This window comes from Paraburkholderia sp. (genome assembly GCF_035501035.1).
Taxonomy (GTDB): domain Bacteria; phylum Pseudomonadota; class Gammaproteobacteria; order Burkholderiales; family Burkholderiaceae; genus Paraburkholderia.
Genome location: NZ_DATJWR010000225.1, coordinates 1 through 55,973, shown reverse-complemented (window position 1 = coordinate 55,973; position 55,973 = coordinate 1). Strand labels below are relative to the sequence as shown.

The 55,973-nt window shown below is 65.6% G+C and carries 49 protein-coding genes; 26 read left to right on the top strand and 23 right to left on the bottom strand.

From position 1 onward, the window contains the following. Positions 1-136 precede the first annotated feature (136 nt). A complete protein-coding gene (gene ugpB, locus VMJ11_RS16325; RefSeq protein ID WP_325620425.1) occupies positions 137-1,480 on the top strand; it encodes a sn-glycerol-3-phosphate ABC transporter substrate-binding protein UgpB in 1,344 nt (447 codons plus the stop codon). 115 nt (positions 1,481-1,595) lie between these two features. On the opposite strand, the gene VMJ11_RS16320 is transcribed toward ugpB, so the two are convergent. Continuing rightward, on the bottom strand, positions 1,596-3,443 hold the full coding sequence (locus VMJ11_RS16320) for an acyl-CoA dehydrogenase (RefSeq protein ID WP_325620424.1): 1,848 nt from the start codon (positions 3,441-3,443) through the stop codon (positions 1,596-1,598). Between the two features lie 353 nt (positions 3,444-3,796). On the opposite strand from VMJ11_RS16320, the gene VMJ11_RS16315 reads away from it, so the two are divergent. Further along, positions 3,797-4,300, top strand: a complete 504-nt coding sequence (locus VMJ11_RS16315; RefSeq protein WP_325620423.1) for a DinB family protein — start codon at positions 3,797-3,799, stop codon at positions 4,298-4,300. Positions 4,301-4,776: 476 nt separating this feature from the next. Next, a complete protein-coding gene (locus VMJ11_RS16310; RefSeq protein WP_325620479.1) occupies positions 4,777-6,873 on the top strand; it encodes a putative bifunctional diguanylate cyclase/phosphodiesterase in 2,097 nt (698 codons plus the stop codon). A 21-nt stretch (positions 6,874-6,894) separates the two neighbouring features. On the opposite strand, the gene VMJ11_RS16305 is transcribed toward VMJ11_RS16310, so the two are convergent. The 4 genes from VMJ11_RS16305 to VMJ11_RS16290 all read right to left on the bottom strand — a co-directional run bounded on the left by VMJ11_RS16305 (position 6,895) and on the right by VMJ11_RS16290 (position 11,572). Next, positions 6,895-7,935 (bottom strand): CaiB/BaiF CoA-transferase family protein, encoded by a 1,041-nt coding sequence (locus VMJ11_RS16305; RefSeq protein WP_325620422.1) that lies wholly within the window; start codon positions 7,933-7,935, stop codon positions 6,895-6,897. A 44-nt stretch (positions 7,936-7,979) separates the two neighbouring features. Then, complete coding sequence (locus VMJ11_RS16300) at positions 7,980-9,110, bottom strand: acyl-CoA dehydrogenase family protein (protein WP_325620421.1); 1,131 nt, start codon at positions 9,108-9,110, stop codon at positions 7,980-7,982. An 84-nt stretch (positions 9,111-9,194) separates the two neighbouring features. Next, on the bottom strand, positions 9,195-10,745 hold the full coding sequence (locus tag VMJ11_RS16295) for an AMP-binding protein (protein ID WP_325620420.1): 1,551 nt from the start codon (positions 10,743-10,745) through the stop codon (positions 9,195-9,197). Then, entirely contained in the window at positions 10,724-11,572 is an 849-nt protein-coding gene (locus VMJ11_RS16290) for an IclR family transcriptional regulator (protein ID WP_325620419.1), read from the bottom strand. Before VMJ11_RS16290 ends, VMJ11_RS16295 begins: the two co-directional genes overlap by 22 nt. A 342-nt stretch (positions 11,573-11,914) precedes the next feature. Between VMJ11_RS16290 and VMJ11_RS16285 the strand changes: the two genes are divergently transcribed. Genes VMJ11_RS16285 through VMJ11_RS16275 form a run of 3 tightly spaced genes read left to right on the top strand, consistent with a single transcriptional unit; the run spans position 11,915 to position 14,697 of the window. Continuing rightward, positions 11,915-13,108, top strand: a complete 1,194-nt coding sequence (locus VMJ11_RS16285; RefSeq protein WP_325620418.1) for a thiolase family protein — start codon at positions 11,915-11,917, stop codon at positions 13,106-13,108. 36 nt (positions 13,109-13,144) lie between these two features. Further along, positions 13,145-13,924 (top strand): SDR family NAD(P)-dependent oxidoreductase, encoded by a 780-nt coding sequence (locus VMJ11_RS16280; RefSeq protein WP_325620417.1) that lies wholly within the window; start codon positions 13,145-13,147, stop codon positions 13,922-13,924. Positions 13,925-13,932: 8 nt separating this feature from the next. Then, positions 13,933-14,697 carry a crotonase/enoyl-CoA hydratase family protein gene (locus tag VMJ11_RS16275; RefSeq protein ID WP_325620416.1) on the top strand — a complete coding sequence of 255 codons (765 nt, stop codon included), beginning with the start codon at positions 13,933-13,935 and terminating at the stop codon, positions 14,695-14,697. A 45-nt stretch (positions 14,698-14,742) separates the two neighbouring features. On the opposite strand, the gene VMJ11_RS16270 is transcribed toward VMJ11_RS16275, so the two are convergent. The 3 genes from VMJ11_RS16270 to VMJ11_RS16260 are packed head-to-tail and all read right to left on the bottom strand — an operon-like array spanning position 14,743 to position 17,484. Next, a complete protein-coding gene (locus VMJ11_RS16270; protein ID WP_325620415.1) occupies positions 14,743-15,771 on the bottom strand; it encodes an acyl-CoA dehydrogenase family protein in 1,029 nt (342 codons plus the stop codon). Positions 15,772-15,789: 18 nt separating this feature from the next. Then, entirely contained in the window at positions 15,790-16,956 is a 1,167-nt protein-coding gene (locus VMJ11_RS16265; protein WP_325620414.1) for an acyl-CoA dehydrogenase family protein, read from the bottom strand. A 57-nt stretch (positions 16,957-17,013) separates the two neighbouring features. Beyond that, a complete protein-coding gene (locus tag VMJ11_RS16260) occupies positions 17,014-17,484 on the bottom strand; it encodes a MaoC family dehydratase (RefSeq protein WP_325620413.1) in 471 nt (156 codons plus the stop codon). A 310-nt stretch (positions 17,485-17,794) separates the two neighbouring features. Between VMJ11_RS16260 and VMJ11_RS16255 the strand changes: the two genes are divergently transcribed. The 9 genes from VMJ11_RS16255 (at position 17,795) to VMJ11_RS16215 (ending at position 27,771) form a co-directional block, all read left to right on the top strand. Further along, complete coding sequence (locus VMJ11_RS16255) at positions 17,795-19,102, top strand: MFS transporter (RefSeq protein ID WP_325620412.1); 1,308 nt, start codon at positions 17,795-17,797, stop codon at positions 19,100-19,102. Between the two features lie 60 nt (positions 19,103-19,162). Then, on the top strand, positions 19,163-20,557 hold the full coding sequence (locus VMJ11_RS16250) for a CaiB/BaiF CoA-transferase family protein (RefSeq protein WP_325620411.1): 1,395 nt from the start codon (positions 19,163-19,165) through the stop codon (positions 20,555-20,557). A 97-nt stretch (positions 20,558-20,654) separates the two neighbouring features. Beyond that, on the top strand, positions 20,655-21,503 hold the full coding sequence (locus VMJ11_RS16245; RefSeq protein ID WP_325620410.1) for an IclR family transcriptional regulator: 849 nt from the start codon (positions 20,655-20,657) through the stop codon (positions 21,501-21,503). A gap of 338 nt (positions 21,504-21,841) precedes the next feature. Then, the gene (locus VMJ11_RS16240) at positions 21,842-23,092 is read left to right on the top strand and encodes an ABC transporter substrate-binding protein (RefSeq protein WP_325620409.1); all 1,251 of its coding nucleotides are present in this window, start codon (positions 21,842-21,844) and stop codon (positions 23,090-23,092) included. Positions 23,093-23,221: 129 nt separating this feature from the next. Then, a complete protein-coding gene (locus VMJ11_RS16235; RefSeq protein WP_325620408.1) occupies positions 23,222-24,433 on the top strand; it encodes an ABC transporter substrate-binding protein in 1,212 nt (403 codons plus the stop codon). A 28-nt stretch (positions 24,434-24,461) separates the two neighbouring features. Beyond that, positions 24,462-25,334 carry a branched-chain amino acid ABC transporter permease gene (locus tag VMJ11_RS16230; RefSeq protein WP_325620407.1) on the top strand — a complete coding sequence of 291 codons (873 nt, stop codon included), beginning with the start codon at positions 24,462-24,464 and terminating at the stop codon, positions 25,332-25,334. Between the two features lie 5 nt (positions 25,335-25,339). Beyond that, positions 25,340-26,350, top strand: coding sequence for a branched-chain amino acid ABC transporter permease (locus tag VMJ11_RS16225; RefSeq protein ID WP_325620406.1), 1,011 nt, complete (start codon positions 25,340-25,342; stop codon positions 26,348-26,350). After that, the gene (locus tag VMJ11_RS16220) at positions 26,337-27,077 is read left to right on the top strand and encodes an ABC transporter ATP-binding protein (protein ID WP_325620405.1); all 741 of its coding nucleotides are present in this window, start codon (positions 26,337-26,339) and stop codon (positions 27,075-27,077) included. The genes VMJ11_RS16225 and VMJ11_RS16220 overlap by 14 nt, the downstream gene beginning before the upstream one ends. Continuing rightward, on the top strand, positions 27,070-27,771 hold the full coding sequence (locus tag VMJ11_RS16215; protein WP_325620404.1) for an ABC transporter ATP-binding protein: 702 nt from the start codon (positions 27,070-27,072) through the stop codon (positions 27,769-27,771). Before VMJ11_RS16220 ends, VMJ11_RS16215 begins: the two co-directional genes overlap by 8 nt. Before the next feature lie 45 nt (positions 27,772-27,816). Here the strand turns inward: VMJ11_RS16215 and VMJ11_RS16210 are convergent, their stop codons facing one another. Next, positions 27,817-28,227: a rhodanese-like domain-containing protein gene (locus VMJ11_RS16210; protein ID WP_325620403.1), complete on the bottom strand. Its 411-nt coding sequence runs from the start codon at positions 28,225-28,227 to the stop codon at positions 27,817-27,819. 102 nt (positions 28,228-28,329) lie between these two features. Here VMJ11_RS16210 and ftrA point away from each other — a divergent pair, with 102 nt between their 5' ends. The 3 genes from ftrA (at position 28,330) to VMJ11_RS16195 (ending at position 30,435) form a co-directional block, all read left to right on the top strand. Continuing rightward, positions 28,330-29,313 (top strand): transcriptional regulator FtrA, encoded by a 984-nt coding sequence (ftrA, locus tag VMJ11_RS16205; RefSeq protein ID WP_325620402.1) that lies wholly within the window; start codon positions 28,330-28,332, stop codon positions 29,311-29,313. 353 nt (positions 29,314-29,666) lie between these two features. Then, positions 29,667-30,110 carry a MerR family transcriptional regulator gene (locus tag VMJ11_RS16200; protein WP_325620401.1) on the top strand — a complete coding sequence of 148 codons (444 nt, stop codon included), beginning with the start codon at positions 29,667-29,669 and terminating at the stop codon, positions 30,108-30,110. Next, positions 30,040-30,435, top strand: a complete 396-nt coding sequence (locus VMJ11_RS16195; protein WP_414694407.1) for a carboxymuconolactone decarboxylase family protein — start codon at positions 30,040-30,042, stop codon at positions 30,433-30,435. The genes VMJ11_RS16200 and VMJ11_RS16195 overlap by 71 nt, the downstream gene beginning before the upstream one ends. Before the next feature lie 266 nt (positions 30,436-30,701). On the opposite strand, the gene VMJ11_RS16190 is transcribed toward VMJ11_RS16195, so the two are convergent. Continuing rightward, positions 30,702-32,618 (bottom strand): methyl-accepting chemotaxis protein, encoded by a 1,917-nt coding sequence (locus VMJ11_RS16190; protein WP_325620399.1) that lies wholly within the window; start codon positions 32,616-32,618, stop codon positions 30,702-30,704. A 387-nt stretch (positions 32,619-33,005) separates the two neighbouring features. Between VMJ11_RS16190 and aldA the strand changes: the two genes are divergently transcribed. The 4 genes from aldA (at position 33,006) to VMJ11_RS16170 (ending at position 38,794) form a co-directional block, all read left to right on the top strand. Further along, a complete protein-coding gene (gene aldA, locus VMJ11_RS16185) occupies positions 33,006-34,427 on the top strand; it encodes an aldehyde dehydrogenase (RefSeq protein ID WP_325620398.1) in 1,422 nt (473 codons plus the stop codon). A 92-nt stretch (positions 34,428-34,519) separates the two neighbouring features. Beyond that, the gene (locus VMJ11_RS16180) at positions 34,520-35,845 is read left to right on the top strand and encodes an MFS transporter (RefSeq protein ID WP_325620397.1); all 1,326 of its coding nucleotides are present in this window, start codon (positions 34,520-34,522) and stop codon (positions 35,843-35,845) included. 32 nt (positions 35,846-35,877) lie between these two features. Further along, positions 35,878-37,095 (top strand): mandelate racemase/muconate lactonizing enzyme family protein, encoded by a 1,218-nt coding sequence (locus tag VMJ11_RS16175; protein WP_325620396.1) that lies wholly within the window; start codon positions 35,878-35,880, stop codon positions 37,093-37,095. Between the two features lie 16 nt (positions 37,096-37,111). Further along, positions 37,112-38,794 carry a GMC family oxidoreductase gene (locus tag VMJ11_RS16170; protein ID WP_325620395.1) on the top strand — a complete coding sequence of 561 codons (1,683 nt, stop codon included), beginning with the start codon at positions 37,112-37,114 and terminating at the stop codon, positions 38,792-38,794. Here the strand turns inward: VMJ11_RS16170 and VMJ11_RS16165 are convergent. The 5 genes from VMJ11_RS16165 to VMJ11_RS16145 all read right to left on the bottom strand — a co-directional run bounded on the left by VMJ11_RS16165 (position 38,767) and on the right by VMJ11_RS16145 (position 43,897). Next, positions 38,767-39,645, bottom strand: coding sequence for a LysR substrate-binding domain-containing protein (locus VMJ11_RS16165; RefSeq protein WP_325620478.1), 879 nt, complete (start codon positions 39,643-39,645; stop codon positions 38,767-38,769). The two genes, VMJ11_RS16170 and VMJ11_RS16165, sit on opposite strands and share 28 nt — an antisense overlap. A gap of 87 nt (positions 39,646-39,732) precedes the next feature. After that, a complete protein-coding gene (locus VMJ11_RS16160) occupies positions 39,733-40,899 on the bottom strand; it encodes an MFS transporter (protein WP_325620394.1) in 1,167 nt (388 codons plus the stop codon). Between the two features lie 9 nt (positions 40,900-40,908). After that, positions 40,909-41,733 carry a betaine/proline/choline family ABC transporter ATP-binding protein gene (locus VMJ11_RS16155; RefSeq protein WP_325620393.1) on the bottom strand — a complete coding sequence of 275 codons (825 nt, stop codon included), beginning with the start codon at positions 41,731-41,733 and terminating at the stop codon, positions 40,909-40,911. 118 nt (positions 41,734-41,851) lie between these two features. After that, a complete protein-coding gene (locus tag VMJ11_RS16150) occupies positions 41,852-42,796 on the bottom strand; it encodes a proline/glycine betaine ABC transporter permease (RefSeq protein WP_325620392.1) in 945 nt (314 codons plus the stop codon). 63 nt (positions 42,797-42,859) lie between these two features. After that, positions 42,860-43,897, bottom strand: a complete 1,038-nt coding sequence (locus tag VMJ11_RS16145) for an ABC transporter substrate-binding protein (protein WP_325620391.1) — start codon at positions 43,895-43,897, stop codon at positions 42,860-42,862. 360 nt (positions 43,898-44,257) lie between these two features. Between VMJ11_RS16145 and fae the strand changes: the two genes are divergently transcribed. Genes fae through VMJ11_RS16130 form a run of 3 tightly spaced genes read left to right on the top strand, consistent with a single transcriptional unit; the run spans position 44,258 to position 47,282 of the window. Further along, positions 44,258-44,779 carry a formaldehyde-activating enzyme gene (gene fae / locus VMJ11_RS16140; RefSeq protein ID WP_325620390.1) on the top strand — a complete coding sequence of 174 codons (522 nt, stop codon included), beginning with the start codon at positions 44,258-44,260 and terminating at the stop codon, positions 44,777-44,779. 32 nt (positions 44,780-44,811) lie between these two features. Then, positions 44,812-45,831: an aldo/keto reductase gene (locus tag VMJ11_RS16135; RefSeq protein ID WP_325620389.1), complete on the top strand. Its 1,020-nt coding sequence runs from the start codon at positions 44,812-44,814 to the stop codon at positions 45,829-45,831. Beyond that, entirely contained in the window at positions 45,828-47,282 is a 1,455-nt protein-coding gene (locus tag VMJ11_RS16130) for an NAD-dependent succinate-semialdehyde dehydrogenase (protein WP_325620388.1), read from the top strand. Before VMJ11_RS16135 ends, VMJ11_RS16130 begins: the two co-directional genes overlap by 4 nt. Positions 47,283-47,477: 195 nt before the next feature. Here VMJ11_RS16130 and VMJ11_RS16125 read toward each other — a convergent pair whose 3' ends face one another. From VMJ11_RS16125 to VMJ11_RS16100, 6 genes are all read right to left on the bottom strand, one after another. Next, a complete protein-coding gene (locus VMJ11_RS16125) occupies positions 47,478-47,615 on the bottom strand; it encodes a hypothetical protein (RefSeq protein ID WP_325620387.1) in 138 nt (45 codons plus the stop codon). Between the two features lie 230 nt (positions 47,616-47,845). Continuing rightward, the gene (locus VMJ11_RS16120) at positions 47,846-48,157 is read right to left on the bottom strand and encodes a DUF4148 domain-containing protein (RefSeq protein WP_325620386.1); all 312 of its coding nucleotides are present in this window, start codon (positions 48,155-48,157) and stop codon (positions 47,846-47,848) included. A gap of 243 nt (positions 48,158-48,400) precedes the next feature. Further along, entirely contained in the window at positions 48,401-49,315 is a 915-nt protein-coding gene (locus VMJ11_RS16115) for a LysR substrate-binding domain-containing protein (protein ID WP_325620385.1), read from the bottom strand. A 61-nt stretch (positions 49,316-49,376) separates the two neighbouring features. Beyond that, complete coding sequence (locus VMJ11_RS16110; RefSeq protein ID WP_325620384.1) at positions 49,377-50,516, bottom strand: porin; 1,140 nt, start codon at positions 50,514-50,516, stop codon at positions 49,377-49,379. An 85-nt stretch (positions 50,517-50,601) separates the two neighbouring features. Beyond that, positions 50,602-51,639: an ABC transporter substrate-binding protein gene (locus tag VMJ11_RS16105; RefSeq protein WP_325620383.1), complete on the bottom strand. Its 1,038-nt coding sequence runs from the start codon at positions 51,637-51,639 to the stop codon at positions 50,602-50,604. A 109-nt stretch (positions 51,640-51,748) separates the two neighbouring features. Further along, entirely contained in the window at positions 51,749-52,879 is a 1,131-nt protein-coding gene (locus VMJ11_RS16100; protein WP_325620382.1) for a mandelate racemase/muconate lactonizing enzyme family protein, read from the bottom strand. Between the two features lie 212 nt (positions 52,880-53,091). Between VMJ11_RS16100 and VMJ11_RS16095 the strand changes: the two genes are divergently transcribed. Continuing rightward, a complete protein-coding gene (locus VMJ11_RS16095; RefSeq protein WP_325620381.1) occupies positions 53,092-54,543 on the top strand; it encodes a PLP-dependent aminotransferase family protein in 1,452 nt (483 codons plus the stop codon). A 504-nt stretch (positions 54,544-55,047) separates the two neighbouring features. On the opposite strand, the gene VMJ11_RS16090 is transcribed toward VMJ11_RS16095, so the two are convergent. Together VMJ11_RS16090 and VMJ11_RS16085 are read right to left on the bottom strand one after the other, a co-directional pair. Beyond that, positions 55,048-55,356: a hypothetical protein gene (locus VMJ11_RS16090; protein ID WP_325620380.1), complete on the bottom strand. Its 309-nt coding sequence runs from the start codon at positions 55,354-55,356 to the stop codon at positions 55,048-55,050. A gap of 182 nt (positions 55,357-55,538) precedes the next feature. Next, positions 55,539-55,952, bottom strand: coding sequence for a cupin domain-containing protein (locus VMJ11_RS16085; RefSeq protein ID WP_325620477.1), 414 nt, complete (start codon positions 55,950-55,952; stop codon positions 55,539-55,541). Positions 55,953-55,973: the final 21 nt, after the last annotated feature.

Genomic DNA, 55,973 nt, shown 5'->3' with positions numbered 1-55,973 from the left:
TGCAAAATACCTGATTCATATGGACGCCTGAATCGCGCTCCGCCCGCAGCTCTCCCCGCGTGAAAATCGAGCAAGTTATTGATCTCACGTGATTTTTTTTGCTGTTTGTCACAACAAATAAACGGAAAAGACCCAGATGAAAAAGCAAGAGATACAACGCGCAGGTTCGCGCGGCGGCTTGCGCACGCTGATCGCCGCCTTGCTGCTCGCGGGCGGCGCGCAGGCCGCGCACGCCGCCACCGAAATCCAGTTCTGGCATGCGATGGAGTCCAAACTCGGCGATCGCGTGAACGAGATCGCGCAGCAGTTCAATGCTTCACAGAGCGAATACAAGATCGTGCCCGTGTTCAAGGGCACCTACGACCAGACGCTGGCCGCCGGCATCGCGGCGTATCGCAGCGGCGACGCGCCCGCGATCCTGCAGGTGTACGAGGTCGGCACCGCCACGATGATGAACGCGAAGAAGGCCGTGCTGCCCGTCTACGACGTGATGAAGAACGCGGGCGTGCCGCTCGACGAAAAGGGCTTCGTGCCGACCATCGCCAGCTATTACAGCGACGCGAAAACGGGCCACCTGGTCTCGATGCCGTTCAACAGCTCGACGCCGGTGCTCTACTACAATCGCGACGCCTTCAAGAAGGCCGGCCTTCCCGATGCGCCGCCGAAAACGTGGCCCGAAGTCGCCGCCGCTGCCGCGAAGCTCAAGGCTTCGGGTATGAGCTGCGGCTTCACGACGGGCTGGCAAGGCTGGATCCAGATCGAGAACTACAGCGCGTGGCACGGTGCGCCGATCGCGACGCGCAACAACGGCTTCGACGGCCTCGACGCCGAGCTCGAAATCAACAAGCCGCTGCAGGTCGCGCACATCGCCTTCCTGCAGAACATGGCGAAGCAGGGCACGTTCACCTACGTGGGCCGCAAGGACGAAGCCAACGCCAAGTTCTACAGCGGCGACTGCGGGATCATGATGGGCTCATCGGGCGCGCTCGCGAACGTGCAGCAGTATGCGAAGTTCAAATTCGGCACCGGCATGATGCCGTACGACCCGAGCGTGAAGGGCGCGCCGCAGAACGCCATCATTGGCGGGGCGAGCCTGTGGGTGCTGGCGGGCAAGAATCCCGAGGTCTACAAGGGCGTGGCGAAGTTCCTCGCGTACCTGAGTTCGCCGGCCGTCGCGGCGAAATGGCATCAGGACACCGGCTATCTGCCCGTGACGACGGCCGCCTACGAACTCACGCGGCAGCAGGGCTTCTACGAGTCACACCCGGGAGCGGACACGGCAACGAAGCAGATGCTCAACAAGCCGCCGCTGCCGTGGACCAAAGGTCTGCGCCTTGGCAACATGCCGCAGATCCGCACGGTCGTGGACGAAGAGCTCGAACAGGTGTGGACGGGCAGCAAGACGCCGCAGCAGGCGCTCGACTCCGCCAACGCGCGGGGCAACGAGTTGTTGAGGCGTTTCGAGCAGCAGGCGAACTGACGATCGCGTGCGCGTGAATGGGCCCGATGCGCAGCGCGGCATCGGGCAGCGCCCCAAGGGCGGACCCCTGGTCCTGTCTTTGGGGCGCTTCTTTTTTGGGTGCCTGGGCTTCGCCTCAGAACCAGGCGTCCTGCATGTCGAGCGTGGTGCGATCGAGCGAGGCGAGCAGGTCGAATTGCGCGCCCGTCTTCGGCAGTTCCCATGCAAAGAAATAAGCGGCCGCCGCGAGCTTGCCGCGATAGAAGTCAGCCTCCTCGCCGCTCGCCCCGGCGAGCGCGGCGCGCGCCACGAGCGACTGTTCGAGCCACACCCACGCCATGACCACATGGCCGAACGCTTCCAGGTACACCGAAGCATTGGCGAGCGTCACCGCCGGGTCGCCCGCGGCCCAAAGCTGCCGGGTGACCTCCGTGAGCCGCCGCAGCGCGGCTTCGAGCGCGCGTGCGTGGGTGGCATCGTCGGATGCGGCCGACGAACGTGCGCGCTCGAGCGTGGCTTGCACGCGCTCCACGAAAATCCGGAGCGCCGCGCCGTCCTTGATCACGACCTTGCGGCCGAGCAGGTCGAGCCCCTGAATGCCGTGCGTGCCTTCGTGAATCGGATTGAGACGGTTGTCGCGATAGAACTGCTCGACGTTGTACTCGCGCGTGTAGCCGTAGCCGCCGTGCACCTGAATGGCGAGATCGTTGGCGGCGAGACACCATTGCGAGGGCCAGCTCTTCGCGATCGGCGTGAGCAGATCGAGCAGCAGCGCGAGCGGCTCGCGCGCGGCGCCTTCTGCGGCGTGCGTTTCGTCCACGAGCTTCGCGCACCAGAGGTTCAGCGCGAGCGCGCCTTCCACATAGCTCTTTTGCGCGAGCAGCATGCGGCGCACGTCGGCGTGTTCGACGAGCTTGACCTGGGCCGACGTGGGATCCTTGCCCGCCGCGCCCACGGGGCGCCCCTGCGGGCGATTGCGTGCGTAGTCGAGCGCGTGCAGATAGCCGGTATAGCCCAACATCGTCGCGCCGAGCCCCACGCCGATACGCGCTTCGTTCATCATGTGGAACATGTAAGCGAGCCCGTGATGCGGCTCGCCCACGAGATAGCCGACCGCGCCCGCGCGGCCGCCCGGCGTGTATTTCGTGCCTTCGCCGAAGTTCAGCAGGCAGTTCGTCGTGCCGCGATACCCCATCTTGTGGTTGAGGCCCGCGAGCACGACGTCGTTGTGCTCGCCGCGCGAGCCGTCCTCGTTCACGAGGTACTTCGGCACGATGAAGAGCGAGATACCCTTCACGCCCGCAATGAGCTTGCCTTCCTCGCCGGGAATCTTGGCGAGCACGAGGTGCACGATGTTTTCGGAGAGCTCGTGCTCGCCGCCCGAGATCCACATCTTGTTGCCGCGCAGGCGATATTGCGCGCCGAGCGGCGAGTCGCGTTCGAAGTCGGCGCGCGTGGCGACGTCCGAAAGCGATGACCCCGCCTGCGGCTCGGAAAGGCACATCGTGCCGAAATAGCGGCCTTCCAGCTCGGGGCGCACGAAGGTGTCGATCTGCGCCTCGCTGCCATGCGCGAGCAACAGATTCGCGTTGCCGATGGTGAGGAAGGGATAGGCGCTCGTCCCCACGTTCGCGCCCTTGAACCAGGCGAAGGCCGCCTTCTCGACGACGAGCGGCAACTGCATGCCGCCGTATTCGTAGTCCTGGCCCGCGGCCATGAGGCCGGCCTCGCTGAACGCCTTCAGCGCGATCTTCACCTCGGGGATGATCGTGACCGTCTCGCCATCGAAGTGCGGTTCGTGCTGGTCGTTCTTCTTGTTGTGCGGCGCGAACAGGTTGGTGGCGATCTTCTCGCAGGTGTCAAGCGCTGCGTCGAAGGTCTCGCGCGAATGGTCGGCGTAGCGCGCAATGCGCGTGAGGCTTTCGACATCGAGCCATTCATGGAGCAGGAAGTTGAGATCGCGGCGGGAAAGGATCAACGACATGGCGGAACGGTCTCGCATCGTGGAAGGAGAAGCTGCGTAGCCTACCTAAAATAGAACGCTCGTGCTATTGGTAATTTCGCGAACCTGTGGATGCTGGAGCGCTTTCGATGGCGCGAAGATTCGGCCGTGATCGGGCGCCGTTCTTCCAGAAAACGAAAAGGCAGTGGACTGAGTCGACGCCATGACCATGCTCGTCGGCGCAATGGCTGCGGGCATGGCCCGAAATGTTGTCATATTGACCTGATCGCGAGTGCGGGACCGACGCGGCGAACTTAGCATGGTGGCTGCCGGCGGCCGTTTGCTGCACGCCGGTTCCATGCGGAACAATCAATCGACTCGACTAGGAGAGGCATATGGGTACACGAAACGAGATCATGCTGGCGCGCTATACCCAATGGGCAAACAGCGTAATGCATGGCGTCGTCGCGCAACTGCCCGAGGAAGCGGTTGTCAAGCCGCGCGACATGACCTTCGGCACGCTGCTTCGCGCGCTGGGCCACGGTTATGCCGTGGGCGCCATTTTCAAGGCGCACCTGGAGCAGCGCGATCATGGCTTCACCACGCGCCACATTCCGGATACGACAACCTTGGACGAACTGCGCGCCAGGCAGCGCGATCTCGACGCGTGGTACCTCGCGTGGATCGAACGAGTGAGCGAGGCCGAAACGAATGAACGGGTCCGCTTCCCGTTCATCGACGGTGGCGAGGGCGAGATGACGCGCGGGGAAATCTTCCTGCACGTTATCAATCACTACACGTTCCACCGCGGCTTTATCGTCGAGGCGCTGCGCGGCCTTGGCATCAGCGTACCGGCCACCGATATCACGGTTTATATCCGCGATTGCGCACGGAAGTGAATGGCGACAACGAGGCGGCCTACCGACAAAAAAATAGGACCAAAACACTGCAAACGATTGCAATGGCTCGTGCGGCAGTGGGATCGCTGAAGTTTCCCGATTCGCTGCCGTAAACTCGTTCGCGGGTCCCGGTTACCTCGATGGGCTCGCCGACGCATCATCGCTGGCAGTATCGCGGCTGGTTTTTTCCGGGGTTATTCAGGTGCACTGAAGTCCACTCGCCGCCAAAGCATTGAAGCTCACCGCCGCCAACCACTTCTACCTCACGAACGTGTCGTTCGTGCTGCCAGATGCGCCGGGCCCCGCGCACTCGCTCAGGCTGTCCGGCTCGCCACCACGCGTTGGCATTCGCGACTTCGGCGCAGCCGGCGACTTCGCGTTTTCCAGCACAGACGGCACGGCGTATTGTCGTGATATCGTGCCGCGTCGCCCTGCGCGAGCGCGTGGCTGAAAAGAAAAAAAGGAGACCTCCCGTGATGAGCGTGCTGGGCTGCATCGTCTACAAGCACAACCTGTGGCTTGTTCTCGTCGCGTTGATCATTTGTGGCGCGGGCTCGTGGGTCACCGCCCGGCTCGTCCTTCGCGCGTTCACTACGCGCTCGCTGCAGCGTGTTGGCTGGTCGTTCATCGCGTCCGTCGTCGCCGCCGCCGATATCTGGTGCACCCATTTCGTCGCGATCCTCGGTTTCGAGCCGGGCGTGAGCGTCGCCTTCGATCCCGTGCTGACAATCGCCTCGCTGCTCATCGCGCTCGTGGGCAGCTTCGCGGGCTTCGCGTTCGCCACGAGCCGCGTGACGCGTGCAGCACCCGCACTAGGCGGTGCGATCGTCGGGCTGGCCGTTGCGCTCATGCATTACGCCGGCATGCTCGCTTATCGCGTCGAAGGCATCGTCATCTGGAATCACAACTGGCTTGCCGTTTCGCTCGTGCTCGCGGTCGCGATTGGCGCGCTCGCGCTGCATGTGGCCGGTGTGGCCGCCGCCCGCCCGCAAGACGACGCGGCCAGTGCGCGTGCGCATATCAATGCCAGTGCTCGTGTCGTCGCTGGCGTGCTCGCGCTCGCGATTGCCTCGCTGCATTTCACCGGCATGACGGCGTTCCAGGTCGAACCGCTGGCGGTCGAGGGACATTTCGCGAATCCGGCCGCATTGCAGGCGCTCGCGCTCGCGGTGGCCTGCATGGCGCTCGTGATTGCGGGCGCGGGCTGCGTGAGCTATCTGCTCGACGACAGCGTGCGCGCCGAATCGGTCGAGCATCTGCGCACGATGGCGATGAGCGACATGCTCACCGGCTTGCCCAATCGCGCGAGCTTCAATGCGCGCATCGACGCCGAGCTGGCCCGCCCGGACGATACGCGCAAGCTCGCGCTCGTCGGTATCGACCTGAACCGCTTCAAGGAAATCAACGACTTGCACGGTCACCACGCCGGCGACGAGGTGCTGCGCATCCTCGCGCGGCGTCTTGCGAGCCTCGTGCGCGAGGGCGAGTTCATCGCGCGCGTGGGTGGCGACGAGTTCGTGGCGCTGCGCCGCTTCGCCACGCGCGACGAGCTTGCCGATCTGCTCGAGCGGCTCGAAACTGCACTGTTCCGGCCGATCCGCTACGACGACGCCGAAGTGCTTTCGGGCGCGAGCCTCGGTGTTGCGATCTACCCCGACGACGCCACCACCAAGACGGTGCTCATCAACAACGCCGATCTCGCCATGTACCGCGCGAAGGCGGACCTCATGCAATCGGTTTGCTTCTACGAGCCGGCGATGGACGAGATTGCGCGGGCGCGCCGCTCGCTCACGCACGATTTGCGCGAGGCGCTTGCGCGCGGGCAGTTGAGCGTGCACTACCAGGTGCAGACCTCGATCTCGACGGGCGACATTTGCGGCTACGAAGCGCTGCTGCGCTGGGAGCATCCGCGCCTTGGCTTCATTTCGCCCGCGCAATTCATTCCGCTCGCCGAGGAGAACGGCCTCATTCTCGGGATTGGCGCATGGGTGCTGCGCGAGGCCTGCACGCGTGCGGTCTCGTGGTCGCCGCCATACAAGGTGGCCGTGAATCTCTCGCCGGTGCAGTTCGCGCACGCGGACCTGCCCAAGCTCGTGGAGACCGTGCTGACCGAAACCGGCCTCGCGCCCGAACGGCTCGAGCTCGAATTGACCGAGTCGGCCATTTTCGCGGATCGCGGGCGCTCGCTCGACGTGCTGCAACGGATCAAGGCGATCGGCGTGAACCTCGCGCTCGACGACTTCGGCACCGGCTATTCGTCGCTCGACACGCTGCGCTCGTTCCCGTTCGACAAGATCAAGCTCGACCAGTCGTTCGTGAGCGAGGCGGAGTCGAGCCGGCAAGCGACCGCCATCATTCGCGCGGTGCTCGCGCTCGGCAAGAGCCTCGGCATTCCGGTGCTGGCCGAAGGCATCGAGACGCCGGAACAGCTTTCGCTGCTCGCCGGCGAAGGTTGCGACGAAGTGCAGGGCTTCCTGCTTGGCCGCCCGGCGCCGCTCAGTCAGCTCGTGGCGAGCGGCCAGCTCAAGCTCGCGGAGAGCGTGCAGAAGGTAGCGGCGACGGCGCAGGGTTGAGCGGCGCATTGCCGGTTTCGCTCAGGTGGCTTTGTCCACTTCCCCGCTCGCTTGCGCGTATCGCACGAAGCGCGGCGCGCATTGCGGAGCCCACGCGCCGTCCGCTTCGACGAACGTGCCGCGCGCCGTGTTGTGAGCATGGAGCGGCGCTTCGCCGAGGCTCAGGACGGGCGTCACGCAGGCGTCGCTGCCCGCGAATCGTTCGGCCCACTCGTCACGCGTGCGCGTCGCGATTGTCCTGGCAATGCGTTCCTGCACGCGCGGCCAGTGTGCCTTTTCGCGCTGCGGTAGCTCGAGCAGATCCTCGGCTCCGATACCCTTCATGAACGCCGTGTAGAACTGCGGCTCGATGCAGCCCACGGCGATCCAGCGGTTGTCCGCGCAACGATAGGTGCGATAGAACGGCGCGCCGCCGTCCAGCAGATTCACGCCGCGCTCGTCCTGCCAATGCCCCGCCGCGTAGAAGCCGTACATCATGCTCATGAGCATGGCGGCGCCGTCGGTCATCGCGGCGTCAACCACGCAGCCTTCGCCTGTGGCGCGTGCGCGCAGGATCGCGGCCACCACGCCGAACGCGAGCAGCATGCCGCCGCCGCCAAAGTCGCCGACCAGATTGAGCGGCACCACTGGGTCGCCGCCCGCGAGCCCCACCGCATGGAGCGCCCCTGAGATCGCGATGTAGTTGATGTCGTGGCCCGCCGTGTGCGCGAGGGGCCCGTTTTGCCCCCAGCCCGTCATGCGGCCATAAACGAGCGGCGCACGGCGCGCTCGGCAGACCTGCGGGCCGAGCCCGAGCCGCTCCATCACGCCGGGGCGCAAGCCCTCGATCAATGCGTCGGCGCTCGCGACCAGGTCGAGCGCGCGTGCAACATGCTCGCCGCGCTTGAGGTCGAGCGCAATGTATTCACGCCCGCGCGCGAGCGGACCTGCGGGCGGCGGTGCGCCTTCGCGGCCGATGCAGATCACGCGCGCGCCCATTTGCGCGAGCAGCATGCCGCAGAACGGCGCGGGGCCGAGCCCCGCGAATTCGACCACGGTGACGCCTTCCAGCGGTTTGATCATGTACGCTCTCCTGCGGGTTTCCGCTCGTGCCGAATGCCGCGCCGTCACAGCGTACGGGCGATGATCTCCTTCATGATTTCGTCGGTGCCGCCGTAGATGCGCATCACGCGCGCATCCACCCACGCGCTGCCCACCACATACTCCGACATGTACCCATAGCCGCCATGCAGTTGCAGGAATTCGTCGAGTAACTGGTTCTGCAATTCGGTGGCGTTGAGCTTCGCCATGGCGGCGTCCACGGGGGAGAGTTCGCGCCGCAAGTGCCGGGCGATGCAGTGATCGACATAGGTGCGCACCATCTCGGCCTTCGCGCGCGCATGCGCGAGCTTGAAGCGTGCGTTCTGGAAGTCGAAGATGGCCTGGCCGAACACCTTGCGCTCGCGCGTGTAGCGGATCGTGCGTTCGAGCATGCCCTCGATCGAGGCGGCGGCGCGCACCGCGATCACGAGCCGCTCCTGCGCGAGTTCGCGCATCAGGTACGCGAAACCCTGGTTTTCCTCACCAAGACGCTGCGTGGCGGGCACGCGCACATCTTCGAAGAACAGCTCGGACGTGTCCTGCGCGCGCAGGCCGATCTTGTCGAGCCTGCGGCCCTTGCTGAAGCCGGGCGTGCCTTCCTCGACCACGATTAGCGAGACGCCCTTGCCGCCCAGTTCGGGGGCGGTCTTGCAGACCACGACCACGAGGCTCGCATTCTGCCCGTTTGTGATGAAGGTCTTCTGACCGTTGATGACGTAGTGGTCGCCATTGCGGCGCGCGACGGTCCGCACGGCCTTGAGGTCGCTGCCGGTGCCGGGCTCGGTCATCGCGATGGCGCCGATATGCTCGCCGCGCGCGAGCTTCGGCAACCACTCGCGCTTCTGTTCCTCGGTGCCGTACGCAAAGATATAAGGCGCGACGATGTCCGAATGCAGCGGAAAGCCGATGCCGCTCGCATTCACGCGTGCGAGCTCTTCAATCATGATGGCCGCGTGGCCGAAGTCTCCGCCACCGCCGCCGTATTCCTCGGCGATCGTGCAGCAGAGCAGGCCTTCCTCGCCCGCGCGCCGCCAGACCGACTTGGGCACGATGCCTTCCTTTTCCCATTGATGATGAAACGGCTCGATTTCGCGCTCGACAAAGCGTCGAACCTGCTCGCGGAAGATTTCGTGATCGTCGCGGAATACGGTACGCATGAGGGCTGTCTCCAGATATTGGCTTGCGGCGTGCGCAGCCTCGAAAGGCGCGCACGCGTTTCCCGGGTTCATGGGTCCTTCGGATCAAACTGCCGGCTGGCGGTAGCGCTCCTTCAGAATGCGCCGCAGCAGCTTGCCGTTGTCGTGGCGCGGCAACGATTCCTCGAAGTCGACCGAGCGCGGCACCTTGATGTGCGAAAGCCGCGCGCGGCAGAACGCGATCAGTTCCTCGGCGAGCTGCGGGCACGCCGCGTCGCGCTCGCGCGGCTGCACGACGGCCTTCACGGCCTCGCCGAATTCGGGATGCGGCACGCCGATCACGGCGGCGTCGGCCACGGCCGGATGCTCGGCGAGCACGTTCTCGATTTCCTGCGGATACACGTTCACGCCGCCGCTGATGATGAGGTCCACGCGCCGGTCGCTGAGGTACAGGTAGCCTTCGGCATCGACATGGCCGATGTCGCCATACGTGGCCCAGCCATGGCGGTTATAGACGCTGCGCGTCTTCGCCGGATCGTTGTGGTATTCGAACGAGGGGCCGCCCTCGAAGAACACGCGGCCGATCTCGCCCACGGGCAATTCGTTATCCTCATCATCGACGATACGGATCCGCCCGTATTTCGAGCGCCCCACCGAGCCGCGATGGGCGAGCCATTCGTGCGAGCCAAGCGCCGTGAGCCCCACGCTCTCGGAGCCGGCGTAGTACTCGTAGATCACCGGGCCGAACCACGCGATCATCTGCTCCTTGACGTGCGGCGGGCAGGGCGCGGCGGCATGGATCGCCACGCGCAGGCTGCTCACGTCATAACGCGCACGTGTGGCTTCGGGCAGGTTCAGCAGGCGAATGAACATCGTCGGCACCCACTGGCTGTGCGTGACGCCGTAGCGTGCGATGGCGTCGAGCGCCGCTTCGGCGTCGAACTTCTGCAGCACGATGGCGCGGCCGCCCATGCGCAGCACACGCATCAGGTAGCGCAGCGGCGCGGCGTGATAGAGCGGCGCGGTGCTCAGGTAGACGGAGTCGGCGTCGAAGCCGAAGGTCTTTTTCCACGAGGCCGTTTCGGTGTCGTCGGTGTCGCGCTCCTCGAAGGGCACGAGCGGCTTGCGTATGCCCTTGGGCAGCCCGGTCGTGCCCGACGAATAGAGAAAATCGCGGCCGCGCGGCAGAGGTGGCAACGAGGGCGCGCCTGCGTGGGTGGCGGCGAGCGCGGCTTCGAGCGACGCGAAGCCGGGCAGCGGCTCATTCGCGCCGCAGGCGAAGCAGGCGAGGCCTTGTGCCGCGCCATCGGCTACGAGCGCGGCAGCCAGTTCGTGCATCGCCTGCGAGACGATTAGCACACGCGCGCCGCAGTCCTTGAGCACGTGCGCGATCTCGCGCGGTTTCAGCTGGACGCTGATGGGGGTGTAGTAGAGGCCCGCGCGCTCGGCGCCGATGGCGATGACCGCAAGCGCGGGGTGATTCTCGAACAGCAGCGCGATGCCGTCGCCGGGTTGCAGGCCGAGGCCGATGAGCCAGTGTGCGATGCGCTCGGCGCGTTCGTTCAGCTCGGCGTAGGTAATGACTTCGTTGAGTGCGGGAAAGCGCAGCGCTTCCCTCGTGGGTGCTGCTACAGCTAGTTCGCGGACACGCTCCACGGTCTCGTCTCCATGTCATGCGCGGCCCCAGTCATGCTGCCGAGCGCTGCCTCCACGCGCCTGACGAGCGACATCAGGCGCGGGGCGATGTCGTCGGTCAGCTGGTTGCCGCTGATGTTGAAAACTGCAATCGAACAGCTAAAAACCCAATACTCGTCGTCGATCGGGGCGGACAGCGGAATCGCCACCGAATGAATCTCGCGCTGCATGTCGCCGTGCGAAATCGTGCAGCCATGCGCGCGCAACTCCTGCTGCGCCTGGGCGAGGCGCTGGGCGAGCAGTTCGCCCTTGGCCGCGTCGCGCGCCAGCGTCTCCTGCAAGTACTGCTCGCGCTCTGCGGCGGGCACTGTCCACAGATACGCGCGGCCCGACGCCGTGCGCGAGAGCGAAAGCCGCGTACCCGTTTCCGAGCGGTACACGGCGCTGCCTTCGCCCTGGATCACTTCGGCGTACGCCATGTTCAGGCGGTAGCCCACCGCGAGCGTGACCTGGCCGTGGCAGTAGTCGGCGAGCTCCTGCATCATCGGCCGCGCGATCTGCCGGATCGTCATGCGGCCGAGCGCGGGCGCGGCGAGGCTCAGCATCTCCGTGCCGAGCACGTACTTCGAGATGCGCTCCGAATAGCGCAGCAGCCCGAACTCCGCGAGCGTATTGATGAGCCGCAGCGCCGTGGGCTTCGGCAGGCCAGTGCGCTCCACCAGGTCCCGCGCGGAAAGCTCCGCATCCCCCATCGAAAAGCACTGCAGGATCCGGATGCCACGCGCAAGCGCACTCACGAGTTGCGAATCCGCGGTGTCGTCGGTGCGGGAGTTGGCCTGATCGATCATTTCGGTTCCTTCGTCGGGGTGAGGGCGCGCCGCGCCGATGCGGCGCGCGGCAAACCCCGGATTCTAGCTTTCACCTGCGCGCTGGAACAATTTTTCAAGACGCCTGGTTCATTTTTTTGCTTCTACGATGCGGGGCTGGCGCGTGCCGTGCGCTCGGGTCGCTATTTTCGATCTCCCGGGACCATACGATGCAAACAGTGTTGCGCATCGTGATCGAGAAATCAACAAAAGTGATCCTATTGGATCGAAATGTGTTTACCACTATTGAAATTACGGCGTCGTGGGGTGTATTTTGAGTCGCTAGATTCATTATTCATGTCACTTCCAACCATTGAGAGAACCATGACCAACAGCGCGGTAATCGTCGACGCAGTGCGCAGCCCGATGGGCCGGACCAAGGCGGGCGGCGCCTTCGTCGAGCTTCACCCCGTCGATCTGCTCTCGCAGGTGCTCAAGCAACTGATTGCCCGCAACGACCTCGATCCCGGCAGTGTGGACGACGTCATGATCGGCTGCGTGAGCCAGGTGGGCGAGCAGGCCTCCACACCAGGCCGCCTTGCCTGGCTTGCGGCCGGATTTCCGCAGCACGTGCCCTCCACGACCATCGAGCGCAAGTGCGGCTCGAGCCAGCAGGCCATCCATTTCGCGGCCCAGGCGATCATGGCGGGCGTGAACGATATCGTCGTGGCGGGCGGCGTGGAGTCGATGAGCCGCGTGCCGATGGGCTCCTCGCGCATGGGCCGCGATCCGTATGGCGCGCTCTACCATGCGCGTTACCCCGAGGGCGCGGTCGGGCAGGGCGTGAGCGCCGATCTCGTGGCGCAGAAGTGGGACCTCACGCGCGAGGCGCTCGACGCGTATTCCGCCGAGTCGCACCGCCGCGCCGAAGCCGCGCGCGCCGCCGGACAGTTCGCGCGTGAGATCGTGCCCATCGACGTGCCGCAAGCCGAGGGCCTGCGCCGCGTGGATGCGGATGAAACCATTCGCGCGGGCACGACGGTCGAGCGCCTGGCGGGTCTTGCGCCCTCGTTCGAGAGCGCGGAGCTGGCGGCGCGCTTTCCGGGCATTCGCTGGAACGTGACGGCGGGCAATGCCTCTCAGATCTCCGATGGCGCTTCGGCGCTGCTCATCATGAGCGAGCAGAAGGCGGCGCAGCTGGGGCTGAAGCCGCGCGCGCGCATCGTGGCCTTCGACGTATGCGGGGACGACCCGCTCATGATGCTGATCGCGCCGATTCCGGCCACGCAACGCTTGCTGAAGAAGCGCGGCCTCACCGTCGCAGATATCTCGCACTTCGAAGTGAATGAGGCGTTCGCCGCGGTGCCGCTCGCATGGCAGAAGTCGCTCGGTGCGGACGGCGCACGCCTGAACCCCGCGGGCGGCGCGATTGCGCTCGGGCATCCGCTCGGCGCCTCGGGCGCACGCCTCATGACCACGATGCTCAACTCGCTCGAAGCGAGCGGCGGCCGCTACGGGCTGCAAACGATGTGCGAAGCGGGCGGGATGGCCAACGCGACGCTCATCGAGCGTCTTTGAAGCGCACAGCAACGAACAGCGAAGGAGCGGTGACATATGGACGAGAAGAACAAATTCGCAGGCACGGTGGCGGTGGTGACGGGCGGCGCTTCGGGGCTTGGCCTCGCGAGTGCGAAGCGTCTTTTGGCGAGCGGCGCGCAGGTCGTGATCGCCGACCTTGCAAGCTCGCGCGGCGCGGCGGTGGCCGACGAACTGGGCGCGCAGGCGAGCTTCGTGCCGGCCGACGTGACGAGCGCCGACGACATGAGCGCCGTGTTCGAGGCGGCGAAAAAACGCGGCACGCTGCGCTCGCTCGTGCATTGCGCGGGGCGCGGCGGGGCAGTGCGCCTCATCGAGAAGGACGGCTCGCCGGGCTCGCTCGAAGCGTATGAGGACGTGGTGCGCGTGAATCTCTTCGGCACCTTCAACACGCTGCGTCTCGCGGCCGCGGCGATGGCGCGCAACGAACCCGATGCGGGCGGCGAGCGCGGGGCGTGCGTGCTCACGGCGTCGGTGGCCGCTTATGAAGGGCAGATTGGTCAGGTGCCCTATGCGTCGTCGAAGGCGGGCGTGGTCGGCATGACGCTCGTGGCCGCGCGCGATCTCGCGAGCAAGGGCATCCGCGTGTGCACGATCGCGCCGGGGCTCTTTGACACGCCGCTGCTCGCGCGCCTGCCCGAGGAGATTCGCGAATCGCTTGGGCGCATGGTGCCGTTCCCGCCGCGCCTGGGCGTTGCTGATGAATTCGCCGCGCTCGCGCTGCATATCCTCGAGAATCCGATGCTCAACGGCGAGACGATCCGGCTGGATGGCGCGATTCGCATGCAGCCGCGTTGAGGTCGACCATGAACGATGAACTGCTGATCGACTACCGCGACGGCATCCAGATCCTCACGATCAACCGTCCCGAGGCGCGCAACGCCTGTACGAAAGCGCTGGCCGAGGCGATTGCCGCGGCGCTCGACGAACTCGAACGCCGGGATGACCTGCGGCTTGCCATCATCACGGGCGCGGGCGGCACGTTTTGCGCCGGCATGGACTTGAAGGGCTTTCTCAAGGGCGAGCGGCCGAGCTTGCCGGGCCGGGGCTTCGCGGGGCTGACCGAGGCGCCGCCGCGCAAGCCGCTCATCGCTGCGGTTGAGGGCTACGCGCTTGCCGGCGGGTTCGAGATCGTGCTCGCGAGCGACCTTGTCGTTGCCGCAAGCAACGCGCAGTTCGGACTACCCGAAGTGAAGCGCGGCCTGTGCGCGGCGGCCGGCGGGCTGCTGCGTCTGCAGCGGCAGTTGCCCGAGCGCATCGCGCTGGAACTCGTGCTGACGGGTGACATGTTCGGCGCTCAGCGCGCGTTCGAATTCGGCCTCATCAACCGCCTCACGGCGCCTGGCGAAGCGCTGGCCGTGGCGATCGAACTTGCGCAGAGGATCGTTGTGAACGGCCCGCTCGCGGTGGCCGCGAGCAAGCGTGTGATGTGCGAATCGCGTGACTGGTCCACTGCGGAGATGTTCGCGCGCCAGCGCGAGATCACGGACCCGGTGTTCGCTTCGGCCGATGCGCGCGAGGGTGCGGCGGCGTTTGCAGGCAAGCGCAAGGCGGTCTGGCAGGGGAAGTAGCGGCGGATGTCGGCCGCCACGCTTTGCAGCGTTGGCGGCGTAGATTCACGCGCTCGCCGTCGCCGCCTCATCGAGCGCATCGAAAATGCCGACGACACCCGCGGCGACATTGCTCCAGTGATCGATGGCATGCGTGCCGACCACGTCGTCCCAATACGATTCCGATCCGTACTGAAAACGTTGAGCGTGCAACCTCCGTGTGTAGAGCTGTAGATCGAACTCGGCGGTGATGCCCATCGCGCCCACGAGCGCGTGCGCGCCGTTCGCCACGAGCGGCGCCGCGCGGCTCGCGCGCGCTTTCGCGATTGCCGCCGCGACGCGCTGCTTCGAGGTGCGATGGCCCGCGCAGCCCAATTGCGCAGCTACGCGCGTGGCGGCCACATGCTCGGCCAGCACGCTCAACTGCTGCTGCACGGCCTGGAACTTGCCGAGCGAGCGGCCGAACTGCTGGCGGTCGTTCACGTAGGCGAGCGTCATGTCGAACACGCGCTGCATGGCGCCAGCCATCGTCGCGGCCGTGGCAAGCGCGCCCAGTTCTCCTACGCCTCGCACCGTTGCGGGTAGCGAGCGCGAAGCGCGAGAGGGGTAAGTGACCGTGGCGTCGAGGCTTTCGCCGTGGCCACGCACCTCGGCGTCGGCGAGCGAGACGAGGCTCGCGCCGTCGGTGGTTTCGACGATCATGGCTTCGGCCACGAGGCCATACGGCACGAACGCCGTGCCGTGACGAGAGGCATTGGCGAGCGCGAGCGCAATCGGCCCGCGCGGCGCTTCGATGCCGGCGCGGGCGAGCAGTTCGCGTGCGATCATCGTATGCGCGGCCGGCAGTGGCAACGCGTGCGAGCCGAACGCGAACAGCGCGCCCGTCGTGGCGGCGAGGCGCAGCCCAGAGCCGCCCTTTTCCTCGGGCACGAGCGCGTCGAGAAAACCTAGCGCATCGAGCTGGTCCCACAGCTCGCGGCCGGCGCTGCGATCGCGCGCCGCCTCCACGCTGCGCACGACCTGCGGCGTACAGCACTGCGCGAGCACCGCCTGCGCGGATTCGGTCAGCATGTCATCCATGGTGTTCTCCTCCATATTCTTCTCCTCCTCTCACTAGCGCAGCCCGAGACCGCGCGCGATCCTGCCGCGCAGGATCTCGCGCGTGCCGCCGCGCAGCGAGTACGATGGCGCGATCTGCGTCACGTAGTCGAGCGTGTCGGCGAGTTCGCGCGTCACGGCTTGCTGCGGATGCGCGCCAAGCGCATCGCCGATCAGCGTGGGCACGCTCTGCTCGAAGCTCGTGCCGAGGTCCTTCACGAGCGCGGCCTGCGTTGCTGGGCTCGCGCCATCGGCGAGCTGGCCCGTCACGGCCACCGACATCGCGCGCAGCGTGGCCAGTTCGGTCACGAGCGCGCCGAGCGTACGGCGTTCGCTTTCACCCACCGGCGCTTGCGCCGTTCGAGCAGCGTCGCGCAGCGTGCGCGCCCATTCTTCCAGCAGCACGATGCTCGAATAGATGCGCTCCGGCCCGCTGCGCTCGAACGCCAGTTCGGCGCTCACTTGCTCCCATCCTGCGCCCTCGCTGCCGATCAGCGCTTCGGCGGGCAGTTCGACATCGTCGAACGTGACTTCGGAGAAGTGAGCGTCGCCCGTGAGATCGCGGATCGGCGCGATGAGCACGCCCGGCAGCGAGAGGTCGACGATGACCTGCGAGAGCCCGCGATGCCGGTCCTCCGGTACGCCCGAGGTGCGCACGAGCGCGATCATGTAGTGCGAGTGCGGCGCGTTGGTCGTCCAGATCTTGCGGCCCGAAAGCCGCCAACCGTTGGCCGTGCGCTCGGCGCGTGTGCGCACGCTCGCCAGGTCGGAACCCGCGTTCGGTTCGCTCATGCCGATGCAGAAGAACGCCTCGGCCTTGCAGATATGCGGCAGATAGAACGCTTTCTGCTCTGGCGTGCCGTAGCGCGCGATGAGTGGGCCGCTCTGGCGATCGGCGATCCAGTGCGCCGAGACGGGCGCCCCGGCCGCGAGCAGTTCCTCGACGAGCACGAAGCGCGCGAACGGGCTGCGGCCGCCGCCGCCATATTCGCGCGGCAGCGTGAGGCCCACCCAGCCGCGCGCGGCGAGCTGGCGGCTGAAGCCGGCGTCGAAGCCGAGCCACGACCGGGCTCGCACGGCGGGCGCCATGCCTTTGAGGGCCTCGGCGAGGAAGGCGCGCACCGGAGCGCGCAAGGCCTCGTCCTCGGGGGGGATCGGTCTGAGTGTGAAGGGATTGGTCATGGCGTGCTGCTCAATGTGAAGTTCCAGGCAGTGCGAAAGAAAATGGCGTGCGCGCCCTCATTCGTGGCGGCCCGCGAGCATGCGCTTGACGGTGTACGAGAGCACGAGCTCGTCGCGCTGATTGAGCACCTGCACGCGGCTCGTCACGACTGCGCGGTTGTGCCTGGACGTGGGCTTGACTTCCTCGACTTCCACCAAGCCATAGATCGTGTCGTTGACCAGCACCGGCGCGTGCGCCTTCATCGAGAACTCGAGCATCGCGAGCCCGGTGCCTTGCACCATGGTCTGAAACAGCAGGCCCTCGATCAGCCCGCTCGTGAGCGCACCGGGCACAGGGCGGCCGCTCATGGCGCCGTGTTCGAAATGAGCGTCGATGAAAATCGCCTCGAGCATGCCGGTGGCTGAGATGAAATTGACGAGATCGGTTTCCGTGACCGTGCGCCGGAACGTGCGAAAGCGTTGACCCGCGCGCAAGTCCTGCCAGTAGAAACCTTGTCCGAGCAACTGGGCGTCTTCATGTGTCGTCATGCCTGTCTTCCTCCGGTGATGGATGGCGCGCTGCGCCGATGTCTTGTTCCGATTCTAGAATCGAGTTTTGATATCGGCAACGGCGTTCGGATATCGGAACAGGGTCAATGCCGGATAGATGATTTGTAGTCCATTGTTTATAAAGAATAAATGACTAAGATTTGAGGCCCGCGAGGGTATACGCCAGGCATTCGCTTCGTTCCGTATTCGGAATCTGGTGCTACATTCCGAACCAGTCCGTTTCAGCCGGCACGGCAGCCAGAACGATTCGAATAGACCTGAAACCCCAGGAGCAAAGGAGACAAGCTGGATGAACGCCAATCCTGAGATCGTGCAGGCAGGCGCGGCCGCCGAAGCGGCGCCGCGACGCACGGCCAGCGTCATATTTGCCGGCAGCGTCGGCAACGTGGTGGAGTGGTTCGACTGGTCGGTGTACACGACCTTTGCGATCTACTTCGGCAAGCAGTTCTTTCCCGCCGACAACGACACGGCGTCGCTGCTCGCCACTTTCGCGGTGTTCGCGGTGGGCTTTTTCATGCGGCCGCTGGGCGGCTGGGTGATTGGCAGCTTCTCCGACCGCTTTGGGCGGCGCGCGGCGCTCACGTTCACCATCATGATGATGGCGGGCTCCTCGCTGCTGATCTCGGCGTTGCCCACCTACGCGACGATCGGCGTGCTCGCGCCCGTGCTGATGACGGTGCTGCGCATGGTGCAAGGCCTTTCGGTGGGCGGCGAGTACGGCGCGGCCACCACGTTTCTCGCGGAATCCGCGCCGGCGAAGCGTCGCGGCCTCTACGGCAGTTTCCTGTTTTTCAGCATCGCGGCTGGCCTGCTGCTGGCCTCGGCGCTCGCGAGCGTGATGACGAACGTCATGTCGAAGGAAGCGCTGATGGCATGGGGCTGGCGCATTCCGTTCTTCATTGGCGGCTGCGGCTCGCTTGCGGGCTTCTGGATGCGCCGCAACGTGGGCGAAACACACGCGTTCGAACAGCTGCGCCGCTCGGGCCGCATCCAGCGCCGTTCGCTGTGGTGGACGTGGTCGCATCATCGCACCGCCGTGCTGCGCCTCGTGGGCATCAGCGTGCTGGGGGCGTTCAGCTTCTATCTGTTCATCAGCTTCATGCCGATCTATGCGATCCGCCACGCGGGCGCGACGCCGGCTGACGCGTTCATGGCCAGCACCTTGAGCATCGCCATCTTCATGGTCGCGCAGCCATTCTTCGGCGCGTTGTCGGATCGTTTCGGGCGGCGCCCGCAGTTGATGGTGTTCGCGGCGGCATATCTCGTTGGCCTCTATCCCGTGGTGCGCTCGATCGGGCCGGGCATTACGTCGATGCTGCTGGTCGAATGTTTCGGTCTGCTGACCTATGGCCTCTATTCCGCGATCGCGCCCGCGATCATGGCCGAGCTGTTCTCCACGGAAGTGCGCGGGATCGGCATCGGCGCGGCTTATAACCTCGTGGTCGCGTTGCTGGGCGGGACGACGCCGTACCTCATGACGTGGCTGCAGTCGCAGCAGCGCGAAGGCTGGTTTCTCGCCTATGTGTGCGCAGGCGCGGCGGTGAGCCTCTTCACTTACTGGCGCATGCCCGAGACGCGCGGCAAGCAGCTCGAATGAGCAGCGCGAGCGCGCATGAACCGAACGTGTAGTTCCGCAATCCAGCAGAGGTCATTTCCCATGCAGCAGCAGACGAGACATCCATCGGCATCGCAGGCAACGCAAACGCAGGCACGGGCGCAGGAACAGGCACATACGCAACGGGCGCACGAACAGGGCGGCCCGCGCCGCCGCCCGCTGGAAGGCATTCGCGTGCTCGATCTTTCACGCGTGCTGGCGGGCCCGTGGTGCACGCAGAATCTCGCGGATCTCGGCGCGCAGGTGATCAAGATCGAACGGCCCGGCAGCGGCGACGAAACGCGCTCATGGGGCCCGCCGTACCTGCGCGACGAAGAAGGGCGCGACACCGTGGAGAGCGCCTATTACCAGTGCGCGAACCGCGGCAAGCTCTCGATGGCCGTCGACATCGCCGCGCCCGAAGGCGCCGCGCTGATCCGCGAACTCGCGCGGCAGTGCGACGTGCTGGTGGAGAACTTCAAGGTGGGCGGCCTCAGGAAGTACGGGCTCGATTACGAGAGCCTCGCGGCGCTCAACCCGGCGCTCATCTACTGCTCGGTGACGGGGTTCGGCCAGACCGGGCCGCTTGCGCACCGCGCCGGCTACGACTTCCTCATTCAGGGCATGGGTGGCCTGATGAGCATCACGGGCGAGCCCGACGGGGCGCCCGGCGGCGGCCCGGAAAAGGTAGGCGTGGCGGTCACGGACCTCATGGCCGGCATGTACGCGACGACAGGCGTGCTCGCCGCCGTGCTCGAGCGCGAGCGCAGCGGCCTCGGCCAGCATATCGACATCGCGCTGCTCGACTGCCAGTTGGCGATGCTCGCGAACCAGTCGATGAACTACCTGTGCACGGGCGAGGCGCCTCGCCGGCTCGGCAACGCGCATCCGAACGTGGTGCCTTACCAGACGTTCGCGGCCAGCGACGGGCATTTGATCCTCGCGTGCGGCAACGATAGTCAGTTCCGGTCGCTGTGCGGCGCGATGGCGCTCGACGAACTGGCGGCGGATCCGCGCTTTGCCACCAACAGCGCGCGCAGCGTGAATCGCGCGCTGCTGCTGCCGGTGCTCGAAGAGGCGTTCCGCACGCGCACGCGCGACGCGTGGATCACCGCGCTCGAGGCGTGCGGCGTGCCGTGCGGGCCGATCAACGACGTCGCCCAGGCGTTCGGTTCCGAACAGGCGCGCGCGAGAGGGATAGTGCGCCGCATCGCGCATCCGCTGGCGGGCACTTCGCCTGGCGTGGCGAGCCCGTTGCGGCTTTCGGCGACGCCGGTCGAATACGACATGGCGCCGCCGCTGCTCGGCGAACATACGCGCACGCTGTTGCAAGGGCTGCTCGGTCTCGACGCCGCGCGTATCGATGCGCTGTGCGCGAGCGGGGCGGTTGGCGCGAGCGCGTTGGCGCCTTCGCACGGCGAGCGCGAAGCAGACGAGAAAGACGCTCAGGCGGTTTGAGCCAGGCTCCGGCCGCCGGTGCGCGGCCGGTTTGCACGCATTTCGAGGGCAGGTCGACATGTATAATTTTGCGCACCGTTCAACCGTCAATCGATCCATGCCGCGCCACTCTGAAGACCGTGAACCGGGTACCGGCGCTGCGGCCGCATCGCCCGGCCCGCGGGCCACTACGCGCATCGTGCAGGTGCTGCGCATTCTCGCCGACCACCCGCAAGGCGCCACGCTCACCGAACTCGCGGACCTGAGCGCGACCCCGAAAACGAGCCTCCTCGCGCTGCTGCGCGCACTCACGCATGCGCACTACCTCGCGCATGACGGCGGCAAGTACGTGCTCGGCGTGGAGGCGTTCAAGCTCGGTGCGGCCATCGTCGCACAGCGGCGCTTTCCCGAGATCGCGCGACCCGTGATGGAGCGGCTGGCGCTCGAGGCGGGCGAGACGATCCTGATCGGCCAGCTCGCGAGCGACCGGCCTTCCATGGTCTACGTCATGTCGGCGGAAAGCCGCAGCGCGATCCGTTTCATCGCGGGCATCGGCGAGCGGCGCGAGCTGTTCTCGTCGTCGGGCGGCCGCGTGCTGCTTGCCGCGATGAGCGAGGCACAGCAGGCCGAGTACTTTCGCACCGCCGACCTGCGCGCCCATACGCCCGCCACGCGCACGCACAAGCGCGAGCTCAAGGCCATCCTCAAGGAGGTGGCCGAGACCGGCGTGGCCGTCACGGTCGAGCAGAGTTCCGCCGATGTGGTGGGCTTCGCCGCGCCGATTCGCGACGAGTCGGGCGCCGTGATCGCGGCGCTCGTCATGGGCACGCCCGTGAGCCGCGGCGTGCCGGGCATGGAGCGCTTCAAGGCGCTGATCGCGCGCGGCGCGGTGGAGGTCTCGGCGCTGCTCGGCTACGCCGGGCCGCATGTGCCCAAGGCCGCGGTGCTCGCGAAGCCGGCGGCCTGAACGCTCGCGCGCTTCCTCGTCCACACTTCGAATGAACCGCGAGCGGTGCCGCTTGCGGGTTTTTCCCGTATCGTCCCCACGCACATTGTCGCGCCCATCTTCCGCTGACTTCGGCTGACGTTCGCGCCCCCTTCGTCACGGCCCACGCGTACCCGCGCATCGGGACAAATGCCGACTTCCACCCAGCCGAACGCCAGCTTTCCGGAAAACGAATTGTTGGCCCCGCGCGGCTCCACCACACTGGCACCTGTCCATCGGCGCCTCTTGCCCTGCGCATTGCGGCTGCCGCACAGGAGAACTCCAAAGTACACAAAAGCCCCAAGGGCGAAGGAGGAGACATGACGCGACTCAAGACGCGCAAGCTACACGCGCCCATCGCAACGTCCGCGCGCGAGTGCGCGCCGCGCCGCCGTGCGGTCCGCGCAAGCCTGCGCGGCGCGCTGGCTGCGGCGCTGGCCGTCGCGCTCGCACCCGCGCTTGCGCATGCCACGGAATGGCGCGTGGGCGTGGAATTGCCGCTCACCGGCCCACTCGCGCAGGCGGGCACCGAGATGTACCGCGGCATCCAGGTGGCGGCCGACATCTACAACCGCCGCCATCCGCAGGACAAGATCACGCTGGTGGCCGTCGACGACGAATCGAACCCCGCCAAGGCCGTTGCCGCCGTGGAGCAGCTCGCTTCGCAGCACGTGGTCGCCATTGCGGGCGCGGCGAATTCGAACTGCGCCGGGCCGGCTTCCGAAGCGGCCAGCAAGGCGGGCCTTGTCTACGTGACTTCGGGCGGCACGAGCGACGACATGGTCACGCGCGGGCTGAAGAACTTCTTTCGCGTGAGCAACACGCCGGGGTACACGTCGGGCATGGTCGGCCTGTTCGACTCGCTGGGCGTGAAGTCGGTGGCGATCGTCTACTCGACCAAGGACGCGACGAGCGACCTCGCGAGGCAGCTCGACACGGCGCTCAAGGCAAAAGGCGTGAAGACGACGCTGCACGCCTACGATCCCTCGATCAGCGACTTCAAGCCGCTCATCAACAAGGTCAAGCTGCAGGACAAGCCCGACGCGATGGCGATGCTCGGCTATGAAAACGATTACGTGGGCATTCTGCGCGCCGCGCGCGTGCTCAAGCCCGACCTGAAGGCGATCGCGGCGCCGTGGGCCTTCGCGAGCCCGAAGATGGCGCAGTCTTTCCCCGACCTCGTGCCGAACGTATACGGCGCGACCGTGCTGTCCTCGCCGGCGGACTATCGCTCGGCGGACCAGCGCGATTTTTCGGACACCTATCAACGCCTCTTCAAGACCACTTCGAATTACCAGTCGCAAACGTCTTTCGTGTACGCGCAACTGCTGTTCGATGCGATCGCGAAGGCGCAGAAAGCGGGTACGCTGGACAAGGGTGGACTCGCCGATGCGCTGCGCGCCACGCAGCGCGACGATACGTTCCTCGGCAAGGTGAGCTTCGATGCGCGGGGCGACAACACGAACTATGTCGCACACATGGGCCAGTTCTCGCGTGACGGCAAGCTGGCCCTCGTGTGGCCCGCGAACTACGCGACGGCGAAGCCGGTGTATCCGGGCGTGCCGTGGTGAGCACGCCCGCGTGCGGGAAGGTGCTTCCCGTGCCGCCTGAATCAAAATAATAGAACAACGAAATAAAGCGGCGCGCCGCCTACGGGGTGCCGCCGTATCTCAACGCTCGAGACAAAGTTTGGAGGTTCGATGGATCGCTCTGCTATTCGCAGCAAGCCGCGCGCACTCGTGCGCGCGCTCTTGCGTCTCGGCGCCGGCGCGGCGAGCGCGTGCGCGCTGCTCGCGCACACGCCGGCCGCATTCGCCGACGTGTTGCCCGTGGGCGTCGAGTTGCCGCTCACGGGCTCGATGGCGCGCGCGGGCAACGCGCAGCTGGAAGGCATCAAGCTGGCCGCCGATCTCTTCAACCAGGGCAACGGCAAGCACAAGGTCTCGCTCACCGTGATCGACGACGAGGCGCAGCCCGCGAAGGCCGTGAGCGCCGTCGAGAAGCTTGCCTCGCAGGGCGTGCTCGCCATCACGGGCGGTTATGGCTCGAATTCGGTGAGCCCGGCTTCCGAGGCGGCCGACAAGGCGGGCATCGTCTACATCACCTCGGGCGCGGTGGACAGCGCGATGACGTCGCGCGGGCTCAAGCGCTTTTTCCGCATCGGCCCGGCTTCGGGCTACTCGAAGGCCGTGGTGGGGCAGTTGAACGCAATGGGCGTGAAGTCGCTGTCGATTCTCGCCTCGACGAAGCAGGCCACCACCGACCTCAGCAACGAAGTCTCGAAGCAAATGCGCGCACAGGGCGCGACGGTGACCGTGCACGCATTCGATCCCACGATGACGGACTTCAAGCCGCTCGTGAACAAGGTGCGGCTGCAGGACAAGCCTGAAGTCATGCTGATGATCGGCTACGAGAACGACTATATCGGCATTCTGCGCGCCGCAAAGGTATTGCGCCCGCAACTGAAGGCCGTGATGGGCGCATGGTCGATCGCCACACCGAAGATGACGGCCGAGTTTCCCGACCTCGTGAACAACGTGATCGGTTGCGCGATGCTGCCGCATCCCGCACAGTTCGGCACGGCCGAAGGCAAGACTTTCGTCGAGGCCTATCAAGCCGCGTTTCACAAGGAGCCCGACTACGTGGCCGAGTTCGCGTATGTGCAGTCGCGGCTGCTGTTCGACGCGATGGCGCGCGCCGCCGACGCGGGCACGCTCAAGCAGGACGGCATTGCCGCCGAGCTGCGCGCGAAGCCGCACGACACGCTGATCGGCAAGGTGAGCTTCGCGCCGAACGGCGACAACCCCTCGTTCCTCAACAACATGGCGCAGATCCAGGGCGATCGCATCGTGCTCGTCTGGCCGAAGGAGCGCGCCACCGGCAAGCTGAATTACCCCGCGCTGCCGTGGTGAGCGCAAGCGCTACGAAGGAGGAGCCGAGATGGCCGACCTGTTGTTGCAATCGCTGTATTCCGGCGTGCTCGTGGGAGGCGCTTACGCGCTCGTCGCACTGGGGCTCGCACTGGTGTTCGGCTCGATGCGCATCATCAATCTCGCGCACGGCGAGCTGGTGCTGCTCGCCGCCTATATTGCCTACACGTTCGAGACGAAGCTTGGCCTCAATCCCGTGTTCGCGATTCCGGTGGCGATTCCGGTGGTGTGTGCGGCGGCCGCTGCGGCATGGTATCTGGTGAGCCGCATCAAGCGCGACCGTGAGCTGAATTCGCTGATCCTGACCTACGGCATTGGCATCGTGCTCACCAACGGCGTGCTGCTGGGTTGGGGCGCGGACGTACGCTCGACGGGCAACGCGTGGCTGCAGGACAGCGTGATGCTCGGCAACCTGCTCTCGATGCGCAGCGAGGTGCTCTCGTTCGGAATCAGCGTGGTGCTGATGCTCGCGCTGTGGTGGTGGCTCTCGCGCTCGTGGTATGGGCGTGCCGTGCGTGCGATCTCCAGCAACCGAGACGCGGCGCGCCTGATGGGCATCGATCCGCGCAAGACCGAGCTGATTTCGTTCGTCGTGGCGGGGCTGCTCGCCTCGTGCGCGGGCGTGTCGATCTACGCGTCGAGCGCGATTCAGCCTTCGGTGGGGGAGGCGCTCACGGTGAAGGCGTTCATCATCACCGTGCTCGCCGGCGTGGGCTCGATTCCGGGCGTGCTGGCGGGCGCACTGCTGCTTGGCATTGCCGAGGCGCTCACGGTCACGCTCGCGAGCTCCGCGCTGCAGGAACTCGCGGGCATGCTGCTGTTCCTGATCGTGCTCTACGTGCTGCCGAACGGCCTGTTCGGCGTGGCAAAAAGAAGGGGATGAGATCGATGCAAGCGACTGAATCGGCAACTTCGTCGACACTATTGGGCAAGGCCTCGTCCGGCCCGCGTCTCGCCGCGCTCGCCGTGACGCTGGCCGTGCTCTATGCGGGCGTGCCGCTCGCGCTTGGACAGAACCTCTACCTGATGAGCCTCGCGGTAGCTTCGCTCACGATCGCGGGCGTGGCGCTCGCGTGGGCGCTGCTCGGCAATCTCGGTGGCATGGTGAGCTTCGGGCATGCCGCGTTCTTTGGCGTGGGCTCGTATATTTCCGCGCTGCTCACCCTCAAGGCCGGATGGCCCGTGTTTCCGGCGATGCTCGCGGGCGGCGTGGGCGCGGCACTCGCCTCGCTCGCCATGACGCCGGCGCTGCGCCTGAAAGGGCCGTATTTCGCGCTCGCCATTCTGGCGTATGCGCAGATCTTCCGCATCGTCGCGACCGAATGGTCCGGTCTCACGGGCGGCGCGAGCGGCCTGTCGAGCATTCCGGGGCTGCCGAAGGTGGCGGGCTTCGACTTCGGCAGCAAGAGCGGCGGCTACCTCGTCGTGCTCACGCTTGTGCTCGTGTTCGCCGCGATCTACGCGCGGCTGCGCGGCAGCCATGTGGGCCTCGCACTGCGCGCGATGCACGAGTCGGAGGACGCCACGCGCGTGGTGGGTGTGAACAGCGTGATGCTGAAGCTCGCCATGCTCATGCTTTCGGCGTTCATGACGGGGCTCGTCGGCGCGTTCAACGCGCACTACATCAACTTTCTCGAACCCGACTACGCCTTCAACGCGAGCTGGGCCGTCGTGCCGATCATCGCAGCGATCTGCGGCGGCTATCGCACGCTGCTCGGGCCGCTCATCGGCGCGGTGACGGTGTATCTCGTCGATCAGCTCGTGCTCAAGAGCCTGCTGCCGACAGGTCACCAGATCGTGCTCGGCATGTTGCTCGTGGCGGTGATCATCGTGAGCCCGGCGGGCCTCACGGCGCTGCGCTTCAAACGTACCCGTCGAGGTGTCTATGCCGCAAGCTGAAAACCAGGCCGAGCTGCGCCTGCAGGATGTGTCGATCCGCTTTGGCGGCATCACGGCCGTGAATGGCGTTTCGCTTTCGCTCGGCACACGCGACGTGGTGGGACTCGTCGGGCCGAACGGCGCGGGCAAGACCACGCTTTTCAACGCGATCTCAGGGCTCGTGCGGCCGACCGGCGGCTCGATCCGCTTCGGCGACGTGGACCTGCTCAAGGCGCCGCTCTATCGCCGCGCGCGCCTTGGTATCGGGCGCACGTTCCAGGTGCCGCAGCCCATGCACGAGCTCACTGTGCGCGAGAACCTGATCGTCGCGCAGCGCTTCGGCACGGGCCGCGTGGACGAGGCGCGCATCGACGAGATCCTCGCGTTCCTCGGCCTCGAGGGCAAGGCGCAGCGCGACGCCGCCACCGAGCTCGCGCTCACCGAGCTCAAGGCTCTCGAAGTGGCGAAGGCGCTCGCGACGGGGCCGAGGCTGCTGCTGCTCGACGAAGTGCTGGGCGGCCTGGAGACGGCTACCAAGCGCCGCTTCATGCAGACTCTGCTCGACGTGCACGAGCGGTATCAAGTAGGTATCCTGATCATTGAACACGACATCGAGACGGTGATGAACCTGTGCCGGCGCGTGTGCGTGCTCAACTTCGGCAAGCTGATCGCCGACGGCCCGCCTGCCGAAGTGTTCCGCGATCCCGAGGTGGTGCGCAGCTACACGGGGGAGGCCGCTCATGCTTGAAATCAGCAGCGCCCGCGCGGGCTATGGTGCGATCAACGTGTTGTGGGACGTCTCGCTCGACGTCGCGCGCGGCGAGGTCACGACCATCGTGGGCCCGAACGGCGCGGGCAAGACCACGCTTCTGCGCGCGATCATGGGGCTCGTGCCGATTGAGCGCGGGCAGATCACCTTCGGCGGTGCGCCGCTCACGGGTGTGCCGACGTGGGAGATGGCGCAGCGCGGCATTGCGATGGTGCCCGAAGGCCGCATGATCTTTCGCGACATGACGATCGAGGAGAACCTGATGCTGGGCGCGTTCGCGAAGGCGCGGCGCGCCGGAGCGAAGGTGCAGCTCGACGAGGTCTACGCACTTTTTCCGCTGCTCAAGGAGCGCCGCGCGTTGCTGGCGGGCACGCTCTCGGGTGGCCAGGCGCAGATGCTCGCGCTAGGGCGCGGGTTGATGTCTTCGCCGCAGCTCATGCTGATCGACGAGCCGTCCCTGGGTCTTGCGCCCGTGATGGTGCAGGAAGTGTTCGCGATCCTCGAGCGCCTCAAGGCGGCGGGGCGCACCATCGTGCTCGTCGAGCAGAACACCAACATGGCGCTGCGCCTCGCCGACCAGGTGTATCTGATGCAGGGCGGCAAGGTGACGTTTGCCGCGCGCGCGAAGGACGTGAACGTGGACGAACTGCACGACATGTACTTCGCGCGCTGACCGGCACGCGGGCACGGTGGCCCGGATGCCGTGGTGCCGTGGCCTTCAGGCCGCGGTGTCGCCGGCCAGCTCGAAACCTTCGTCGAGCCAGCCAGTCACGCCGCCGATCATGACCTTGACGGGGCGCCCGAGCTGGGCGAGCCGGATCGCCCCGCGCGTTGCGCCGTTACAGTGCGGCCCCGCGCAATACGTCACGAACAATGTTTCGGGAGGCCAGGCGGCGAGCTTCGACGCGATGATCTTGCCATGCGGCAAGTTGACCGCGCCCGGCACGTGGCCACGCGCGAACAGCGCCGGACCGCGCACGTCGAGCAACACGAAGCCGGGGGCGTTGGCGTTGGCGCCGGCGAGCGCGGCATGGACATCGGCGCAGTCGGTCTCGAAGCGCAGCGAGGAAGCGAAATGCGCGATTGCCTCGGCACTTTCTGCGGCGGGAACGGCGGAAACGTTCGACATGACAAAACCTCCGGAATGGTTCGTTGTGGTGGCTTCCATTGTGCGAGGTGCGTCGCATCGCCGGCCAGTGGCGCGATTGCCATTCTCCGGTAATATCGCGCCATGAACGTATCGACCTCACACCTCGTCGTCGCGCTTGCCTACGACAGGCTTTGCACCTTCGAATTCGGCTGTGTCACGGAGTTCTTCGCGCTCGATCGCCCGGAACTGGGCGTCGAATGGTATCGCTTCGCCGTGTGCGCGGGGGAGCGCGGGCCATTGCGTGCGGCGGGTGGAATCCTGGTGCAGGCGCCCTATACGCTCGCCATGCTCGATCGGGCGCAGACCATCGTCATACCGGGTTGGCGCGATGCAGACGAACTGCCGCCAGAGCCGTTGCTCAAGAAGCTGCGCGCGGCGTACAAGCGAGGCGCGCGGTTGTGCTCGATCTGTTCCGGCGTGTTCGTGCTGGCGGCTGCGGGCGTGCTGGACGGCAAGCGCGTGACGACACACTGGCGCTACGCCGAGCGCCTGCGACAGCGTTATCCGCGCGTGACGGTGGAACCGCAGGCGCTCTACGTCGACGAAGGCGAGATACTGACCTCGGCTGGCTCCGCCGCCGGCCTCGACATGCTGCTGCACCTCGTGCGCCGCGACCACGGCGGTTCGGTGGCCAACCGTGTGGCGCAAAGACTCGTGGTCGCGCCGCATCGCGAGGGCGGTCAGGCGCAGTTCGTACCGCGTCCCATGCCGCCCGACGAGGCCAGCCGCCTCGCCAGGTTGATGGACTGGGTGCGCGCGAATCCGCGTCGCGCGCATACTGTCGAATCGCTGGCGGCGAAGGCCGCCATGAGTGCGCGCACGCTGCAGCGGCAGTTTCGCGAAGCGACCGGCATGGGGCCGTATGAGTGGGTGGTGCGCGAGCGTGTGTCCGTCGCGCGCGATCTGCTCGAATCGCGGCCCCGCCTGGCCATGGCGCGCGTTGCCGAGCTTGCGGGCTTCGGCTCGGAGGAATCGATGCGGCGCCACTTCAGGCGGATCGTGCTCACGAGCCCAACGGCGTATCGCGCGAAATTCGTCGCGCGCCCAGCCAGCGAGACTACCTGAAAAACACGGGCGCGATCGTCACGCATTGCTACCTTCGCGCACGCTCATGCCGTCGCGCGGCTGCGCGGCCGCCCGCAGCGCTGTTTCCTCTTGCGTGCGTCGAAGGAACATCAACACCGCTCGCTTCGCGTACCATCCTTGGCCCCCGCCCGTGGGCAAGCGAGTTATCTTTGCCTATCGCCTATCGCCTATCGCCTATCGCCTATCGCCGAGCGCGGTGCAGCGCATCGCCCGCGCCTGCGCAAGCGCAATTGCGGATGTCGCGACCGCTGGCCGCACGCCCCCGGCAAAAAATGCTTGACCTGGAGTGCACTCGAAGTCCCACCATCTCGAACGTCGATGAGGAGAAGCGCATGAAGATTGGCGAACTGGCCGCGCTCACGGGCCTTTCGGCCCACACGATTCGCTATTACGAGCGCATCGGGCTGATTCCCTATGCCGTGCGCGACCAGACGGGCCAGCGCGCTTACGACCGCTCGGTGCTCGACTGGATCGAGTTTCTCGGCCGCTTGAAAACGACCGGCATGTCGATCCAGGGCATGTTGCGTTACGCGCAACTGCGCGCGGCGGGCCCGGCAACCGAGCGCGAGCGCGGCGAATTGCTGGCCGCGCACCGCGACGCGGTGCGCGCACAGGTGGCCGAACTCCATGCGTGTCTTCTCGTCCTCGACAAAAAAATCGAAGGTTATTCCCATGCCATGCAAAGGAACGAAAATGCACGAGACGATGAACCACGTCAGCGACGTCCAGCAGGAAAGCCGCCTCGAAAGAGGCAAGCGCATGCTCTCGACGATTGACGGCAGCGCCGGCGAGCAGGTGATCGAATCGCTTGCCGGGATCGCGCCGGACTTCGCGCACTATCTGCTCGAATTCGCCTTCGGCGACATTTACTCCCGGCCGGGCCTCGACCTGCGCTCGCGCGAGATCGCCACCATCGCGGCGCTCACGGCCATTGGCCACGCGCAGCCGCAACTGAAGGTGCATATCGCCGCGGCTCTGAACGTCGGGCTCACACGCGAGGAGATCGTCGAAACGATCATGCAGATGGGCGTCTACGCGGGCTTTCCTGCCGCGCTGAACGGCCTCTTCGCGGCGCGCGAGGTGTTTGCGCGCGAATCGTGAAGCCGCGCGCTGTGCGGTCGGCGTGGCTGTGCCAGAATTCTGCGCCGTGTTTGGATGCGTTGCCGCAAATGCCGGTCGTGGCGGCGAAAAAGCCCAGCCACCAACGTCCCGGCGGATTCCGGAAGTTGACACGATGCGTCACACAAAGCCCGCGCGACAGCGAATGAGTGCTGAGGACCCTCCTTGGCGCTGTGAGCTTCGTCACCGAGCGGACGGGATCGAGTTTGAGTGCCATCCGAAGTTTTGATGGACGGCCCCGAGCGCCGTCATTGCCGTGCAGGCTCGCTCCCGGCGTCGTGCCGCAAGCGGAACACGGCGACCGCGTCGTTGAGCTGGCGCCCCTGATCTTCGAGCGAAGACGACGCCGCAGCCGCCTCCTCGACCAGCGCCGCGTTCTGCTGCGTAACGCCTTCGAGTTGCGCGATCGCGAGGTTCACCTGCTCGATCCCGCGGCTCTGCTCGTCCGAAGCCGCCGCGATCTCGACGACGATGCCGGCCACGCGGCTCACCGCCTGCGTCACGTCGGCCATTGTTCGCCCGGCCTCGTTGGCGAGCACCGACCCCTCCTGGATCTTGCGCACCGAAGCGCTGATCAGCTCCTTGATCTCGCGCGCCGCCGACGAAGAACGTTGCGCGAGATTGCGCACCTCGCCCGCTACGACGGCGAAGCCGCGGCCCTGCTCGCCTGCGCGCGCCGCCTCCACCGCCGCATTGAGCGCGAGAATATTCGTCTGGAAGGCAATGCTCTCGATCAGTCCGATGATCTCGGCGATCGCGCTCGAGCTCTGGTTGATGTCGTCCATCGTACCCACCACGCGCTTGACGACCTCGTTGCTGCGGCCCGCCACGTTCGTCGCATCGACGGCGAGCGCATTCGCCTCGCGCGCATTGTCCGCGTTCTGCCGAACCGCGGAGGTCAGCTCGTCCATGGTGGCGGCCGTTTGTTCGAGCGCCGCGGCCTGCCGCTCGGTGCGCTCGGAAAGATCCGCGTTGCCGGCCGAAATCTCGCCCGCGGCCGTGCGCAGCGTTTCGCTGTTGCGCCGCACGCCGAGCAGCACCCCGTTGAGCTTCTCCACGAACTCGTTGAAGCGCGACGCGAGCGCGCCCACCTCGTCGCCGCTCGTGACGGGCAGACGCTGTGTGAGATCGCCGTTGCCGGACGCGATGTCCTGCATGCTGTGCGAAAGCTGGCGCAGCGGCTGCGTGAGGCGGCGGCCGAGCATGATCGTCAGCGCGATGGCGGCGCCGAGCAGCAGCGCGCCACCCAGCATCAGCACGACGCTTAGGCGGTTCGCGTCGGCCATCATCTCCGCGTGCGGAATGAGCCCGATGTATTTCCAGCGCAGCTCCGGCGACGTATAGACCACGCTGTCGTAGCGCGTGCCGTCGAGATCGATGCCATGCACACCGCTGCCGGTCTGCGCGAGGTCGCGATAGCCATCGCCGAGATCGTCGAGCTTTTTGAACGCATGCGAAGGATCGTGCGGATCGACGAGCACGGTGCCGCTGTCTTCCACGACCATCAGATAGCCGGTCTGCCCGAAGCGCACCTGCTTGACCATCTTCGCGAGCCCTTCGAGCGAGATGTCCATGCCGAGCACGCCGAGTGGCTTGCCCTGCCCGTCCTGGACCGCGCGCACGAAGCTGATGATGACCTCCTTGTCGCCGCCGTCCGCCGCATACGCGCCCGTGCGGGTCACGTTGCTGCCCGCTCCGCTGCCCTGGGCGTACCAGGGGCGCTCGCGCGGGTCGTAGTGGTTGGTCTTGAACTCGCTTTTCGGCCACTGGATATAGCCGCCCCAGCGCGTGCCGAGGTAGACGTAGCGCAGGTCCGGGTGGCTGTCACCGAAGCGCTTCAGCAGCGCGAAAATGTCGCTTTCCACGCCGCCGTTCGTATCGGGCGTCATCGCGCCGCCATGCGTCAGGTAGTTCGTGACCGACTCGTTCGCGGTTTGCACCACCGGCGAATTCGCCACGAACGCGACGTTGCCGTGTACCTGATCGAACGTGTTGCGCAGGCTCGTATCGATCTGCTGCATCTGGCCGAGGCTCGCCGCGGCGAAGTTGTCGGCGGCCTGCCAGCGCACGTTCAAGGTCGCGAACAGCGTGATCGCGACGATCGTGGCCGCGAGCGCCGCGCCGAAAATCAGGCTCAGTTTGACTGCAATGGAGCGGGTGCCCATGAGTGCTTGTTTCCTCCATTTGTTCGTGGGGCGTTGGACGCCTGTTTGATTGCTCAGTCCGTTTACGGTGCGGGCTCGAGCGAACTGAATGGCTTCAATTTCAAGAATTGACTGGGGGCCGGATGGGGCGTTGGGGTGGAGAGGGCATGGTTTCGACACGCAGTTAGCGTCGGATCCCATTTCAATGGCTCACCGCAAAGCGCGCCGCCGCGTGCAGATAGTTGCGCCTCGCAACCCGTGAAATCCCCGTCTGGCGGGGCTTGCAGCCCGAAGCCCAAGCATGCGTTTTTCGCATGCTCGGCTCGACTATTAATCGTTTGTGAGGGCTGAAATGGGCGCGGATACTCCCGTGACCATTCGTCGCGACGACACCTTCGGCAGCCTTCCATGCGATCAGATTTCAATTTCATCAACGGCCAGTTCGATCACTCGGACGCCCCGCGTATTCCCTTCCACAATCCCGCGAACGCCGAGCTGATCGGCCACGTGAGCGCGGCGAGCGCCGCCGACGTCACCCGCGCAGTCGATGCCGCGGCCGCGGCGCAGCGCGCCTGGCGCAAACTGCCCGCCGCCGAACGTGGCGTGATCCTCAACCGCTTTGCGGACGCCATCGTGGCGCGCGCGCCGGTCATCGGCGCGGCGCTCGCGGCCGAGTCGGGCAAGAGCGTCGCCGACGCCAGCGCCGAAGCGCAGTACGCCGCCGAAATCCTGCGCTATCACGCGCAGTGGGCGCGCCGCATTGAAGGCGAAGTGATTCCGAGCGACAGCCCGAGCGAGAACCTCGTACTGATGCGCGAGCCGATCGGCGTGGTCGCGTGCCTGATCCCGTTCAATTTCCCGATCTACACGCTGCTGCGCAAGATCGCGCCGGCAATGATCACGGGCAACGCCGTGGTCGTGCGTCCCAGCAACAACACGCCGTCCTCGGCGTTCGAGGTTGCGCGCGCGGCACAGGAAGCGGGCGTGCCGGCGGGCATCTTCAACGTGCTGGCCATGGATCACGAAACGGCGGCGGTGCTGTGCACGCATCCGCGCGTCGGCATGATCACGCTCACGGGCAGTGTGACCGCGGGCCGCAAGGTGCTCGACTACTGCAAGGAAAACATCGCGAAGCCGTCGCTGGAGTTGGGCGGCAAGACGCCCGCCATCATCGAGGCCGACGCCGATCTGAACGCCGCCGCGACGGCGATCGTGCAGTCGAAGACCACGCACTGCGGCCAGCTCTGCACGGCGGTCGAGCGCGTGTACGTGCAGGCTAGCGTGCACGATCGCTTCGTCGAGCTGCTGCGCGAGAAGATGAATGCGGTGCGCTTCGGCGACCGCTCGGAAGACGAAACGCGCATGGGTCCGCTCGTGAGCGCGTCCGCGCGCAACGCGATTCACGCGATGGTCGAGCGCGCCGTCGCCGCGGGGGCCGTGGTGGAAACGGGCGGCTATCTGCCCGAAGGCGCGGGCCATTTCTATCCGCCCACGCTTTTGAGCCACTGCCGCCAGGACATGGAGATCGTGCAGGAAGAGATCTTCGGCCCGGTGCTGCCGGTGCTCTCGTACGAAACGCTCGACGACGCCCTGCGCATGGCCAACGATCACCAGTTCGGCCTTGCATCGGTGCTCTACACGGAGCGCTATCGCTCCACGATGCGCGTCGCGAACGAGATCGAGGCGGGCGAGCTCTACGTGAACCGCACGCCGGCCGATCCGTACCAGGGCTTCCACGCTGGCTGGAAGCGCTCGGGTCTCGGCGGCGACGACGGCAAGCACGGCATGCTGGAGTTTACGCAAACGCGCCTCGTCGTGATGCCGTATTGATCATTCGTTTTACTGATTAAAGGTTGAAGCGGTGCTTGCGTGAGCGGGCGCCGCGTTTGTAGAAGAAACGCGCACGCAACCTGGTGCGTGGCATGGAGACAATCTTGCAGAAGTCGATTTCGAAACCCGTGCGGCCGGCAGGTTCGCCGCGCGCCGCCGTCCAGCGCGCCGCCTCCCCGGCGCAACGCTACCTTCAGTTGTGTCTGCTCGTGCTGGCCGCGGGCGCGATCTATCCCATCCTCTATCTGCGTCAGGTCTATCAGACCACGATGCTCGATGTCTTCCACATCGACAACTCGCAGCTCGGCTATCTGTACTCGGTGCTCGGCATCGTGTTCTTTCTCTGCTATCTGCCGAGCGGCTGGCTCGCCGACCGCGTCGCGCCGCGCCTCTTGATCTGCTTCTCGCTCGTCGGCACCGGCGTGCTCGGACTCTGGTATTCAACGGCGCCTTCGTTCCACACACTGCTCGTGATCTTCTGCTGCTGGGGCCTCACGACCGGACTCACGTTCTGGGCCTCGGTGCTCAAGCGTGTGCGTATGATTGCGGGCGCCCACGAGCAGGGCCGCTTCTTCGGCATGCTCGACGGCGGGCGCGGCCTCATCGAAGCGATACTCGCCACCATCGCGCTCGCGCTGTTCGCCTCGGCAACGGGCTCGGGCAACGGCGAAGCGGTGGGCCTGCGGCACGTGGTCTATCTGTACTCGTTCACCTGTATTGGACTCGGCGCGCTGATGAGCCTGTTCGGCGACTCCGCGAGCGCGCAAGCCGATTCCACCGATGCAACGGCCAAAGCCGGGCAGCCGGGTGGCGTGCTCTGGCGCGATCTCGCGACGCTCGCCTCGATTCCGCAGTTGTGGCTCGTGGCGGCCGTGGTGTTCTGCGGGTACCAGATCTTCTGGGCGACCTACAGTTTCTCCGCGTATCTGCAGCAAGGCGACCTGCACATGAGCGTGGTGGCGGCGGGCACGGTGACGACGCTGAAGCTCTGGATGCGTCCGGTCGGCGGTATCGGCGGGGGCTGGCTCGGCGACCGTCTCTCGAACCTGCGCGTGCTGATCTGGGCGATCTTCCTCGCCGTCGCGGGTCTGGTCGGGCTGATCGTGTTGCCCGCTGCGCGCAACATGGAACTGCTCGGCGCGGTCGTGCTGTTCATCGGCCTGATGACTTACGCGATTCGCGGGCTCTACTGGACGCTGCTCGACTGCTGCTCGATCCCCATGCGCATCACCGGTCTCGCAATCGGTCTGGTTTCTCTGATCGGCTACTCGTCGGACATTTTCCTGCCGCTCGTGAACGGCTGGTTCACGGAGCACTACGCGGGCCTGCTCGGCTATCAGTTCTATTTCGCCTATGTCGCGGCTATTGGCGCGCTGGGCGGTATCGCGGCGCTCGTGCTCAAGCGCATGACCGCATGACCCAATCACACACTGCCTGAATCTGTCCGAATATGAAAGTCGTTGCAATGCAAACGCACGTCGTCGCGGTGCCTCCGCCGCACCTTGGCGGCATGTACTGGATCTTCGTCACGCTGCAAACCGATTGCGGTATTGAAGGTGTCGGCGAGATCTATTCCGCCACCTTCCATCCCGATGCGATGGTGCCCGCGATCGAGGACGTCTTCACTCGCTACCTGTTCGATCGCGATCCGCATCACGTCGAACGCCTCTGGCGCGAAGCGTATTCGAGCGGCTTCACGCAGCGTCCCGACCTGACGATGATGGGCATCGTGAGCGGCCTCGAAATGGCGTGCTGGGACATCATTGGCAAGGCGGCGAACAAGCCCGTGTACGAACTGCTGGGCGGCATGGTGAATGAGCGTCTTCGTTCGTACACCTACCTGTATCCGAAGAACAGCGCCGGCGAATACGATTACGACGACCCCGATCTCGCCGCCGAGTGCGCGGCGCAAAACGTGCAGCGCGGCTTCACGGCTGTCAAGTTCGATCCGGCCGGTCCGTACACCGCGTATTCGGGCCATCAACTTTCGCTCGAGGTACTCGACCGCTGCGAAACGTTTTGCCGCAAGGTGCGCGAAGCCGTAGGCAGCAAGGCCGACATTCTGTTCGGCACGCACGGCCAGATGGTGCCTTCCTCGGCCATTCGCCTCGCGAAGCGCCTCGAGAAATACGATCCGCTGTGGTTCGAAGAGCCGGTGCCGCCGGGCCAGCACGACGCCATGGCCGAAGTCGCGCGCCACACGAGCATTCCGGTTTCGGCGGGCGAGCGGTTGACCACGAAGTACGAGTTCCACAAGCTGCTCGAAGCAGGCGGCGCGTCGATCATCCAGCTGAACGTCGCGCGCGTGGGCGGCCTGCTTGAAGCGAAGAAGGTGGCGACGCTCGCCGAGGTCTACTACGCTCAGATCGCGCCGCACCTCTACAACGGGCCGATCGGCGCGGCGGCGAGCATCCAGCTCGCGGCCTGCACGCCAAATTTCCTGATTCAGGAAAGCATCGGCACGTGGGACGGCTTCCACGCGCAGGTCCTCAAGCAGCCGATTCAATGGGAAGACGGCTACATCATTCCGTCGAAGGCGCCGGGCCTCGGCGTCGAACTCGACATGGACGTGGTGCGCGCGCATTCGCCGTACACGGGCAAGCGTCTGCACCTGCAGATGGCGAGCCAACCGGCCGACGTTCGCGACACCTCACCGGCACGCGGCTAATTCGGGAGCCAGGCAGATGAACTACGATTACATCATCGTCGGAGCGGGATCGGCGGGCTGCATTCTCGCCGAGCGGCTTTCGGCGTCGGGGCGCCACACGGTGCTCCTGCTCGAAGCGGGCGGACCCGACAACTCGTTCTGGTTCAAGATTCCCATCGGCTTCGCGAAGCTCTACTACAACAAGCTGTACAACTACATGTATTACAGCGAGCCGGAGCCCGAACTCGCGGGGCGCAAGATCTACGTGCCGCGCGGCAAGGTGCAGGGCGGCTCTGGCGCGATCAACGCGATGATCTACGTGCGCGGCGCTGCACGCGATTTCGACGACTGGGCGGCCGCCGGCAATCCGGGCTGGTCGTATCGGGATGTACTGCCGTATTTCCGCAAGCTCGAATCGCATCCGCTCGGCGACACGCCGTGGCACGGCGCGAACGGCCCCGTGCGCATCTCCCCGATGAAGGAAGGCGCGCATCCGGTCAGCCACACGTTCGTCGAAGGCTGCGAGCAGCTCGGCTACGAGCGCAACGACGACTTCAACGGTGCACGCCTCGAAGGCGTCGGCATCTATGACGTGAACACGCGCAACGGCCGGCGTGATTCGAGCAGCGTGGCCTATCTGCATCGCGTGGGGCAGCGGGCGAATCTGAAGATCGAGCATCATGCGCAGGCGACGCGCGTGTTGTTCGACGGCGAAGCCGGGCAGCGGCGTGCAACGGGCGTCGAGATCGTGCAGCAGGGTACGAAGCGGACGTTCTACGCGAACCGCGAAGTGATCGTCGCGGCGGGCGCTGTCGACACGCCGAAGCTGTTGCAGCTTTCGGGCGTGGGTCCGCGCGCGTTGCTCGCGAAGCACGGCATTGGCCTCGTGCACGAGTTGCCGGCAGTGGGGCGCAATCTGCAGGACCATTTGTGCGTGAGCTTCTACTATCGCTCGCGCGTGAAGACGCTCAACGACTCGTTCCGCAGCCTGTTCGGCCAGCTCAAGCTCGGTCTGCAATACGTGTTCGCACGCTCGGGCCCGTTCTCGATGAGCGTGAACCAGGCGGGCGGCTTCTTCCGCACGAGCCGCGACGAAGCGCATCCGAACATGCAGGTGTACTTCAATCCGCTTTCGTACCGCATTCCGAAGTCGAATCGCGCGAAGCTCACGCCGGAGCCGTACTCGGGCTTTCTCGTCTGCTTCAACCCGACCCGGCCGACGAGCCGCGGCTCGGTCGAGATCGCCTCGGCGAACGTGGAAGACGCACCGAGGATTTTCGGCAACTATCTTTCGACCCAGAAGGATCGCGACGAGGCGATTGCGGGCAGCCGTCTCGTGCGCAAGCTGATGAAGGCGCGCGCGCTGCAGGAGATCACCGAAGCCGAAGTCACGCCAGCCGGCGAAGTGACCGACGACGCGAGCATGCTGAAGTTCTTCCGCGAGCAAAGCGGCTCGATCTACCACCTGTGCGGCAGCTGCGCGATGGGCCCGGACCCGCAAACGGCCGTGGTCGATGCGCGTCTGCGCGTGCATGGCATTGACCGCCTGCGCGTGGTCGATGCGTCGGTCTTTCCGAACATCACGTCCGGCAACACGAACGCGGCCACGATGATGGTTGCGGAAAAAGGCGCTGACCTGATTCTCGAAGACGCCGACCAGGCCATCGGCACGCGAGGTCTCGCGCAGAGCGCTCAGCGTGTGGCGGCGATTTCTTCCTGAAGCCACTGCCTGAAAAGCTGGAGCGGCTTCGAAGCCTTCTGTTCGGGCCGCACCACGAACCAGTAGGACTGGCGCCCGTCCACGTGGACGTCGCGCACCGGCACGAGCTGGCCCGAGGCCAGTTCGCGCCCGATCATGTTGCGATCGGCGATGGTCAGGCCGAGCCCGTCGATTGCGGCCCGGATCGCGTGATCGAGCAGATCGAATTCATATCCGCCCGTAGTATCCACGCCCTCGATGCGCGCGGCATCGAGCCAGTGCCGCCACGTGAGGTAGCGCTGGTTTTCGCCGGCCAGCACGTGCAGCAGTGTCTGCTGCGTGAGATCGAGCAGGCCGTGCGCGAGCAGCGCCGGCGCGCACACCGCGATATGCGACTCGTGCATCAGCAGCGAGCTTTCCAGCCCCTCCCATTCGCCGTCGCCGAAGCGGATCGCGCAGTCGAGCGAGGTCGAGTCGGCGAGACTGTCGCGCAGACTCGTCGTGAGGCTCAGTTCGAGCGACGGATGCCGAGCGCGCAGGCTCGTCAAACGCGGCACGAGCCAGCGGCTCGCGAAGGTCGGCGGGGCGTTCACGCGCAGGCGGTTCAGGTCGCTCTTCTGCTGGATCGTGCGCACCGTCAGCTCAATGCGGTCGAATGACTGCTGAAGCGTGCGCAGGAGTGCACGCCCGGCTTCGGTCAGTTCGAGCCGGTGATGATGGCGTTCGAGCAGCGTTTCGCCGAGCTGGTCCTCGAGTTGCCGCACCTGGCGGCTCACGGCGCTCTGCGTCACGTTCAGTTGTTCGGCGGCGCGCGTGAAACTGCCGCTCGTACCTGCCGCCTCGAACGCCTTCAGTGCGTTGAGCGCCGGCATCTTTCGCTTCAAGGTCTTCTCCCCGCGGCCCGCACCGCCAAAACGGGGAAGTATACCGGCGCGCGCCCAAGCGCGCGCGCTGCCATTTCAGCTGACTTTTGCGCGCGAGAGCGCGGCGAGCGCGAGCGTGATCGTCAGTGCGAAGACGTAGAGGCCGCCAGCGCCGAGGAGGCGCATGAAGAGGGAGCCGAGCGTCGGTCCGGCCGCGCCGCCGAGCGAGAAAACGAGCAGCAGCGTCGCGCTCGTTTGTACGCGACGTGATTGATCGACGCGGTCGTTCACGTCGGAGACGATCACGCCGTAGAGCGTGAACGTGAGCGCGACATAGAGGAACAGCACGGTGTCGACCGCGCCCGGCGCGCGCGCGACGGTGAGCACCGCGGCGGCGAGTGCCGCGACGAGCGACACGGCGCCCATCGTGTTGCGCCGGCCGATGCGGTCGGAAAGCCGCCCGACGGGCCATTGCGAGAGCAGCGCGCCGATCAGCACGATCCCCATCGCATGCGAGATTTCGCTCGCCGGATAGCCGATGCCCGCGAGATACACCGGCGTGAGCGCGTAGAACGTGCTCGAAAGCAGCCCCGCGCCGACGCACGCCGGCACGCTGCGAGGCGCGACGCGGGTGAGCTCGCGCAGACCGTCGAGCAACAGCGCGGCGCGTTTGGGTGTGGCTAGCGCGGAAGGCGGCGCGCTTGCCGAGGCGGCCGGTGCGCTGGCTTGCTGCCAGTCGCCGATCAGCGCGACGGGAACCAGCGCCACGATGAACAGGGCGTTCACGAGCGTGGGCTCGAAAGGACTGCCGGGCGCGCTCACGCCCAGCAGGAACTGCCCGGCGCTCACGCCGAGGTAGGTGAGCACGAGATAGAGCGCGAACGCGCGCCCGCGCCGCTCGTTCGCGACGGCCGCGTTCACGCCGCTCTCGATCGACGTGAACACCCCGACCATGCTAAAGCCGGTGATGAGCCGCAGCGCGGCCCAGCTATGCGGCGAATCGAACGAGAGATAGCCGAGCGCCGCCAGCGCTGTGAGCGCGCCAAAGCCGATGAACGCCCGCTGCGGTCCGATGCGCCGCACGAGCGGGCCGAGGCCGAACGCGCCGCCGATGAAGCCGACGTAATAGCACGACTGCACGAGGCCAACAGCGAGCGTGGTGCGCTCCGCGTGCAGCATGCGCAGCGAAAGCAGCGTGGTGAGCAGGCTGTTGCCGCAGACGAGAATCGTGTAACTGCTCAGGAGTCCTGCCAGTGACCGCATAGGTGGCGCTTAGTGCGTCGCGCCCGTGCGGCGCTCGACGAAGCGCCGGATGTAGTCGTCGGCGGGGCGGTGCAGGATGTCGTCGGGTGTGCCGCACTGAATGAGGCGGCCGTCGCGCAGAATTGCGATCTGGTTGCCGATGCGCAGCGCCTCGTCGAGATCGTGCGTGATGAAGACGATGGTCTTCTTCAGCGTCTTCTGCAGCTCGAGCAGTTGGTCCTGCATTTCCGTGCGGATCAGCGGGTCGAGCGCCGAGAACGCTTCGTCCATCAGCACGACTTCGGTGTTCGCGGCGAGCGCGCGCGCAAGCCCCACGCGCTGGCGCATGCCGCCCGAAAGCTCGTCGGGATAGTGGTCCGCATAACCGGCGAGGCCCACCTTGCCGAGCCATTCGCGCGCGCTTGCGTGCGCCGCGGCTTTCTTCTCGCCGCGCGTGATGAGCGCATACGCGGCGTTGTTGAGCACCGTCTGGTGAGGCAACAGCCCGAAGCTCTGGAACACCATGCTCACGCCGTAACGTCGCAATTCGCGCAGGCCGCTGTCATTGAGCTTGAGCACGTCCTTGCCGTCGATGAGAATCTCGCCGACCGTGGGCTCGATCAGCCGGTTGAAGTGGCGCACGAGCGTGGACTTGCCCGAGCCCGAGAGCCCCATGATCACGAAGATCTCACCCGAGCCGATCGAGAGGCTCACGTCGTTCAGCCCCACGTTGCAGCGCGTTTTCTCCAGCACTTCGGCCTTGCCCGCGCCGCCGCGCAGCAGTTCGAGCGCGCGCTGGCTCGCGTCGTGCGTGCCGAAAATCTTGTAGACGTTTTTGACTTCGATGCCGCTCATGTTCGTTACCTCACCGCATGTTCAGTTTGCGTTCGCGCTTGCGTGAACGCTCGCTTGATCAATCGCTTTGCCGCTCGCTGTATGGCTCGCGTGTTCATTCGCTGGTTCGCTTGCTCGTTCACTTCGCAGGCTGGCTGCTCAGGTCGCTGCCCTTGGCTGCGTCGGCGCTCTGTTCGCGCGAGCGGCGAAACGGCAGGCGCGAAGGCTGCATCGACTTGCGCGTGCGGCGGCCTTGTCCGTAGCCCTGGCTGATACGGTCGATCACGATCGCGAGAATCACGATGGCGAGGCCCGCCTGCATGCCCTTGCCGACGTCGAGCGTCTGGATACCCGCGAGCACGTCCTCGCCGAGGCCGCGTGAGCCGATCATCGAGGCGATCACGACCATCGAGAGCGCCATCATCGTCGTCTGGTTGATACCGGCCATGATGCTCGCACGCGCGAGCGGCAGCTGCACGCCGAACAGCAGCTGCATGCGCGTGGTGCCGAACGCGCGCGCCGCCTCGACGATTTCGGTGTCGACCTGGCGAATGCCGAGATCGGTCAGCCGAATGAGCGGCGGCAGCGCGTACACGACCGTCGCGAGAATCGCGGGCACCTTGCCGAGACCGAACAGCATCAGCACCGGGATCAGGTAGACGAAGCTCGGCAAGGTCTGCATCACGTCGAGCACGGGCAGCAGCAGGCGGCGCAGCGTGGCGCTGCCCGCCGCGAGAATGCCGAGCGGCACGCCGAGCGCGACGGAGATGACCGTCGCGACGACCATCAGCGCGAAGGTTTGCATGAGCTTGTCCCAGAGCCCGAAGCAGCCGATCAGCCAGAGCAGGACGACGAACAGGAGCGCCGGGCCCACGCGCCGCGACGCGTGCCAGGCGAGCAGGCCAACGAAGGCCAGCATCACCAGCGGCGGCGTGGCGCGCAGCAGGCCTTCGAGCGGCACGAGAATGTGGCGCAGCATCAGCACGCTGAAGTTGTGGAACGTGTCGCCGTAGCGCTGCACGAACGCGTTGACTTGATCGTTGACCCAGTCGGCAATCGACAGGTGAAGGAAGGGAGATCCCATGGTGAGCCTCATTCTGCGTGTGTCATGTGAAGCGTGTTGCCGCGCGGCCAGGCCGCGCACGAATTAGGTATGCAGACTGGCCTGCACACGCGCCGCGACGTCCGGCGCGAGCCATTGCTTCCAGATTTCGGGGTGCTGCACGAAGAAGTCGTGCGCGACCGTCGACGCGTCGAGCTTCTTGTCGTGCATCTGCTGGACGAGCTGCTCGTCGAGCGCAAGCGGCACGCTCATTTTCTCAAAGAACGCGACGGCGTCGGGCTGTGCCTCGAAGAAAGGCGTCGAGAGCGCGACCTTCAGATGCGAAACCTTGAATGCCGACGCGCACGGCGTGCCCTTGGGATCGGCGATGGTGTTCCAGCATGCGTCCGAGTACGGCGCGCCTTCGAGCTGCACGAAATGGTACTTCGCCATCAGGCCGGCTGGCTGCCAGTAATAGAAGAGAATCGGCTTGCCTCGCTCGTAGGCCGAGGCGATCGCCGCGTCGAGCGCGCCGCCGGTGCCAGGACGGAAGTTGATGTAATCGTCGCCGAGCTGGTATGCGGCGAGCAGCCTGTTATTGAAGCGCTCGCAATCCCAGCCGGCGGGGCAGTTGTAGAAGCGGCCCTTGCCGGGCTCTTCGTCGTCGGCGAACAGCGACTTGTATTGCGCCAGTTGCGCGATGGAGTGCAGTTGGGGCGCGATGGGCTTGATACCGCGCTTCGCGTCGCCGTTGATCACGTAATCGGGTACGTACCAGCCTTCCTTGTCGCCGCCCGGCACGAGCTCGCCGACTAGCTTGACGTTACCGTCCTTCAGGCCGCGCGCGATGATGGGGCTGCGGCCGGTCCAGTGCTCGGCCCACACTTGCAGGTCGTTGTTCGTGAGCGCGGTTTCGGTGGCGGCGGTGGCGCCCGGCACGACTTCCGTTTTGCAGCCGTAGCCCTTTTCGAGCACGGTGCGGACCATTTCGGTCATCAGCGAGCCGCTTTCCCATGTGATTTGCGCGAGTTTCACGGTCTTGCCGGCCTGACACCAGGTGGGGGTGGCGAAACTGCTCGTGGCGGCGCACGCAAGCGCAAGTGCAGCTGCCATGCGCACGCCTGCCAGCGTGATACGTCTCATGTGTTGTCTCCTCACATGCAAAGCGGTTCGGGTTCGGTTTGTGTGGCCTTGGCGGTTTGTCCCGCACTGGCCGTGCTTTTTGAATCGACGCGAACAGAGTCTAGCGGCAGCGTTTTGGCTTGCGAAGCAACGATTAGTCATCGAGGCATTACCTGATCTCATGCCACGACGACGCGCGAAATGGCGATGATTCCGCGTCATGGCCCCATGAGATTTCATAGCTTTTACAGGCGGGTTGCGTGTGCTGGAATTCGTTCCGTCGCGAGAGCCGCCTGTACGACATGGACATGCCGCGCCTCGCTGCCCAACGTAATCACGCGCAACCAGGCGCAACCACGCAACATCGGAGACGGAGTCATCATGAAAGCCTTGGAAGTCTATATCGGCGAGGGTTTTGCAGGGCCGGGCGTCAACGCCGCCCACATCAACATCATGATCGGGCCGCGTAGCGGTCCGGTCGGCCAGGCGTTCACGAACAGCCTGTCGTCGCCCTCGCAGGGCCACGTGCCGTTCATGGTCGTGGCGCAGCCCAACGTGCCGGTCAAGCCCGCCACGCTCTACGTGAACAAGGCCGACATTCGCGGCGACCTGCACGGCAACGCCACGTGGGGCGCCTCGCAGGCGGCCATCGCCAGGGCGGTGACCGAAGCGATGCTCGACGGCACGCTGCCGCCCGAAGCGGAAAACGAGTGGTGCATCGTCACGGCGAACTGGGTCAACTGGTCGTGCGACGATCTCGACGCCGTGTACGAGAACAACTACGTCGCGTGCAAGACCGCGATCCACGCCGCGATGAACGGCCTGCCGAAACTCGACGACGTGGCGAAGATCAAGGATCAGATCAGCAATCCGTTCTATACGCCGAAGGCCAAGGCGGCCTGATCCACGACGACCGAATCAGACAGGTGACTACGATGCAATATGTGCAACTCGGCCGCTCGGGCCTCAAGGTGTCGCGTCTGTGCCTCGGCACGATGAACATGGGCACGCCCGACTGGAAGCCGTGGATCTACAACGAAGAGCAAAGCGAGCCGATCGTGCGCCGCGCGCTCGAAGCCGGCGTGAACTTCATCGACCTCGCCGACTTCTATTCGACCGGCGTGGGTGAAGAGGTGGTGGGCCGCATCGTCAAACGCCTCGCGAAGCGCGACGAGATCGTGCTGACGACGAAGGTCGGCTATCCGATCGGCGGCGGCGTGAACAACCAGGGTCATTCGCGCAAGCACATCATGGACGGTATCGACGGGTCGCTGCGCCGCCTGCAGACCGATTACGTCGACATCTACATGCTGCATTACTTCGACGTGAACACGCCTGTAGAAGAGACGATGGACGCGCTCAACGATATCGTGCGCTCCGGCAAGGCGCGTTATATCGGTGTCTCGACCATGTTCACGTGGCAGTTCGCGAAGATCCTGCAAGCGTGTGAGCGCTACAACTTCGCCCGGCCCATCAACATGCAGTTGCAGTTGAACTGCGCGTACCGCGAAGAAGAACGCGAAATGATTCCGTTCTGCCAGGATCAGGGCGTGGGCGTTTCGGTGTTCAGCCCGCTCGCGCGCGGCCTGCTTTCGGGTGACGCCAAGTCGGTGCGTAACCAGACCGACTTCTTCACAGTGCAAATGTACGACGACGAGGCGTCGCGCGACATCGCGCGCTCGGTTGCCGAAGTCGCGCATGCGCGTGGCGTGTCGAGCGCGCAGATCGCGCAGGCATGGGTGCTCAATCGCCCAGGTGTGTCGTCGATGCTGGTGGGCGCCGATACGGTCGCGCAGTTCGAAGGCGCGCTCGCCGCACTCGAAACGCAGCTCGACGCCGATGAGCTCTATGAACTCGAACGCAACTACACGCCGTGCGACGTCATCAACGACTACGTCACGGCTCGCATTCCGCGCGTGGCGCGTGCGTCGCGCCGTCTGGAGATCGCAGCATGATCAGCACACTTTCCGAACCGCGCCTGTGGCGCACGTCGAGCTTCATCGACGGTGAATGGGTCGCCGGCGACAGCACCTATACGGTGTTCGATCCTTCGAGCGGCGCGCCGCTCGCGGAAGTCGCCCGGGCAGGCGCGCGCGAAGCGCTGCAGGCCGTCGCGGCCGCCTCGCATGCGTTCCCCGCATGGCGCGACGCCACGGCTGGCGAGCGCAGCGCGAAGGTGCGTCGATGGGGTGAACTGATGCACGTGCATCGCGAAGATCTCGCGCGCATCATGACCGCCGAACAGGGCAAGCCGTACGCGGAAGCGCTCGGCGAAGTCGCTTACGCCGCGAGCTTTCTCACGTGGTTCGCCGAGGAAGCGCGGCGTGCCTATGGCGACCTGATTCCTGCGCCGAAGAAGGGCCAGCGCATCGCCGTCACGAAGGAAGCCGTTGGCGTGGTCGGTGCGATCACGCCGTGGAATTTCCCGCTCGCCATGGTCACGCGCAAGGCCGGCCCGGCGCTCGCGGCCGGCTGCACGATGGTGCTCAAGCCTTCGGAAGAGACGCCGCTTTCGGCTTTCGCGCTCGCTGAGCTTGCTGTCGAAGCCGGCATTCCGCGCGGCGTGTTCAACGTCGTGTCGGGCGATGCGCCCGCCATCGGCGACACGATGATGGCCTCGAAGGCCGTGCGCAAGATCTCGTTCACGGGTTCGACGCGCGTGGGCAAGCTGCTCATGCGCGCCGCCGCCGACAGCGTGAAGAAGCTCTCGCTCGAACTGGGCGGCAACGCGCCGTTCATCGTGTTCGACGACGCCGATCTCGACGCCGCGGTGGAAGGGGCGATTGCGTCGAAGTTCCGCAACACGGGGCAGACGTGCGTGTGCGTGAACCGCTTCTACGTGCAGTCGAGCGTGCACGACGCCTTCGTCGAGAAGCTCGTTGCGGCCGTGAAGGCGCTGAAGGTGGCGAACGGCATGGAGCAGGGCGCGACGCAAGGCCCGCTCATCAACGAGGCGGCGCTGCGCAAGGTCGAGGCGCACGTGAGCGATGCGTGCGAGAAGGGCGGCACGGTCATGTGCGGCGGCAAGACTCACGCGCTCGGCGGCACGTTCTATGAGCCCACGGTCATCACCGGCGCGCACGGCGGCATGATGCTCGCGCACGAAGAAACCTTCGGGCCTGTCGCGGCGGTGTTCCGCTTCGACAGCGAGGACGAGGCCATTCAGGCGGCGAACGATACCGAGTTCGGTCTCTCGGCGTACTTCTATGCGCGCGACATCGGCCGCGTGTGGCGAGTCGCGGGCGCGCTGGAAAGCGGCATTATCGGCATCAACGAAGGGATCATCTCGACCGAAGTCGCGCCGTTTGGCGGCATGAAAGAGTCGGGCCTGGGTCGTGAGGGTTCGAAATACGGGCTCGACGAATATCTTGAGACGAAGTACCTGATGATGGGTGGTCTTGGTTGACTGGAGTGTGCTTCTCCTTTGTTTGCCGCTAGTTCTGGGCGAAGCCGCCGCACTGCCGTTGAAAAACGGCGCGGCGGTTTTTTTTCGCGCTAAAGGATGCGCCACCCGGGCGTCAGGCCCGCATGCGCGGCCCCTGTAATTAATCGAGCCAAAGACTCGGCCTCCCGGGCGGCTACCTCGTCTGCCGATACACCGTCACTCATCCATAGCTGGACGGTATCTGCGAACGCCCTTTTTTGCCACGCCGCACAACTGGGCTATGCGAATGCGATATACGCCGTCGACGCTAAACACGTCCAGCCGCCCCTCGTACTCACGCGCATAGAATTTCATCGTTCGCTCCTCGCGCCGCCGCCCTGCGTGTCTTCGCTTCTCCGGATATCGCAGCCGGGCCTGGGCGTACTGCCGATGTTTGGTATCGTGCGCTCAATTGGCCAGCGGGCAAGCTTCTTTTGATCCGTTGCGTCGAGCCCATGACCGCCGCAACGAACACGGTCAGCACGCAGGATGTTTTGCCTGAGGGTTCAACGGTATTCCAACGCGTAGTGGTTCCCGCGGGCTTCTCACCCGGGTTGAATCTGCTGGCAATCCGTTTCGAACCATTGGGCCACGAGGCGTTGTGCCGCGTGTAGATCGTCTGGGTAGTTCGGGTCGTCGTTCCATGGCGACGGGTCGTAGCCCGCTTTCCGCAGTGCTGAAAGCTCGCTTTGGCGTAGCTCCTTCGTCGGAGGCGCGTTGTTTCTAAGCGCGGCCAGATCCCGGCACTCCGTTTGGCTCAGATGTGGACCGCTTTGTGGCGCGCCGCCGGCCACACATCCAGTCACAAGGAGCACCAGCACAGCGAGCGTCGAGCGGATTCTCGGGAGGTCTTCCATGGCGCATCTCCACGCGTGTGATTGGCGCGACGCAAGCGGAGCGATGCCGCAGGTCGCGCATGACTTCCGCGTTTATTTTGCCTGAGTCCAGTCGCCAGAATCGATGCGCTGTACAAAGAGAAGAAAGCGAAGAACTCGGAAAAGGGAAATACGTCCACCCGTTATCGAGCGGCTGGGAAGGTTCCGAAACATGTCATTAGCGCGACGCGGGCTGGGGCTGCGTTGCCCCAGCGTTTGTCGTTTTCAGCGCGCGAGCGTTTGCGCATGATGCTCGATCAACCACGCGCTGAAATTGCGCACGCGTAGCGTTTCCTGCACTTCGGGCCGCACGTCGAGCCAATAGCCTGACGGGCCATTCACTTCAATGTCGCTCAACTGCACGAGCGTGCCGTTCGCAAGCTCCTGCTCGATCATGTGCCGGTCCGCAACGGCGATGCCGAGCCCCGCCACAGTCGCGTGAATCACCTGGTCGAGCGTGCTGAACTCGAGCTCGCCGCGCGGCGCGATCTGCACGTCGAGGGCGGCGGCTTCGAGCCACGCTTCCCACACGAGCAGGCGCCGGTCGATGTCGAGGATATAAAGCCACGGATGCGCGGCGAGAGTCGCGCGTAGCGCGGCTTCGTCGGCGGGCGGTCCGTCGAACTCGCGCGCCGAGCCGACCAGCACGTGACGCTCGCGCATGAGCAGCGTGCTCTGGCCGCCCGGCAGCGGCTGTGCGCCGAAGCGGATCTGGCAATCCTCGTTGCGCTCGGTGCCGTGCAGCGGGCCGTATTCGTTCGTGATGGAAATGCGCAGGTCGGGATGACGCATCTGGAAGTCGCGCAGGCGCGGCGTGAGCCAGCGCGTTGCGAGCGTAGGCGCAGCGTTCAGGCTCAAGAGGCTGTTGGAGGGATCGGCGCGAATGGTGTCGAGCGTGTGCGCGATGCTGTCGAATGCGGCTTGCAGCGTCGGCAAGAGCCGCTTGCCCGCCGCCGTGATTTCGAGCCGATGATGATGGCGCATGAAGAGCGGCGTGCCGAGGTAGTCTTCGAGCAGCCGTATCTGCCGGCTAATGGCGCCTTGCGTGACGTGCAGATTCTGCGCTGCCTTCGTGAAGCTCAGCGTACGGCTGGCTTCCTCGAATGAACGCAGGGCCGAGAGAGAGGGAAGGCGGCGCATGCTGCGACCTCCTGAAACGTAACAGGCGCCGGCTCGCGCCGGCGCCGACAACGCAAAGACTTTAGAACGAGTGCGTGATGCCTAGACGCGCGACCACCTGATTGCCGGTGTTCGACGGGTTGAAGCCCGTGATCTGCGCGTTTTGCGCCGCGCCGTTCGCGTGCTGGTACGAGCCCATCGCGTAGACTGCCGTGCGCTTGGACAGCGAGTACTGCGCGATCAGGTTGGCCTGTTGATACTTCGGCTCGGAATCGGTTGCGTGATTGAGACCCATCGTGAGCGTGTAGCCCGCGCCCACGGTGAACGACGGCGTGACCGCATAGGTGCCGGAAAACTCGTAGTTCTGGAAGTGCAGGTCGTGGCTGCCGTCACCCGAGGAGAAGTCCACGTTCGAGTAGTTCGCCATCATCTTGAGACTGCCGATCGTATACGACGCGCCCGCCGAGAAAATGCCCTGATAGCGCGCATTGGCGAGTGCCTCGCCGAACACGGCGTTCACGTAGCCGCCGCCGCTGCCGTAGCCGTCCACGGCCGTGATCGGGTTGTTCACGCGCAGGTAGCCCACGCCGGCGCTGAATGAGCCCTGCGTGTAAGCCGCTGCCGCGCTATACGACGAGTTGTTCGAGAACTGACCCGCCTGGCCGCCGAACGAGTAGTGGCCTTCGAACTGCAGACCGGCAATCACCGGGCTCACGTATTTGACCGCGTTGTTGACCGGGAACCCGTTGTCGAGGTTGTCCATGTCGTTGGGGTGCGCGAAGTACCAGCCGCCGTAGCTGCCGTTCAGCGAGTACGGCTCGATCAGGTCGACGGTCGCGTCCCACTGCTTGCCCAACGTGATCTGGCCATACTGGGCGCTCTTGATGCCGACATAGGCATTGCGCGAGAACGCAAGGCCGCTGCCGAGACCGCCCGTCGATGCGTTGAAGCCGCTTTCGAGGCGGAAGATCGCGGAGTAACCGCCGCCCAGGTCTTCGGTGCCGCGCAGGCCCCAACGGCTGCCCGCCGGCACGCCGCTTTGCATCTGCACGAGTTTGCCGCCGCTGTCGGGCACGAGCTTGCCGTCCGAGCCGGCCGCCACGTTGTTGGCGTAGTCCACGCCGAGATCGATGAGGCCGTAAAGCGTCACGCTGCTTTGCGCGTGTGCGCCCGCTGCCGCAAGTGCGAGCGGCACTGCGGCCGCGAGGATCTTCTTCTTCACTGCTGTGTCTCCTGGTAAAAGGCCGCGTCGCGCGGCCCCACGTGTGCTCGCTGGCTGTCAATTGCCGCGAGATCGAATCGTTGATTTATGCGCCGAGCGACTTCTGGACCTTCGTCGCGACATCGGCGGGTACCCATTGCTTCCACATTTCCGGATGCTGCTTGAGGAACTTCAGCGCTTCCGTCTGGGCGTCGACTTTATGCTCGGTCATGTCGAGAATCGTCGTGTTCAGGAAGTCGATCGGAAAGCTCACCTTCGAGAAGAACGCCATGACGTCCGGCTCGGCCTGATAGAAAGGCGTCGAAACGCCGATCTTCAGATGCGAAACCAGATACGCCGACGCGCATTGCTGCGAGCTGTTTTCTTCGCGCAGCGTCTTCCAGCACGATTCGTTGAACGGCGGCATCTTCAGTTGTACGAATTTGTACTTGGACATCAGCGCAGCCGGTTCCCAGTAGTAGGTGAGGATCGGCTTGCCGCGCTCGTAGGCCGACGAAATCGCCGCGTCGAGCGCCGCGCCCGTGCCGGGGCGGAAGTTCGTGTAGCTGTCGTCGAGCTTGAGCAGTTTGAGCAGGCGCGTGTTCACGCGCTCACAGTCCCAGCCCGAGGGGCAGTTCAGAAAGCGGCCGCGGTCCGGTTCCTCGTCGTCGGTAAAGAGCGCCTTGTACTTGGGCAGGTCGGCCACCGACTGCAGGTCCGGCGCGCTCGCCTTGATGCCGCGCTTGGGGTCGCCGTGGATCACGTAGTCGGGCACGTACCAGCCTTCCTTGGTGCCGCCCGGCAGCGTGTCGCCAACCAGCTTCACCGTGCCTGCCTTTACGGCGTTGGCGATGATCTCCGAGCGGCCCGTCCACTGCTCGGCCCACACCTGCAGGTCGTTGTGCGAGAGCGCCGTTTCCGTGGCCGCGGTGCTGCCGGGCACCGAGTCGGTCTGGCAGCCATAGCCGTTCTTGAGGACGTAGCTCAGCACTTCGCTCGTGAAGCTGCCGCTTTCCCAGGTGACGCCCGCCATATGCACGGGCTTGCCCTGGGCGCACCAGTTACTCGCCGCGTGCGCGGGCACCGCGGCGAGGAGCGGCGCGGCGAGGCAGGCCGCGCGAAGAAGGGAGGTGAGGAGTTTCATGGCTAGTCTCCAGGTTTTGGAATGATTTGGAATGCCAGGGAGTTTCGGGCGTTGCCGCGCACTCCTGGCGCTTGCGGTTTGTTCAGACTATTCAGACTGATCGGGTTGTTCAGACATAACGACTGCCAGTTGAGCTCGTGGAAACGAGCACGGTTTCGTCGAGCTCGATGCCAAGGCCCGGCGCGTTGCCGAGTTCGACGAAGCCTTGTGCATCGATGTCGATGGGCTGCGTGAGCGGGAAATCGCGTCGCGCGGGCGTCCACTCGGGCGGGTCGTACGGGAACTCGACGAAGGGCGCGTTGCCCGCGCCGGCCACGACGTGCAGATTCGCCGCGAGGCCGATGCCGTTGCCCCATGTGTGCGGCGTGAACACCCTGCCGTGCGACTCGACCTGCGCCGCGAGCCGGCGCGCGCCTTCCATGCCGAGCGTGCAGACGACATCGGGCTGATAGACGTCGAGGCAGTCGTGCGCGAGCAGCGCGGCGAACTCATGGGCGTCGCGCGTCATCTCGCCGCCGGCAATGCGCACGCCGGCGTGCTTGCGCAACTGTGCGTGGCCCGCATAGTCGCCACGATGCAGCGGTTCTTCGACCCAGTACACGCGGTAGGGCTCGAGCTGGCGGATCACGGCGAGCGCCTCGTCGGCGTTCCATGGCGCCTGCGTGTCCCACGGCATGCGCCAGCCCTGATTGCAGTCGACCATCAGTTCGATGTCCTCACCTGCCGCTTCGCGCACGGCGGCGAGCGCCGCGAGGTCGTCGGCGAGGCTCGTGCGGCCGAAGCGCACCTTGAGCGCCGGAAAGCCGCGCGCCACCGCGTGCTCGGCCCAGCGCGCCATGCCTTCGAGCGAGCGATGCACGCCCGACGACGCATAGGCGCGCACGCGGCTCGAACGGCCGCCGGCCATCTGCCAGCACGGTTTGCCGAGAATCTTGCCGGCCAGGTCCCAGAGCGCGACGTCGAGCGGCCACGGACGGCCCGCGTGGAAGTTCAGGTTTTCGAGAACTGCGCTATGGCGGGCCAGATCGAGCGGATCGGCGCCGAGAAAGAGGTCGCGATAGTCGTCGAAGCCGTACATGGCGTCGCCGGAGCCAATGCCGACGCGGCCTTCGCTGTCTTCCACGCGCACGATCGTGGCGGGAAAGGCGCGGCGCGGACGGCTGTCCCAGGAAGCGGGAAACGGCGGGTCGAGCGGGAGCCGGTGCTGGCTGAGCGTGATGCGAGTGATACGGCTTGTCATGGCGTTTGTGCCGCCGCGAGCCGCACGAAACGCGCGGGCGCAGCGATTGTCTCCTTCGCCCGTTCAGGCGCTACGGCATGCTAGACGGTCGATTGGTCGCATTCAATGAAGTCAATTCAAGTAAATGACAGCCTGCAATTCCGCGAATTGGGCGGGATAATGACCTTGCGCCCGGGACCGCCCGCGAGGCGCTCCGACTACGGGAAAACACCATGAACGGCTGGTTACCCACGCTTTCACGCACTAGCGATCCGAAATACCGCGCCATCGCGGACGCCTACGCGCAGGCCATCAATGGTGGGCAGATGCTACCTGGCGAGAAGCTGCCCGCGCATCGCCTGCTTGCGAAAAAGCTAAATGTCACCACTGGAACAATCAGCCGTGCTTACGCTGAACTCGAACGCTGCGGCATGGTCGTGGCGCGCGTGGGCGACGGCACCTACGTGGCGGAACCCGATGCCGACGGCACGCGCCAGCCGCGCCGCGCGCGGCCCGCGCTGGAACGAGCGGGCGGCGCGGAAGGCGTGCTCGCGGCGACGGCGCCCGCCGCGCCGCCCCCAGCGCGCCTCATCGACCTCGGCCAGAACGTGCCGATGCCGACCGACGAGGCTGCGCTGCTCACGCAAACGCTGCGCGAGCTTGCCGCGGACGAACGCCTGTGCGGCGAGCTGCTGCTCTATCAACCCGAAGGCGGGCGCCGCCTGCACCGCGAGGCGGGCGCGCGCTGGCTCGCGCGCATGGGCTGCGCCGTGCCGGCCGAGCGCGTGCTCGTCACGCAGGGCGCGCAGCACGGGCTCGCCTGCGTGCTGCGCGCGGTGCTGCGTCCCGGTGACACGATCTTCGCGGAGGCGCTCAGCTATCCGGGCATCGTCGCGCTCGCGCGCCAGTTGCGGCTCAATCTCGTCGGCATCGAGATCGACGACGAAGGCATCGTGCCCGCCGCGCTCGAACGCGCTTGCGGTCTGCTCGCGCCGCGCGCGCTCTTTTGTGTGCCGACGCTGCATAACCCCACCACGGCGACGCTTTCCGAGGCTCGCCGCGCCGCGATCGCGGAAATCGCCGTGCGCCACAACCTCGTGGTGATCGAAGACCTCGTGCCGGCCGCACTGCTCGACGCGCCGCCCGTGCCGCTGACCGCGCGCCTGCCGGAGCACGGCATCGTCATCAGCAGTCTTTCGAAGGCGGTGGCGCCGGGGTTGCGCATCGGCTATGTGCAGGCGCCGCAGGATTGGGTGGGCAAGATCCTTGCGGTGATCCGCAGCGATTGCTGGATGACCGCGCCGCTTTCCGCGGAGATCGCGGCGCGCTGGATCGTCGGCGGGGAGATCGAGCGGCTCATCGCGCAGCAGCGCGTGCAGGTGGCGCAGCGTCAGGCAATCGCGGCCGAGGTGCTCGCGGACTGGAGCTGGCGCACCGATCCGGCGAGCCCGCATCTATGGCTGCCGCTCGCTGAGCCGTGGCGTGCAGCGGAGTTTTCGTCGGCGCTGCGCCAGGCGGGCGTGCTCGCGAAGACGGCGGACAGCTTCGTGATTGGGCGCGGATCGGCGCCGCATGCGGTGCGCCTGAGCCTCGGTGGGGCGCGCAGCGACGAAGCGCTGCGCGAGGGGCTGGAACTGCTCGCCCGCACGCTGCGCACCGGGCCGGAAGGGCTTTACTCGGCCTGAATCTCGCGGGGAAGGGGTGCGTCTCGCCGCACGACTTCGCGCGACAGGGAGCCTTCATTTGCGAGGCTCAGTGTGTTAATAAGGATGGCGAATCAAAGAATAGTGATACTGCTGGTGACGGACCTTGCCCTATCGTTTGCGCCTTCCTCGCGCAGAAACAGGATCCGTCCATGTCCGGCCCATTTTCGCTCGCCGTTGCTACCCGGTCGCACAGCATGGCCACAATGCGATGGGAAAACATTCCTGGTCTGCTCGCCGTCGCCTTGTTGACGTTCGGCATCAGGGAGATAGCGCCGGAGCCAGGCGCCAGGCGAGTCAATCCTGCTCGCTGGGAGAGTCTCAGGCCGGGGGGCGTGAGTCGGCTCCGCATTGGGACATGGCCGCCGCCTTTTTGCCTGCAATCACTCCCGCGTTCTGGCACCTCGTGACACTTCGAGGCGCCAGGTCCCGGATTGCCATAGTTCTGTCGTGAGCTTCCCATCCATGACAGCGCCGGGCGCCAGCTCAATGGCGGTCCCAATGGTCGTCGTCATGCCACCCATGTTCGCGCCACTGGTGTTCTCGCCATTCATGGCGTCGCCATTCGTGTTCCCGCCACTCCCGCGCACGCCAATCGTCGTCGCTGCCATATCCGACTTCGACAGGCGCAGGTGCATACACAACCTGGGGAGGTGCGACGTACACCGGTTCCGTCGGCGCATAGACGACCCCGGGCACTCCAATGCCAATGCCTACGTCAACATGGGCCGATGCCGCTGTCGATGCTGCAAGAATGGCGCTCCCGAGTACCGCACCAAGAAGCTTCTTGTTCATTCTGCTACTCCTCGCACGTTGAGTGCGTTCATGGTGAAAACACGGCTCGGAGTCTAGGTGGCCAATCTGGACGCAGGTGAAACGGCTATGCGAGAGTGGTAACGGGTTGTTACCGCTACTCGTGTAAAGCGCGTGAGTCCGCGATAGATGTACGGTAATCCCTGAACGTAGCCAGGCTTGTGCTATTGGCTTGCAGACGAACCTCTTTGCGGATAAGGGCGAAGTTCGCGACTTCCTGCTTGGAAGCCGAGGCGACCCGCGACGTCGCCCGTGTGCTTGGTCTGCACGTGCTCGATCAGTGCGCCCCAGCATTCGTTGTCGGCTACTAAGTTGTACAGCGTGCCGCGGGGCACCACGTGCATCGAACCTGCGGGCAAATCGACAACGTGGCCGCCTTCGTATTCGATCTTCAGATGTCCGCGCACGACGAAGAAGAGTTCATCTTCCTGCGCATGGCCGTCCCACCCGAATTGGCCGCGTACTTTCGCGATCTTTACGTATTGATCGTTGACATGCGCGACAACTTTCGGCGACCAATATTCGAACACGTCGCCGAACGCAGCTTCGAGGTCAAACGATTCGGCAAACGGACTCATAGCTCCAGACCACCTCTCTAG

Excerpts from the sequence above, each read along its gene's own strand:
- VMJ11_RS16245 (WP_325620410.1), top strand. The coding sequence starts at position 20,655 with ATGCCGCGCCACTCTGAAGACCGTGAACCGGGTACCGGCGCTGCGGCC.
- ftrA (WP_325620402.1), top strand. The coding sequence starts at position 28,330 with ATGAACGTATCGACCTCACACCTCGTCGTCGCGCTTGCCTACGACAGG.
- VMJ11_RS16190 (WP_325620399.1), bottom strand. The coding sequence starts at position 32,618 with ATGGGCACCCGCTCCATTGCAGTCAAACTGAGCCTGATTTTCGGCGCG.
- VMJ11_RS16320 (WP_325620424.1), bottom strand. The coding sequence starts at position 3,443 with ATGTCGTTGATCCTTTCCCGCCGCGATCTCAACTTCCTGCTCCATGAA.
- VMJ11_RS16240 (WP_325620409.1), top strand. The coding sequence starts at position 21,842 with ATGACGCGACTCAAGACGCGCAAGCTACACGCGCCCATCGCAACGTCC.
- VMJ11_RS16100 (WP_325620382.1), bottom strand. The coding sequence starts at position 52,879 with ATGACAAGCCGTATCACTCGCATCACGCTCAGCCAGCACCGGCTCCCG.
- VMJ11_RS16230 (WP_325620407.1), top strand. The coding sequence starts at position 24,462 with ATGGCCGACCTGTTGTTGCAATCGCTGTATTCCGGCGTGCTCGTGGGA.
- VMJ11_RS16170 (WP_325620395.1), top strand. The coding sequence starts at position 37,112 with ATGAACTACGATTACATCATCGTCGGAGCGGGATCGGCGGGCTGCATT.
- VMJ11_RS16250 (WP_325620411.1), top strand. The coding sequence starts at position 19,163 with ATGCAGCAGCAGACGAGACATCCATCGGCATCGCAGGCAACGCAAACG.
- VMJ11_RS16105 (WP_325620383.1), bottom strand. The coding sequence starts at position 51,639 with ATGAAACTCCTCACCTCCCTTCTTCGCGCGGCCTGCCTCGCCGCGCCG.
- VMJ11_RS16135 (WP_325620389.1), top strand. The coding sequence starts at position 44,812 with ATGCAATATGTGCAACTCGGCCGCTCGGGCCTCAAGGTGTCGCGTCTG.
- VMJ11_RS16270 (WP_325620415.1), bottom strand. The coding sequence starts at position 15,771 with ATGGAGGAGAACACCATGGATGACATGCTGACCGAATCCGCGCAGGCG.
- VMJ11_RS16305 (WP_325620422.1), bottom strand. The coding sequence starts at position 7,935 with ATGATCAAACCGCTGGAAGGCGTCACCGTGGTCGAATTCGCGGGGCTC.
- VMJ11_RS16215 (WP_325620404.1), top strand. The coding sequence starts at position 27,070 with ATGCTTGAAATCAGCAGCGCCCGCGCGGGCTATGGTGCGATCAACGTG.
- VMJ11_RS16090 (WP_325620380.1), bottom strand. The coding sequence starts at position 55,356 with ATGAACAAGAAGCTTCTTGGTGCGGTACTCGGGAGCGCCATTCTTGCA.
- VMJ11_RS16210 (WP_325620403.1), bottom strand. The coding sequence starts at position 28,227 with ATGTCGAACGTTTCCGCCGTTCCCGCCGCAGAAAGTGCCGAGGCAATC.
- VMJ11_RS16155 (WP_325620393.1), bottom strand. The coding sequence starts at position 41,733 with ATGAGCGGCATCGAAGTCAAAAACGTCTACAAGATTTTCGGCACGCAC.
- VMJ11_RS16180 (WP_325620397.1), top strand. The coding sequence starts at position 34,520 with ATGGAGACAATCTTGCAGAAGTCGATTTCGAAACCCGTGCGGCCGGCA.
- VMJ11_RS16120 (WP_325620386.1), bottom strand. The coding sequence starts at position 48,157 with ATGGAAGACCTCCCGAGAATCCGCTCGACGCTCGCTGTGCTGGTGCTC.
- VMJ11_RS16255 (WP_325620412.1), top strand. The coding sequence starts at position 17,795 with ATGAACGCCAATCCTGAGATCGTGCAGGCAGGCGCGGCCGCCGAAGCG.
- VMJ11_RS16165 (WP_325620478.1), bottom strand. The coding sequence starts at position 39,645 with ATGCCGGCGCTCAACGCACTGAAGGCGTTCGAGGCGGCAGGTACGAGC.
- VMJ11_RS16095 (WP_325620381.1), top strand. The coding sequence starts at position 53,092 with ATGAACGGCTGGTTACCCACGCTTTCACGCACTAGCGATCCGAAATAC.
- aldA (WP_325620398.1), top strand. The coding sequence starts at position 33,006 with ATGCGATCAGATTTCAATTTCATCAACGGCCAGTTCGATCACTCGGAC.
- VMJ11_RS16310 (WP_325620479.1), top strand. The coding sequence starts at position 4,777 with ATGAGCGTGCTGGGCTGCATCGTCTACAAGCACAACCTGTGGCTTGTT.
- VMJ11_RS16260 (WP_325620413.1), bottom strand. The coding sequence starts at position 17,484 with ATGACGACACATGAAGACGCCCAGTTGCTCGGACAAGGTTTCTACTGG.
- VMJ11_RS16275 (WP_325620416.1), top strand. The coding sequence starts at position 13,933 with ATGAACGATGAACTGCTGATCGACTACCGCGACGGCATCCAGATCCTC.
- VMJ11_RS16175 (WP_325620396.1), top strand. The coding sequence starts at position 35,878 with ATGAAAGTCGTTGCAATGCAAACGCACGTCGTCGCGGTGCCTCCGCCG.
- VMJ11_RS16115 (WP_325620385.1), bottom strand. The coding sequence starts at position 49,315 with ATGCGCCGCCTTCCCTCTCTCTCGGCCCTGCGTTCATTCGAGGAAGCC.
- VMJ11_RS16280 (WP_325620417.1), top strand. The coding sequence starts at position 13,145 with ATGGACGAGAAGAACAAATTCGCAGGCACGGTGGCGGTGGTGACGGGC.
- VMJ11_RS16085 (WP_325620477.1), bottom strand. The coding sequence starts at position 55,952 with ATGAGTCCGTTTGCCGAATCGTTTGACCTCGAAGCTGCGTTCGGCGAC.
- VMJ11_RS16195 (WP_414694407.1), top strand. The coding sequence starts at position 30,040 with ATGAACCACGTCAGCGACGTCCAGCAGGAAAGCCGCCTCGAAAGAGGC.
- VMJ11_RS16125 (WP_325620387.1), bottom strand. The coding sequence starts at position 47,615 with ATGAAATTCTATGCGCGTGAGTACGAGGGGCGGCTGGACGTGTTTAGC.
- VMJ11_RS16225 (WP_325620406.1), top strand. The coding sequence starts at position 25,340 with ATGCAAGCGACTGAATCGGCAACTTCGTCGACACTATTGGGCAAGGCC.
- VMJ11_RS16160 (WP_325620394.1), bottom strand. The coding sequence starts at position 40,899 with ATGCGGTCACTGGCAGGACTCCTGAGCAGTTACACGATTCTCGTCTGC.
- fae (WP_325620390.1), top strand. The coding sequence starts at position 44,258 with ATGAAAGCCTTGGAAGTCTATATCGGCGAGGGTTTTGCAGGGCCGGGC.
- VMJ11_RS16235 (WP_325620408.1), top strand. The coding sequence starts at position 23,222 with ATGGATCGCTCTGCTATTCGCAGCAAGCCGCGCGCACTCGTGCGCGCG.
- VMJ11_RS16265 (WP_325620414.1), bottom strand. The coding sequence starts at position 16,956 with ATGACCAATCCCTTCACACTCAGACCGATCCCCCCCGAGGACGAGGCC.
- VMJ11_RS16220 (WP_325620405.1), top strand. The coding sequence starts at position 26,337 with ATGCCGCAAGCTGAAAACCAGGCCGAGCTGCGCCTGCAGGATGTGTCG.
- ugpB (WP_325620425.1), top strand. The coding sequence starts at position 137 with ATGAAAAAGCAAGAGATACAACGCGCAGGTTCGCGCGGCGGCTTGCGC.
- VMJ11_RS16285 (WP_325620418.1), top strand. The coding sequence starts at position 11,915 with ATGACCAACAGCGCGGTAATCGTCGACGCAGTGCGCAGCCCGATGGGC.
- VMJ11_RS16145 (WP_325620391.1), bottom strand. The coding sequence starts at position 43,897 with ATGAGACGTATCACGCTGGCAGGCGTGCGCATGGCAGCTGCACTTGCG.
- VMJ11_RS16130 (WP_325620388.1), top strand. The coding sequence starts at position 45,828 with ATGATCAGCACACTTTCCGAACCGCGCCTGTGGCGCACGTCGAGCTTC.
- VMJ11_RS16315 (WP_325620423.1), top strand. The coding sequence starts at position 3,797 with ATGGGTACACGAAACGAGATCATGCTGGCGCGCTATACCCAATGGGCA.
- VMJ11_RS16200 (WP_325620401.1), top strand. The coding sequence starts at position 29,667 with ATGAAGATTGGCGAACTGGCCGCGCTCACGGGCCTTTCGGCCCACACG.
- VMJ11_RS16300 (WP_325620421.1), bottom strand. The coding sequence starts at position 9,110 with ATGCGTACCGTATTCCGCGACGATCACGAAATCTTCCGCGAGCAGGTT.
- VMJ11_RS16290 (WP_325620419.1), bottom strand. The coding sequence starts at position 11,572 with ATGATCGATCAGGCCAACTCCCGCACCGACGACACCGCGGATTCGCAA.
- VMJ11_RS16150 (WP_325620392.1), bottom strand. The coding sequence starts at position 42,796 with ATGGGATCTCCCTTCCTTCACCTGTCGATTGCCGACTGGGTCAACGAT.